The organism is Pantoea sp. LS15 (genome assembly GCF_012241585.1).
In the GTDB taxonomy this organism is placed as follows: Bacteria; Pseudomonadota; Gammaproteobacteria; order Enterobacterales; family Enterobacteriaceae; genus Enterobacter.
Genome location: NZ_JAAVXA010000002.1, coordinates 115837 through 173507 on the forward strand (window position 1 = coordinate 115837; position 57671 = coordinate 173507).

At 55.0% G+C, this 57671-nt stretch carries 51 protein-coding genes (2 of these 51 only partly in view); 33 read left to right on the forward strand and 18 right to left on the reverse strand.

What is annotated here, in order from left to right:
- A protein-coding gene (locus HED65_RS03980) for an EAL domain-containing protein (protein ID WP_114977537.1) crosses the window boundary here: on the forward strand, positions 1-1872 show its 3' portion. Its footprint begins 369 nt before the window's first position; 1872 of the gene's 2241 nt are visible here — the last part of the coding sequence; the start codon falls outside the window, past its left edge; the stop codon is at positions 1870-1872.
- A gap of 4 nt (positions 1873-1876) precedes the next feature.
- Here the strand turns inward: HED65_RS03980 and ppx are convergent, their stop codons facing one another.
- From ppx to purM, 4 genes are all read right to left on the reverse strand, one after another.
- Positions 1877-3415: an exopolyphosphatase gene (gene ppx, locus HED65_RS03985; protein WP_114977538.1), complete on the reverse strand. Its 1539-nt coding sequence runs from the start codon at positions 3413-3415 to the stop codon at positions 1877-1879.
- A 3-nt stretch (positions 3416-3418) separates the two neighbouring features.
- Complete coding sequence (gene ppk1, locus HED65_RS03990; RefSeq protein ID WP_114977539.1) at positions 3419-5479, reverse strand: polyphosphate kinase 1; 2061 nt, start codon at positions 5477-5479, stop codon at positions 3419-3421.
- 204 nt (positions 5480-5683) lie between these two features.
- On the reverse strand, positions 5684-6325 hold the full coding sequence (gene purN, locus HED65_RS03995) for a phosphoribosylglycinamide formyltransferase (RefSeq protein WP_114977540.1): 642 nt from the start codon (positions 6323-6325) through the stop codon (positions 5684-5686).
- A complete protein-coding gene (gene purM, locus HED65_RS04000) occupies positions 6322-7359 on the reverse strand; it encodes a phosphoribosylformylglycinamidine cyclo-ligase (protein ID WP_114977541.1) in 1038 nt (345 codons plus the stop codon). The genes purN and purM overlap by 4 nt, the downstream gene beginning before the upstream one ends.
- 266 nt (positions 7360-7625) lie before the next feature.
- Here purM and HED65_RS04005 point away from each other — a divergent pair, with 266 nt between their 5' ends.
- The 4 genes from HED65_RS04005 (at position 7626) to HED65_RS04020 (ending at position 12070) form a co-directional block, all read left to right on the forward strand.
- Positions 7626-9056 (forward strand): 6-phospho-beta-glucosidase, encoded by a 1431-nt coding sequence (locus HED65_RS04005; RefSeq protein ID WP_114977542.1) that lies wholly within the window; start codon positions 7626-7628, stop codon positions 9054-9056.
- Positions 9057-9273: 217 nt separating this feature from the next.
- Positions 9274-9900 (forward strand): uracil phosphoribosyltransferase, encoded by a 627-nt coding sequence (gene upp, locus HED65_RS04010; protein WP_008501641.1) that lies wholly within the window; start codon positions 9274-9276, stop codon positions 9898-9900.
- 83 nt (positions 9901-9983) lie between these two features.
- A complete protein-coding gene (uraA, locus tag HED65_RS04015) occupies positions 9984-11273 on the forward strand; it encodes a uracil permease (protein WP_114977543.1) in 1290 nt (429 codons plus the stop codon).
- A gap of 95 nt (positions 11274-11368) precedes the next feature.
- Positions 11369-12070 carry a DnaA inactivator Hda gene (locus HED65_RS04020; RefSeq protein ID WP_218064865.1) on the forward strand — a complete coding sequence of 234 codons (702 nt, stop codon included), beginning with the start codon at positions 11369-11371 and terminating at the stop codon, positions 12068-12070.
- A gap of 19 nt (positions 12071-12089) precedes the next feature.
- On the opposite strand, the gene HED65_RS04025 is transcribed toward HED65_RS04020, so the two are convergent.
- The 3 genes from HED65_RS04025 to celB are packed head-to-tail and all read right to left on the reverse strand — an operon-like array spanning position 12090 to position 15790.
- Positions 12090-13511, reverse strand: coding sequence for a leucyl aminopeptidase family protein (locus HED65_RS04025; RefSeq protein ID WP_114977545.1), 1422 nt, complete (start codon positions 13509-13511; stop codon positions 12090-12092).
- On the reverse strand, positions 13511-14467 hold the full coding sequence (locus HED65_RS04030; RefSeq protein WP_114977546.1) for a glycosylasparaginase: 957 nt from the start codon (positions 14465-14467) through the stop codon (positions 13511-13513). Before HED65_RS04030 ends, HED65_RS04025 begins: the two co-directional genes overlap by 1 nt.
- Before the next feature lie 3 nt (positions 14468-14470).
- Entirely contained in the window at positions 14471-15790 is a 1320-nt protein-coding gene (celB, locus tag HED65_RS04035; RefSeq protein ID WP_114977547.1) for a PTS cellobiose transporter subunit IIC, read from the reverse strand.
- A 147-nt stretch (positions 15791-15937) separates the two neighbouring features.
- On the opposite strand from celB, the gene HED65_RS04040 reads away from it, so the two are divergent.
- A complete protein-coding gene (locus tag HED65_RS04040; protein WP_114977548.1) occupies positions 15938-16762 on the forward strand; it encodes an XRE family transcriptional regulator in 825 nt (274 codons plus the stop codon).
- On the opposite strand, the gene arsC is transcribed toward HED65_RS04040, so the two are convergent.
- Positions 16759-17115 (reverse strand): arsenate reductase (glutaredoxin), encoded by a 357-nt coding sequence (gene arsC / locus HED65_RS04045; protein WP_114977549.1) that lies wholly within the window; start codon positions 17113-17115, stop codon positions 16759-16761. The genes HED65_RS04040 and arsC overlap by 4 nt on opposite strands.
- 18 nt (positions 17116-17133) lie before the next feature.
- On the reverse strand, positions 17134-18597 hold the full coding sequence (gene bepA, locus HED65_RS04050; protein WP_028016132.1) for a beta-barrel assembly-enhancing protease: 1464 nt from the start codon (positions 18595-18597) through the stop codon (positions 17134-17136).
- 222 nt (positions 18598-18819) lie between these two features.
- Between bepA and HED65_RS04055 the strand changes: the two genes are divergently transcribed.
- Entirely contained in the window at positions 18820-19884 is a 1065-nt protein-coding gene (locus tag HED65_RS04055) for an AI-2E family transporter (RefSeq protein WP_114977550.1), read from the forward strand.
- 95 nt (positions 19885-19979) lie between these two features.
- On the opposite strand, the gene bcp is transcribed toward HED65_RS04055, so the two are convergent.
- Positions 19980-20450 (reverse strand): thioredoxin-dependent thiol peroxidase, encoded by a 471-nt coding sequence (gene bcp, locus HED65_RS04060; protein WP_014171119.1) that lies wholly within the window; start codon positions 20448-20450, stop codon positions 19980-19982.
- Positions 20450-21019 carry a glycine cleavage system transcriptional repressor gene (locus tag HED65_RS04065; protein ID WP_028016134.1) on the reverse strand — a complete coding sequence of 190 codons (570 nt, stop codon included), beginning with the start codon at positions 21017-21019 and terminating at the stop codon, positions 20450-20452. Before HED65_RS04065 ends, bcp begins: the two co-directional genes overlap by 1 nt.
- A 145-nt stretch (positions 21020-21164) precedes the next feature.
- On the opposite strand from HED65_RS04065, the gene dapA reads away from it, so the two are divergent.
- The 6 genes from dapA to ypfH all read left to right on the forward strand — a co-directional run bounded on the left by dapA (position 21165) and on the right by ypfH (position 27622).
- On the forward strand, positions 21165-22043 hold the full coding sequence (gene dapA, locus HED65_RS04070) for a 4-hydroxy-tetrahydrodipicolinate synthase (protein WP_049007810.1): 879 nt from the start codon (positions 21165-21167) through the stop codon (positions 22041-22043).
- 16 nt (positions 22044-22059) lie between these two features.
- Positions 22060-23094 carry an outer membrane protein assembly factor BamC gene (gene bamC, locus HED65_RS04075; protein ID WP_028016136.1) on the forward strand — a complete coding sequence of 345 codons (1035 nt, stop codon included), beginning with the start codon at positions 22060-22062 and terminating at the stop codon, positions 23092-23094.
- Between the two features lie 109 nt (positions 23095-23203).
- Complete coding sequence (gene purC, locus HED65_RS04080) at positions 23204-23917, forward strand: phosphoribosylaminoimidazolesuccinocarboxamide synthase (protein WP_008501631.1); 714 nt, start codon at positions 23204-23206, stop codon at positions 23915-23917.
- 120 nt (positions 23918-24037) lie between these two features.
- Complete coding sequence (gene ypfJ / locus HED65_RS04085; protein WP_114977810.1) at positions 24038-24907, forward strand: KPN_02809 family neutral zinc metallopeptidase; 870 nt, start codon at positions 24038-24040, stop codon at positions 24905-24907.
- Positions 24907-26853 carry a tRNA(Met) cytidine acetyltransferase TmcA gene (locus tag HED65_RS04090; RefSeq protein ID WP_114977551.1) on the forward strand — a complete coding sequence of 649 codons (1947 nt, stop codon included), beginning with the start codon at positions 24907-24909 and terminating at the stop codon, positions 26851-26853. Before ypfJ ends, HED65_RS04090 begins: the two co-directional genes overlap by 1 nt.
- A gap of 73 nt (positions 26854-26926) precedes the next feature.
- The gene (gene ypfH / locus HED65_RS04095; protein WP_114977552.1) at positions 26927-27622 is read left to right on the forward strand and encodes an esterase; all 696 of its coding nucleotides are present in this window, start codon (positions 26927-26929) and stop codon (positions 27620-27622) included.
- Positions 27623-27660: 38 nt separating this feature from the next.
- On the opposite strand, the gene HED65_RS04100 is transcribed toward ypfH, so the two are convergent.
- From HED65_RS04100 to HED65_RS04110, 3 genes are read right to left on the reverse strand one after another with little or no spacing between them, the layout of a single operon-like run.
- A complete protein-coding gene (locus HED65_RS04100) occupies positions 27661-27858 on the reverse strand; it encodes a YpfN family protein (RefSeq protein ID WP_014171111.1) in 198 nt (65 codons plus the stop codon).
- Between the two features lie 24 nt (positions 27859-27882).
- The gene (gene dapE, locus HED65_RS04105; RefSeq protein WP_114977553.1) at positions 27883-29010 is read right to left on the reverse strand and encodes a succinyl-diaminopimelate desuccinylase; all 1128 of its coding nucleotides are present in this window, start codon (positions 29008-29010) and stop codon (positions 27883-27885) included.
- Between the two features lie 10 nt (positions 29011-29020).
- Complete coding sequence (locus HED65_RS04110; RefSeq protein ID WP_114977554.1) at positions 29021-29371, reverse strand: ArsC family reductase; 351 nt, start codon at positions 29369-29371, stop codon at positions 29021-29023.
- 387 nt (positions 29372-29758) lie between these two features.
- On the opposite strand from HED65_RS04110, the gene ypfM reads away from it, so the two are divergent.
- Entirely contained in the window at positions 29759-29818 is a 60-nt protein-coding gene (gene ypfM, locus HED65_RS04115; protein WP_015572204.1) for a protein YpfM, read from the forward strand.
- A gap of 110 nt (positions 29819-29928) precedes the next feature.
- Here the strand turns inward: ypfM and acrD are convergent, their stop codons facing one another.
- Together acrD and narQ are read right to left on the reverse strand one after the other, a co-directional pair.
- Positions 29929-33042: a multidrug efflux RND transporter permease AcrD gene (gene acrD / locus HED65_RS04120; RefSeq protein ID WP_114977555.1), complete on the reverse strand. Its 3114-nt coding sequence runs from the start codon at positions 33040-33042 to the stop codon at positions 29929-29931.
- A 142-nt stretch (positions 33043-33184) separates the two neighbouring features.
- The gene (gene narQ, locus HED65_RS04125; protein ID WP_114977811.1) at positions 33185-34879 is read right to left on the reverse strand and encodes a nitrate/nitrite two-component system sensor histidine kinase NarQ; all 1695 of its coding nucleotides are present in this window, start codon (positions 34877-34879) and stop codon (positions 33185-33187) included.
- A gap of 152 nt (positions 34880-35031) precedes the next feature.
- On the opposite strand from narQ, the gene aegA reads away from it, so the two are divergent.
- The 3 genes from aegA (at position 35032) to HED65_RS04140 (ending at position 38812) form a co-directional block, all read left to right on the forward strand.
- A complete protein-coding gene (aegA, locus tag HED65_RS04130; RefSeq protein ID WP_114977556.1) occupies positions 35032-37008 on the forward strand; it encodes a formate-dependent uric acid utilization protein AegA in 1977 nt (658 codons plus the stop codon).
- 65 nt (positions 37009-37073) lie between these two features.
- Positions 37074-37667 (forward strand): GDP-mannose pyrophosphatase NudK, encoded by a 594-nt coding sequence (nudK, locus tag HED65_RS04135; protein WP_028016145.1) that lies wholly within the window; start codon positions 37074-37076, stop codon positions 37665-37667.
- A 101-nt stretch (positions 37668-37768) separates the two neighbouring features.
- Positions 37769-38812, forward strand: a complete 1044-nt coding sequence (locus HED65_RS04140) for a DUF1176 domain-containing protein (protein ID WP_114977557.1) — start codon at positions 37769-37771, stop codon at positions 38810-38812.
- A gap of 71 nt (positions 38813-38883) precedes the next feature.
- Here HED65_RS04140 and tkt read toward each other — a convergent pair whose 3' ends face one another.
- A complete protein-coding gene (gene tkt / locus HED65_RS04145) occupies positions 38884-40872 on the reverse strand; it encodes a transketolase (RefSeq protein WP_114977558.1) in 1989 nt (662 codons plus the stop codon).
- A gap of 19 nt (positions 40873-40891) precedes the next feature.
- Positions 40892-41842: a transaldolase gene (gene tal / locus HED65_RS04150; protein ID WP_114977559.1), complete on the reverse strand. Its 951-nt coding sequence runs from the start codon at positions 41840-41842 to the stop codon at positions 40892-40894.
- Between the two features lie 289 nt (positions 41843-42131).
- On the opposite strand from tal, the gene maeB reads away from it, so the two are divergent.
- The 16 genes from maeB to eutL form a co-directional block, all read left to right on the forward strand.
- A complete protein-coding gene (maeB, locus tag HED65_RS04155; protein WP_114977560.1) occupies positions 42132-44411 on the forward strand; it encodes an NADP-dependent oxaloacetate-decarboxylating malate dehydrogenase in 2280 nt (759 codons plus the stop codon).
- Positions 44412-44571: 160 nt separating this feature from the next.
- Complete coding sequence (gene eutS, locus HED65_RS04160; RefSeq protein WP_114977561.1) at positions 44572-44907, forward strand: ethanolamine utilization microcompartment protein EutS; 336 nt, start codon at positions 44572-44574, stop codon at positions 44905-44907.
- A gap of 12 nt (positions 44908-44919) precedes the next feature.
- Positions 44920-45399 carry an ethanolamine utilization acetate kinase EutP gene (gene eutP, locus HED65_RS04165; protein ID WP_114977562.1) on the forward strand — a complete coding sequence of 160 codons (480 nt, stop codon included), beginning with the start codon at positions 44920-44922 and terminating at the stop codon, positions 45397-45399.
- Positions 45377-46081 carry an ethanolamine utilization acetate kinase EutQ gene (eutQ, locus tag HED65_RS04170; RefSeq protein ID WP_114977563.1) on the forward strand — a complete coding sequence of 235 codons (705 nt, stop codon included), beginning with the start codon at positions 45377-45379 and terminating at the stop codon, positions 46079-46081. The genes eutP and eutQ overlap by 23 nt, the downstream gene beginning before the upstream one ends.
- Positions 46082-46090: 9 nt before the next feature.
- A complete protein-coding gene (eutT, locus tag HED65_RS04175; protein ID WP_114977564.1) occupies positions 46091-46894 on the forward strand; it encodes an ethanolamine utilization cob(I)yrinic acid a,c-diamide adenosyltransferase EutT in 804 nt (267 codons plus the stop codon).
- Positions 46891-47907, forward strand: a complete 1017-nt coding sequence (gene pta, locus HED65_RS04180; protein ID WP_114977565.1) for a phosphate acetyltransferase — start codon at positions 46891-46893, stop codon at positions 47905-47907. Before eutT ends, pta begins: the two co-directional genes overlap by 4 nt.
- Positions 47908-47947: 40 nt before the next feature.
- Positions 47948-48241: an ethanolamine utilization microcompartment protein EutM gene (eutM, locus tag HED65_RS04185; RefSeq protein WP_114977566.1), complete on the forward strand. Its 294-nt coding sequence runs from the start codon at positions 47948-47950 to the stop codon at positions 48239-48241.
- A 114-nt stretch (positions 48242-48355) separates the two neighbouring features.
- Complete coding sequence (gene eutN, locus HED65_RS04190) at positions 48356-48643, forward strand: ethanolamine utilization microcompartment protein EutN (RefSeq protein WP_016153954.1); 288 nt, start codon at positions 48356-48358, stop codon at positions 48641-48643.
- 11 nt (positions 48644-48654) lie between these two features.
- The gene (locus HED65_RS04195; protein WP_114977567.1) at positions 48655-50058 is read left to right on the forward strand and encodes an aldehyde dehydrogenase family protein; all 1404 of its coding nucleotides are present in this window, start codon (positions 48655-48657) and stop codon (positions 50056-50058) included.
- 12 nt (positions 50059-50070) lie between these two features.
- Positions 50071-50910, forward strand: coding sequence for an ethanolamine utilization protein EutJ (gene eutJ / locus HED65_RS04200; protein ID WP_114977813.1), 840 nt, complete (start codon positions 50071-50073; stop codon positions 50908-50910).
- Complete coding sequence (eutG, locus tag HED65_RS04205; RefSeq protein WP_114977568.1) at positions 50900-52087, forward strand: ethanolamine utilization ethanol dehydrogenase EutG; 1188 nt, start codon at positions 50900-50902, stop codon at positions 52085-52087. The genes eutJ and eutG overlap by 11 nt, the downstream gene beginning before the upstream one ends.
- Before the next feature lie 26 nt (positions 52088-52113).
- Positions 52114-53346, forward strand: a complete 1233-nt coding sequence (gene eutH / locus HED65_RS04210) for an ethanolamine utilization protein EutH (RefSeq protein ID WP_114977569.1) — start codon at positions 52114-52116, stop codon at positions 53344-53346.
- The gene (gene eutA / locus HED65_RS04215) at positions 53343-54746 is read left to right on the forward strand and encodes an ethanolamine ammonia-lyase reactivating factor EutA (protein ID WP_114977570.1); all 1404 of its coding nucleotides are present in this window, start codon (positions 53343-53345) and stop codon (positions 54744-54746) included. Before eutH ends, eutA begins: the two co-directional genes overlap by 4 nt.
- A gap of 11 nt (positions 54747-54757) precedes the next feature.
- Positions 54758-56119, forward strand: a complete 1362-nt coding sequence (gene eutB, locus HED65_RS04220) for an ethanolamine ammonia-lyase subunit alpha (protein ID WP_114977571.1) — start codon at positions 54758-54760, stop codon at positions 56117-56119.
- 20 nt (positions 56120-56139) lie between these two features.
- The gene (eutC, locus tag HED65_RS04225) at positions 56140-57036 is read left to right on the forward strand and encodes an ethanolamine ammonia-lyase subunit EutC (RefSeq protein ID WP_114977572.1); all 897 of its coding nucleotides are present in this window, start codon (positions 56140-56142) and stop codon (positions 57034-57036) included.
- Between the two features lie 9 nt (positions 57037-57045).
- Positions 57046-57671, forward strand: the 5' portion of a protein-coding gene (eutL, locus tag HED65_RS04230) for an ethanolamine utilization microcompartment protein EutL (RefSeq protein ID WP_114977573.1). 34 nt of this gene lie beyond the right edge of the window; the window shows 626 of its 660 coding nt (coding positions 1-626); its start codon is at positions 57046-57048; the stop codon falls past the right edge of the window.

Here is a 57671-nt window from a genome sequence, read left to right on the forward strand (position 1 = left end):
CGCATTTTCTGGCAGGTTTTCTGCCCCGCGACGCTATTTCTGGTGCTGTTTCAGTTTGCGGTTTATCTGGGTGTGTATGAGAGTCGCCAGAGCCTTGCGGGATTATCCCCCCTTAATATTCGTACGCTCATTAACTATCAGACACTGCTGGTCAGCGGGCTGACGGGGGTACCGTTGAGTTATCTGCTGATCCGTCTGATTCGCCATCCGCGTTACATCAAAAACCTCATCTCGCAGATCCGTATACAGATAGAGAAAAAGGTGACGGTCGCTGAGTTTTTGATTTGGGCATTTGCCCTTGGCGGGCTACTTTCACTGCTGTTGCTCCCCATGAATGAAAACAGCTCAATTTTTTCCACTAACTACACTCTGTCGTTATTGATGCCGGTGATGCTCTGGGCCGCAATGCGCTTTGGCTATAAGCTGGTGTCACTGATCTGGACGCCAGTCTTGCTGGTGTCCATTCACTATTTTTACCGCTATATCCCGTTGCATCAGGGTTATGACATTCAACTGGCGATCACCTCTTCCAGCTATCTGGTCTTTTCGTTTGTGGTGATTTACATGTCGATGCTGGCGACGCATCAGCGTACCGTGAATCAACGCTCCCGCAGACTGGCGCTACTCGACCCTGTCGTACATATGCCTAACCTGCGGTCGTTATTAAACGATCTGGCTAAAAACCCCTGGTCGGCGCTTTGTTTGCTGCGTATTCCTGAACTGGAAATTTTGGGGCGAAATTACGGCGTGTTGTTGCGCATTTTGTACAAACAGCAACTGGCGCAATGGATTAATGACAAACTTCAGTCCAATGAGAAGGTCTACCACCTGACCGGGTGCGACCTGGCGATTCGACTCAACGCGGAATCCCACCAGCAGCGGATTGAAACCCTGGATGAGCATATCAAACAGTTCCGCTTTGTCTGGGATAGTATGCCGCTACAGCCTCAGGTGGGTGTGAGCTACTGCTATGTGCGGTCACCGGTGAACCATCTCTATCTGGTCCTGGGTGAGCTGGGGGTAGTTGCGGATTTATCGCTCTCTTCCAACCATCCGGAAAATCTTCAGCAGCGTGGTGCTGTCCATTTGCAGCGCAGTCTGAGGGATAAAGTCGCGATGATGAGCCGTCTGCAAAGGGCTCTCGATAACAATGAATTTACGCTGTTAGTCCAGCCTGTTTGTGGCCAGCGGGGCGATCGCTACCATGAAGTCTTGTTACGGATGCAGGATGCAAACGGGGTATTGATCTCTCCTGAACACTTCCTGCCTGTTGCACAGGAGTTTGGTCTGTCGTCGCGGGTAGATTTATGGGTGCTGGACCATACGCTACGCTTCCTGGCAGCACATCGCGAAAAGCTGCCTGGTCAGCGTTTTGCCATTAATCTGGCCCCTTCAACCGTTTGCAGAGTGCAGTTCCCGCTTGAGGTGAGTCGTTTGCTGACGAAATACACCATTGAGCCTTGGCAACTGATCTTCGAGGTGACGGAGTGCAGTACGTTTGGCAGTGCAGAGCAGGCGCAACAGATCCTCGGGCAGTTGCAGAAGATGGGGGTATGTATTGCCATTGATGATTTCGGTACCGGTTATGCAAGCTATGCCCGGCTGAAAAGCGTGGACGCTGATATTCTCAAAATTGACGGCAGTTTTGTGCGAAACATCGTTAATAACAGTCTGGATTATCAGATTGTGGCGTCTATCTGCCATCTGGCGCGAATGAAGAAAATGCTGGTGGTGGCAGAGTATGTCGAGACCGAAGAGATACGTAGCGCGGTTCACGCGCTAGGTATTGATTATGTGCAGGGATACCTGATTGGCAGACCGGCACCGCTTGAGTCACTGCTGGAGGCAGAGGCGTCCCCCGTGGACGCCTGAGCCGTTACGCTGCGACGTCGGCACTCTCTTCTTCAATTTTGAGTAGCCAGCCGGTGACAGCTTCCCAGTACTGCTGCTCTTTTTCCAGGTCCAGTAGAACCAGCGCGTTCTGGCTAAACCAGTCGTGCGGGAAGCTCAGCGTCCAGTGGTGGTCGTCGGTTTTCAGCTTCAGTGTTGGCGGTGTGGTGGTGGCCTGACGCTGATTATTAAGCAGCACGCCCAGACGCAGGAGCTGAATAAGCGGCAGGAACTGCTTTTTCTTAAACAGTGTGAAGCGGGGCAGGTCGTCAAGCTTGATGGCTTTGCGGTGATAACGTACCAGGGTGGCCATCATGGTCTGCTGCTCCTGGTTGAAGCCTGGCAGATCACTGTTTTGCAGAATATACGCCGAGTGGCGATGCATCCCGCTGTGGTTAATGTTCAGCCCCACTTCATGTAACATGGCTGCCCACTTCAGCAGGGCGGCAAGCTGTGGATGCGCCAGCTTAGGATTCTGTTCCTGCCATTGGTCGTACATCTGAACGGTCGTTTCCAGCACACGCTTTGCCTGCTCACGATCGATGTTGTACTGGTTTGCCAGGCTTTGTGCAGTGCGGCTGCGAATATCCTGATGGCGGAAACGGCCTTCCATCTCATACAGCACACCTTCACGCAGGGCGCCGTCAGAAAGACGCAGCTCCTTGATGGCCAGTGCATCAAACACACCGCAGAGGATAGCCAGACCCGGCACAAACACCGCTTTACGCTCATCAGAAAGACCCGGCAGGCTCAAGGCGTCAAAACTTTTATGCTTCAGCACTTCTTCAGTCAGCAATGTCAGGCGTTCAGGCGTGATAAACCCGTCTTTCTCGCCCATCGCCAGCAGCACTTCATGGGCCGCTTTGATAGTACCCGATGCGCCGAGCGCCACATTCCAGCCCTGAATACGGTACTGCCAGGCCAGGTTTTCCAGTTTCTGGATGGCTGCCATACGCGCCCGCTGGAAATTTTCACGAGTGATGGTGCCACCCGGGAAATACATCTGCGCGAAGCTGACGCAGCCCATACGACGGCTTTCCACCAGACGTGGCTCAAAGTCTTCGCCGATCACCAGCTCAGTTGAACCGCCACCAATGTCGATCACCAGCTTGCGCCCTTTTTCCGGCTGGGTGTGCTCAACCCCCATGAAAATCAGACGTGCTTCCTCGTTACCGGAGATGATCTCAATCGGGTAGGGGATCACTTTTTCGGCCCGTTTGAGAAATTCAGGCGCGTTCAGTGCCTGGCGCAGCGTGTGAGTACCCACGATGCACACGCTGGAAGGCGAGAAGCCCTGCAGGCGTTCAGCAAACAGCGACAGGCAGTTCAAGCCGCGCTCCATTGCCTCTTCGCTAAGCATACTGCGTTCATCAAGACCGTCCGCCAGGTGTACACGCTGCTTCAGACGACCGATGATCTGCAACGCGCCATCCACCTCACGGGCGATGACCATGTGGAAACTGTTAGAACCAAGATCGACCGCGGCAAATTCCTGCGGGCGTGGGGTCTTATCATTTATCGGCATAGGTTAATCGGGTTGCTCGAGTGATTTGATATAGTCGTAAATCGCCAGTTGCGACCGCACTTTACGGCGGTTGCCGCGCGGTACATAGCGGTTACTGAGTTCTTTGTCGATATAGCGTGCTTTCACCGTATCGCTGAACAGAATCTCGATGATATCGAGGATCTGTTGCTTCAGTCGCGGATCCAGCAGCGGTGCCGCGACTTCAATTCGATAGTCAATATTGCGTGTCATCCAGTCTGCAGAAGAGAGGTAAACCTGTTTGTCACCCGCATTATCAAAAATATAGACTCGATCGTGTTCCAGGTAACGGTCAACAATGCTGATGACGCGAATATTGTCGCTGATGCCTTCCAGTTCAGGGATCAGGGAGCACATACCGCGGATCAGCAGGTTTACCGGTACACCGGAACTGGACGCCGCGTACAGGCGGTCAACCAGACCTTTGTCGACCAGATTGTTGAGCTTCAGCGTGATGCCGGATGACAACCCTTTCTGAGCATTAGCGATCTCTTTATCGATCATATCGTACAGCAGACGGCGCGAGTTCTGCGGTGACACCAGCAGATAATCGAAATTCACCGGGCGGTATGGGTTCTCAATAAAGTTAAATACTCTGCGTACCTCGTTTGTGATGCGGGCATCAGCGGTCAGCAGCGAGTAGTCGGTATAAATTCGTGCGGTTTTCTCGTTGAAGTTCCCGGTACCGATGTGGGCATAACGTACCACGTCGTCACCCTCTTTACGGGAGATCAGGAACAGCTTGGCGTGAATTTTCAGGCCTGGAGCAGAGAAAATAACGTGAACACCTGCTTCCGTCAGACGACGAGCCCAGTGAATGTTGGCTTCTTCGTCGAAACGGGCCTGCAACTCAACGACCACGGTCACTTTCTTACCGTTGTGCGCGGCATGGATCATGGCATCGATGATGCGTGAATCTTTGGCCACGCGGTAGATGTTGATCTTGATAGCCAGCACGTTCGGGTCGAAAGAGGCCTGGCGCAGCAGTTCCAGCACGTGTTCAAACGTGTGATACGGATAGTAGAGCAGGACATCACGTTCGCGGATGGCATCGAATCCGTTGCGGAACTTATCGAACCAGATATGACGTAACCGCGGCAGCGGTTTGTTGACCAGATTGGCTTTGCCGACGTTCGGGAAGCCAATAAAGTCTTTAAAGTTGTGGTAGCGACCGCCCGGTACAATGGAGTCATAGCGGGAAATCGTCAGTTTTTCGCGCAGCATTTCAACCATGGCGTCTGGCATGTCACGCTGATAAACGAAGCGCACCGGCTCGGCCGTCAAACGCTGTTTCAGGCTGGAAGACATCAGCTCCATCAGGCTGGCTTCCATCTCGTGCACCAGGTCATATTCGGCGTCACGGGTCATCTTCATGGAATAGGCGTTTAACGCATCGTAATCGAAGAAGCCTTTGAAGATGTCGTCCAGACAGTAACGCAGAATGTTATCAAGCAGGATCATCGGCTTGCGTCTGCGCGGGGTTTCCGGCGGCAGGTTCACAAAGCGCGGTACCTTATCGGACGGGATCTCAAGCAGCGCGTAGCGGATCGATTCGCCGCGGATAATTTCCACCGCCAGGTAGGTGTAGTCATCTTTCAGGAACTGTACCAGGTCGGTTTCGCGGTTGATCAGAATCGGGGTAATGTGCTGGCGCAGATACTGTTTGAAGTAATGGCGCAGCCAGTTTTGTTGGTTAACGGAAAGCTGCCGTTCGTTAATCAGGAAGATTTGATTGCGTGCCATTTCCAGCAGCAGTTCGTTATACAGGCCGTCAAATTCCTGATCGGCTTTCAACACGCGGGACTGGATTTTGCCCAGCAGATGGCGCGAGTGAGAGTTTAGGCCCTGTTCTTCGCTGATGATGATTCGCCGTTTCAGTTCGGCAAAACGAACCTTGTAGAACTCATCCAGGTTGTTGGAGTAAATACCCAAAAAACGCATGCGCTCGATCAGCGGGTTACTTTTGTCAGCCGCTTCCTGGAGTACACGTTCGTTGAATGCTAACCAGCTTAGCTCTTTCTCGATATATAACTTTTCCTGACCCATTACAGCTCACACTCCAGTTCAATCACAGGACGTGGTAAATCCGTCTCGTCCTTATTATGGCGAGCATTTCCACGATATGTCCAACAGTGCCAGAAAAGTATGACAGTTATTTTTTTTGTTGGGGATTTTAGAGGGTTGGAGAAGGGAATATCGGGTAATGCAATTTGTAAGTCGGGTAGGCGTAGCGCCACCCGACATAACACACTACTCTTCGGCCGCATAACCCTGCGGGGGTAACTTCACGCCGTCGAGCCAGGCAGCGCCGTCGCGCATCTCCAGACGCCCGTCGACAAACCAGCTTACCACCAGCGGATAAATGGCATGTTCCTGGACCTGTACGCGTTCGGTCACGTCTTCTTCGTTATCACCTTCAAAGACCGGCACTTTCGCCTGCAGGATCACCGGGCCACCATCCAGTTCGTCGGTAACGAAATGCACGGAGGTACCATGCTCTTCATCGCCGTTTTCCAGAACCTGACGATGGGTGTGCAGACCAGGATACTTCGGTAGCAGAGAAGGGTGGATATTCAGCAGACGTCCGGCATAGTGCTCAACAAAAGCCGGGCTCAGGATACGCATATACCCCGCCAGCACTACGACATCAGGCGCGTAGGCATCTATTTCCTGAACCAGCTCGCGGTCAAAGGCTTCACGCCCGGCGAACTGGCTGGCTTCCAGCGCGTGCGCGGGAATACTTGCTTCCCGGGCGCGCTCAAGGCCGAACGCGTCGGCCTTGTTGCTGAATACTGCCCGAATGGTGCCATTGATCTTCTTCTGTTTGCAGGCGTCAATTATTGCCTGCAAATTGCTTCCGTTACCGGAAATGAGCACCACGATGTTTTTCATTCAATGACCACACGTTGTTCGGAATCGGAAGCTTTAATAGTACCGATTTTCCACGTGTTTTCACCTTTCTCTGTCAGCAGTTTAACCGCTTTATCTGCTTCGCTTGCCGGCAGGGCGATAATCATGCCCACGCCGCAGTTAAAGGTGCGGTACATTTCGTGAGAGCTGACGTTGCCTGCAGTCTGCAGCCAGTTAAAGACGGCCGGCCACTGCCATGAAGATTCGTCAATGACTGCCTGGGTGTTGTCCGGCAGAACGCGCGGGATATTTTCCCAGAAGCCGCCACCGGTCAGGTGGGCAATCGCATGAACGTCAACGTTCTCGATCAGTTCCAGCACGTTTTTCACGTAAATGCGGGTTGGAGCCAGCAGGTGATCGGCAAGCGGTTTGCCATCCAGTTCAGTGGTCTGTGGGTCGCAACCGCTGACTTCGAGGATTTTACGTACCAGAGAGTAGCCGTTAGAGTGCGGGCCGCTGGAAGCCAGTGCGATCAGGACATCACCATCAGCCACTTTGCTGCCGTCGATAATTTCTGATTTTTCTACCACGCCGACGCAGAAACCAGCGACGTCATAATCTTCGCCGTGGTACATGCCTGGCATTTCTGCGGTTTCACCGCCGACCAGTGCACAGCCTGACTGCAGACACCCTTCGGCAATACCGTTAATCACGCTGGCTGCGGTATCAACGTCCAGTTTCCCGGTTGCGTAATAATCGAGGAAGAACAGCGGTTCAGCACCCTGAACGACCAGGTCGTTCACACACATCGCGACCAGATCGATACCGATCGTGTCATGACGTTTTAAATCCATCGCCAGGCGCAGTTTTGTACCTACACCATCAGTACCCGAGACCAGAACAGGTTCACGATATTTTTGCGGCAGCGCGCACAGTGCGCCGAATCCACCCAGACCACCCATCACTTCCGGGCGGCGGGTTTTTTTCACCACACCTTTGATTCGGTCAACCAGCGCATTACCTGCGTCAATATCAACACCGGCATCTTTGTAGCTGAGAGAAGTTTTGTTGGTCACGGCTCAAGTCCCCACGCGATTGCATAGCTAGTAAGAAAAATCGGCGCAATTCTAACAGTCCAGGCAAACGTTTGCGAGCCTATTCTCGGTGAGACGATTTTTTTTTCTGTGCGGCCTGCCAATGTGTCCAAACTTGAGTCTGTTCACGAAAATGAAACCGGTTTCGGTTTTCTCCTTGCAACAGGAATCACCTTTGCACATCATTCAACTGAAACCGGTTTCTGTATTTGTTTTTGCAGAAAATAACGCAGAATGAGGGAAAGAGAATGTCAGGATTTAAAGAAGGTTTTCTGTGGGGTGGTGCGGTTGCGGCGCATCAACTGGAAGGGGGCTGGAAAGAGGGTGGAAAAGGCGTTAGCGTTGCCGATGTCATGACTGCGGGCGCGCACGGCGTGCCGCGTGAAATCACCCAGGGCGTCTTGCCGGGGAAAAATTACCCTAACCACGAAGCCATCGACTTCTATCACCGCTATAAAGAGGACATCAAACTCTTTGCTGAATTAGGGTTCAAATGCTTCCGCACCTCGATTGCATGGACGCGGATCTTCCCGAAAGGGGATGAGCTGGAGCCTAACGAAGCTGGCCTGAAATTCTATGACGATCTGTTCGACGAGTGCCTGAAGCATGGCATCGAGCCGGTCATCACGCTCTCGCACTTCGAGATGCCGTTCCATCTGGTCACCGAATACGGCGGCTGGCGTAACCGTAAACTGATCGATTTCTTTGTCCGTTTCTCAAAAGTAGTTTTCCAGCGCTATCAACACAAAGTGAAGTACTGGATGACCTTTAACGAGATCAACAACCAGGCGAACTTCCACGAAGACTTTGCGCCGTTTACCAACTCCGGGTTGAAGTATGAGTCGGGCGAAGACCGTGAGCCGGTGATGTTCCAGGCCGCGCACTATGAGCTGGTGGCCAGTGCACTGGCGGTAAAAGCGGGGCGTGAGATTAACCCGTCGCTGCAAATCGGCTGCATGATTGCCATGTGCCCGATTTATCCGCTGACCTGTGCCCCGGACGACATGATGATGGCGATGAACGCCATGCATCGTCGCTACTGGTTCACAGACGTTCACGTACGCGGCAAGTATCCACAGCACCTGCTCAACTACTTTGAGCGTCGTGGCTTTGCGCTGGATATAACCGAAGAAGATAAAGCCGCACTGAAGCAGGGCTGTGTGGATTACATCGGTTTCAGCTATTACATGTCCTTCGCCACGCAGGCGACAGCGGATAACCCGCAGCTGGATTATGACGAGAGCAAGAGCCTGGTCTCCAACCCATATGTGCAGAAATCCGACTGGGGCTGGCAGATCGATCCGGTGGGGCTGCGCTATTCCCTGAACTGGTTCTGGGATCACTACCAGTTGCCGCTGTTCATCGTTGAGAACGGTTTTGGGGCTATTGATGTGCAGGAGAGCGACGGTACGGTGAACGACCAGTACCGCATTGACTACCTGGCAGCACACATCCGTGAAATGAAAAAAGCGGTGGTTGAGGATGGTGTTGATCTGATGGGGTATACCCCGTGGGGTTGTATCGACCTCGTTTCTGCGGGTACGGGCGAAATGAAAAAACGCTATGGCTTTATCTTTGTCGATAAAGATAACGAAGGCAATGGCACGCTGAACCGCAGTAAGAAAAAGTCGTTCGACTGGTATAAGCAGGTGATTGCGAGCAACGGCGATAACCTGTAATTGTCGGGTGGCGCTAGCGCTTACCCGACCTACACTACACGTAGGCCCGCGTAAGCGCAGCGCCACCGGGCAGAACCCCGCACTCAAGCCGGAGCCCAGCCTCCGGTTTTTTTGTTTTTGCTTGATGTACGTCAAGCTAGATGGGTATGGCCTAATCCGAAAAAAGCGGTATAATCCCGCGATTTTTTTGCGGATGCCACCTCAGAGGAGAAAGAGAATGAAGATTGTGGAAGTGAAACACCCACTCGTTAAACACAAGTTGGGCCTGATGCGTGAGCATGACATCAGCACGAAGCGTTTTCGCGAACTGGCTTCTGAAGTGGGCAGCCTGCTGACCTACGAAGCAACCTCTGATCTGGAAACGGAAAAAGTCACCATCGAAGGCTGGAACGGCCCGGTGCAGGTTGAACAGATCAAAGGTAAGAAAATTACCGTTGTGCCTATTCTGCGTGCCGGTCTTGGCATGATGGAAGGTGTGCTGGAGCACGTGCCAAGCGCGCGTATCAGCGTCGTCGGTATCTACCGTAATGAAGAGACGCTGGAGCCAGTTCCTTACTTCCAGAAGCTGGTGTCTAACATCGACGAGCGTATGGCGCTGGTAGTTGACCCAATGCTGGCAACCGGCGGTTCTATGATTGCCACCATTGACCTGCTGAAAAAAGCGGGCTGCAGCAGCATTAAAGTGCTGGTGCTGGTTGCGGCGCCGGAAGGTATCGCGGCGCTGGAAAAAGCGCACCCGGACGTTGAGCTGTATACCGCATCTATCGACCAGGGGCTGAATGAGCACGGGTACATCATCCCGGGGCTTGGCGATGCCGGCGATAAGATTTTTGGTACTAAGTAATCGAATAACGATAAATAAGCCGACTTTGATAGTCGGCTTTTTTTTGAATAAAACACCAACAATACTACTCAGAGGAAAACACTATGACGCGCCGTGCTATCGGGGTGAGTGAAAGACCGCCGCTTTTACAGACTATCCCGCTTAGTTTGCAGCACCTGTTCGCTATGTTTGGCGCAACCGTGCTGGTGCCAATCCTGTTTCACATTAACCCGGCTACCGTACTGCTGTTCAACGGTATCGGGACGCTGTTGTACCTCTTTATCTGTAAAGGCAAAATCCCGGCGTATCTGGGGTCGAGCTTTGCCTTTATTTCGCCAGTCCTGTTGCTGCTGCCGTTGGGGTACGAAGTGGCGCTGGGCGGCTTTATCATGTGTGGCGTGTTGTTCTGCGTAGTGTCCTTCATTGTGAAGAAAGCCGGTACTGGCTGGCTGGACGTGATGTTCCCGCCTGCTGCGATGGGCGCAATCGTTGCCGTTATCGGTCTGGAACTGGCCGGTGTGGCAGCGAATATGGCCGGTTTACTGTCTGCTGACGGTCAGTCACCGGATTCCAAAACCATTATCATTTCTCTGGTGACGCTGGGTGTAACGGTGTTTGGCTCCGTGCTGTTCCGTGGTTTCATGGCAATTATCCCGATCCTGATCGGGGTGCTGGCGGGTTATGCGCTCTCCTTTATGATGGGTGTTGTCGATACTACGCCAATTGCCCAGGCGCACTGGTTCGCCCTGCCAACCTTCTATACACCACGCTTCGAATGGTTTGCTATCTTCACTATCCTGCCTGCGGCGCTGGTGGTGATTGCTGAGCACGTGGGTCACCTGGTGGTGACGGCGAATATCGTGAAACGCGATCTGATCCGTGACCCGGGTCTGCACCGTTCTATGTTTGCTAACGGCTTCTCTACCATTATCTCCGGCTTCTTCGGCTCTACGCCAAACACCACTTACGGTGAGAACATTGGTGTGATGGCCATTACCCGTGTCTACAGTACCTGGGTTATCGGCGGTGCGGCCATCATTGCTATCCTGCTGTCTTGTGTAGGCAAGCTGGCGGCAGCAATCCAGATCATCCCGGTACCGGTGATGGGCGGTGTTTCTCTGCTGCTTTATGGGGTAATCGGTGCGTCTGGTATTCGCGTACTGATTGAGTCCAAAGTGGACTACAGCAAAGCGCAGAACTTGATCCTGACTTCCGTTATTCTGATCATCGGCGTGAGCGGTGCCAAGGTACACATCGGTGCGGCCGAGCTGAAAGGCATGGCGCTGGCGACCATCGTTGGTGTGGGCCTGAGCTTGATTTTCAAGCTGATTTCCGTGATCCGCCCGGAAGAGGTGGTGCTGGACGCTGACGAAAGCGAAAAAGCGTCACATTGATCGTAAAACCGGGTGGGCGATCCGCCCGGTTCTCTCCTTACAGGTTCCGTGTTAAACTCCGTTCCGATTTTATGTAAGATCTGGTTGAGGTATTTCTGAACGGACCGGCACAGCTCTCTCTGCCACTTTATCTCCCTGACGACGAAACTTTCGCGAGTTTCTGGCCGGGTGATAACCCCTCTTTACTGGCTGCACTGCAAAACGTGCTGCGTCAGGAACACAGCGGATACATCTATATCTGGTCACGCGAAGGCGCGGGGCGTAGTCACCTGCTGCATGCCGCCTGTGCGGAGCTTTCTGCGCGTGGTGATGCGGTAGGCTATGTGCCACTGGATAAACGTACCTGGTTTGTGCCTGAAGTGATGGAGGGAATGGAACATCTCTCACTGGTCTGCATTGATAATATCGAATGCGTGGCGGGGGATGAGCCGTGGGAAATGGCGATTTTTAACCTCTACAACCGCATTCTGGAGTCGGGCAAAACCCGGCTGCTGATCACCGGCGATCGTCCGCCACGCCAGCTCAATCTGGGTCTGCCGGATCTGGCTTCCCGTCTGGACTGGGGGCAAATCTATAAGCTCCAGCCGCTGTCGGATGAAGACAAGCTTCAGGCGTTACAACTGCGCGCAAAGCAGCGTGGATTTGAGCTGCCGGAAGACGTGGGCCGTTTTCTGCTCAAGCGCCTGGATCGTGAAATGCGTACCCTTTTTGATACGCTCGATCAGCTCGATCGCGCCTCCATTACCGCCCAGCGCAAGCTGACTATTCCGTTTGTGAAAGATATCCTCAAGCTTTAAGTTTGCTCGTCCTGGGCGGTTAACGATCGCCCAGTAAGTGCTCCACGAGCAGCGGAATCGGTCTGCCCGACGCCACGCTTCGCCCGCTCTCACGCCACAGCGCCGTACCACTGATATCCAGATGCGCCCACGGGATAGTTGGTGGACAAAAGTGATGTAGCAGCCATGCCGCGGAGGCGCTGATTGCCGCGTTATTGCCTGGTGTATTGCAGAGATCGGCGATGGCGCTGTCGGTCTGCTTTTTCAGCCGGGCATCCAGCGGTAGAGACCAGACTTCATCGCCGCTCTGTTTACCCGCGCGGGTCAGTGCCTGACGCAGTGGTTCATCCTGCGTCATCAGCCCGCTCAGTTCATATCCCAGCGCTTTAACCACTGCACCAGTGAGTGTTGCCATATCAATGAGATAGCGCGCCTGCGGATGCTGCTTACTGGCCCAGGCAATCGCATCTGCCAGTACCAGCCGGCCTTCGGCATCGGTGTTGTTGATTTCAACAGTGGTGCCGTTGCAGGCGCGTGCGACCGTACCGGGTTGCATGGCATCAGGGCCGATCGCGTTTTCCGCCAGCGCCAGCACGCCCATCATACGAACAGGCAACGCCAGCTCTGCCGCAGATAGCATAAGACCCAGCACGTTTGCCGCCCCGCACATGTCATATTTCATGGTGTACATGCCCGCGCCTTCTTTCAGCCACAAGCCACCGGTATCAAACGTAATGCCTTTACCCACGTAGCAGCGCACCGGGCCATCAGTGACTCCGTCATAGTGAATTGCCAGCAGGCGTGGCGGACAGGATGCCCCTTTGCCCACGGCGTGCAACAGCCCCAGACCTTGTTCAATGATTTGTGTTTCATCGAGTACTTCACATCGCAGGGCGGGGAAGTCGGCACACAGTTTTTGCGCCTCTTCCACTACATACTCAGGCGTGCAGCGATCGGATGGCATATCCGCCAGACGCCGTGCCGCCACCATGCCATGGGCAATGGCCTGCTGCTGGTGGAAGATAGCCTCGAGTCTGTCCTGCTGCTCCGGCAAACAAAGAGCGGTTATATGCTGTAGACGTACCGCTGATTCGTTGGTTTTCTTTAGCTTTAAGTCGCTGAGCCTGTGCGCCTGATTAAAGAGAAAACGCAGTACTTGCGCCAGCACAACGTCGTTGATATCCGTGACGTCCAGTACCACATCAGGACTGGCGGGTGAAGCCAGGAGTGGGCGCAGCGCCGTGAGTAATTCTTCGGTTAGATTATCGTGCCAGAGCGCATCCGGCAGCAGGGTGATTCGGGCAAAAGGTGCGCAGCCAAAGCGGGTGTCCGTGACGCAATCAGGGGCGCGCATCTCGGCGATAAGCGCTGTCTCTGGCAGCAGGTTGCAGGTGGTACGGGCGATTAAATGGCTCTGCGGCTTCGCATCTGAAAGCGCAGTAATAAGCTGATATGTAATCATCATTGTTCCTCAATCGGCGCGCGGATCCGCGCTGCGTAAGCCTGCATCCAATCCTCATCCACGGCCTGATAATGTGTCTTCTCATGCAGACGCTCGGTACGAAACACGGTAAGAGGCTGGCGAGCGGTAGCAACCACGAACGAGAACGTTTTGATGTTGGTTGCGGCGCCAAATTCGCCCTTGTTATTCATGCAAACGACGGAAAGATCGCCCACACGACCAAAGCGCGACATAAGTTTGTCCTCCAGCTCAAAGACGACCGAGTCGGCAGCCTGCTGCGGCGGCATTCCCTGCGCCATACGACGAACGATTTCATAGCTGGTACAGCCTTTCATCAGATCTTCACCGACACCCGTGGCGGTGGCTGCACCGGTTTCACTGTCGCAGTAAAACCCGGAGCCAATTATTGGTGAATCACCAATGCGCCCTCGCTTTTTCATAAACAGCCCACTGGTGGAGGTTGCGACGCTCATCGAACCCTGTTTATCGAGGCCGATAATGCCGACGGTATCGTGGCCATCATAGGGACTCAGGCCCTTATCCAGCGTCTCCCGGCAGCGTTTGCGGTAATGCTGCATTGCACGGTCGGTGAGCATGGTTTTGTTGGCAAAACCCTGGCTTAGCGCCCATTCCCGTGCACCCTGGCCGACCAGCAGGCTGTTATAGCGTTGACGACTCAGCGCGTGGGCCACGCGTACCGGGTTGGCGATATCCACCAGATTACCGACTGCGCCAAAAGCCAGCGTGTCGCCATCCATATAAGCAGCGTCCAGCTCAACTTCACCGTTCTCCGTTGGCAGCCCGCCGTAACCGACAGATTTATAAAGCGGAAAGTCTTCGACGGTCGCTACGGCATCCACCACCGCCGCAGCGACCGGTTTCCCCGCAGCCAGCGCCGACGCAGACTCTGTTACTCCTTCGAGCGCCATTCGCCAGGTTGCGATAATTCCCCACATGCTTTACTCCTGTTTTGCAAGGGTGGTGTCGGATTGCGTAACAGTGGCAATTTCCGCCGCGCGGTACTGTTTGTCCACGATACGCATGAAAGGCAGATACAGCATGGCGCCAATCAGCAGGTTAATAAGCTGCATGACGCTGCCGCTGAGGTGTCCGGTGACGATAAAACCGCTGATGACGGGAGGCAGCGTCCAGGGGATAAACACCCCGGTAGTGACGGCAACCGCACCAATTTTCATTGCTGCATACTGCACGGTGACCAGCACCAGCGGCACCAGGTTGAAGGGAATGAGCATAATGGGGTTCATGATCACCGGCAGACCAAACAGTATAGGCTCGTTGATATTGAACACCGAGGCTCCTGCACCAAGCCGGGCCACTTCACGCATATTTTTACTGCGGGCGAAAATCAGCATCGCTATCACCAGCGACAGCGTTGCCCCTGCGCCACCCATCCAGATCATGTCAAAAAACTGTTCGGTAATAATGTGTGGCGGGGTTGTGCCGGCCTGAATAGCGGCGATGTTGTCGGTCTGGTTCTCCATCCACAGCGGGCGAATAATGCCGTTGATCATTGAGCCTGAGTTAATGCCCACTGACCACAGAATAGTGATGCTGAAGACGGTCATCAGTGCGCCAAAGTAAGAGGTGCCGTAGTGGCGCACCGGAGTGGCAACGACTTCATAAATGAACTGGTGAATGGTGTTGTAATGGGTATTTTCAAAGACGATGCGGATAACCAGCACCAGAATCATCACCAGCAGCGCCGGGATCAGCGCCGCGAACGACTCCTGCACCGCTGGCGGTACGCCATCAGGCATTTTGATGACCAGATTTTTGCGCTTCAGCCAGCAGAACAGCTCCGTCCACAGCAGCGAACCAATCATCGCCACAAACAGCCCTTTACTGCCAATCCACTCCACGGGTATCACGGTGATACCACCGTTTTCAGCCACTTTGATAAAGGGAGTCAGGATCAGGAAGGCGACCAGCGACAGAATACCGCAGGAAATGCGATCTTCACCGTAGTGCTCGGCCAGGCGAAACGCCACCAGGAAGCTGATGAACAGCGACATGGTCGAGAACACCGCATTAAACGGGATCTCGATAATAGCACTCCAGCTTTCACCAAAGGCCTGAGACATAAACTGCTGGTAGGTTTGATTCGGGAACGACGAGATCACCAGCAGAATAGAGCCGACGATGATAAATGGCATGAATGAAACGTAGGCACCGCGAATCGCACCCAGATGACGCTGCTGAGCCGTTTTGGCCGCCAGCGGCATCAGTTTTGCTTCAAGAAATCCCAGAACATTGTTCATTGTGAACTCCGTACAAGATTGAGTGGTGTTGTTTATGTTATGTGTGTGGATTATCAGTGAAGCGTGGCGAACGAAAGGTGAAATCGGTCACAAAGCATTCGTTGATGTTATATAAGTCTTATGAGATTGGTTTCATGGAGCTTTGTGATGGAAATTAAACTACACGCCAATGCCACGACTACGCCACGTATTCGTCGCTACCTCCAGCAGTCTGATAAAAGCGACAGAGAGCTTGCGGTTGAGCTTGGGATCTCGGTGACCACCGTCAGGCGCTGGCGCAATCGCGAACAGGTTTCAGATAACCATACGACGCCAAAAGTGATACACAAAGCGATGAGACAAGAGCAGGTGGCTCTGGTCAATACGCTGCGTGACATACTGGGCGCACCGCTGGATGAGTTGTTGTTACTGGTAAATGACGTTCTGGGGATCCCCGTTTCCAGAGCGACCCTGAACCGTTATCTGAAGCCCGCTTCGGCAACACAGAAGGGGGCACCGTTGCAGGGTAAAAAGGCGCTGAAAGCAGGCATCGTGCCGCATCAGCTGGAGTTACATCATCTGCCTTTGTCGCTGCATATGGACGATGGCGGGGAGCAACATCTGCTCTGGGCGCGTGAGCCGGTGAGCGGTTGGTGTTTTGCCCGGCTTTACGCGGGCGTATCACCTCAACTCCTGACCCGCTGGGTTCAGGCGTTACTTGAAGCTTGCCCGGCACTTATACAATCTATTGAGACTTTTGGTTTCTACATCACGTTGCCGGAGCAAGATATCGCCGTAAAAGTGCATGCGCAAAAACACAGCGCCGTACGGGTCGCAGTACCTTTACAGGACATTATCCCGCGCGTGAAAAGTGAACCTGCCGGAGAGTTGCTGATTCAGTTGTGCGAATTTTATAACCAGGGTAAAGCGCAGAAAAAGCTGGGAGACAGTACGCCGCAGGCGTTTTTGAACGCGCTGCGGCGGGGGGATTAGAGGATCTCGAGTACGTCTTCCGGCGGGCGTCCAATACGTGCGTGGCCGTTTGCCACGACTATCGGGCGCTCAATCAACTTAGGATTTTCAACCATAGCCTGCACAAGCTCAGCCTCAGTGAGACGGGTGTCATCCAGATTGAGAGACTTATAGAGGTCCTCTTTCTGGCGCATCAGCTCTCTTGCACTGCCCATACCCAGCATGTGCAACAGCTGGCGGATCGTCTGCGCGTCCGGCGGTGTCTCGAGATAGAGCACCACTTCCGGGTCAATACCGTTAGACTTCAGCAGGCTCAGGGTATCGCGGCTCTTGGAGCAGCGCGGGTTGTGGTAAATTTTTACGGCGTCAGGCATGACGTGAATTCTCCTTTATTACATCTTCTCGTACGGCTTAAAGCGCTGTTGCAGGCCGCGAAGCTGATCGATACGCGCGTCGTAACGGGCTTGCTGGAGGCTGCCGAGTTTGACCTGCGCGCTGGCGCTGCTGAGTGCGGAAATAGCCTGATCGAGGCGCCCCACCAGGGCAAAGCCTTCGGCACGCGCCGCCAGCTCCTGATCGCGGTTGCCCAGTTGGGCTTCCGCCTGAGCGAGCAGATCCCAGCCGTTTTGATCGTCTTTATTATTAAAGGTATAGCGGTTCAGAATGGTCGCCGCTTCAGCAGGTTGACCACCCTGTAAGTAAGCGTTCGCCAGGTTAAGCTGCAGCACCGGGTTAGTACGTACGTCCTTCGCCCCTTTCAGGCGATTAATGGCATCGGTGGTTTTCTTCTGCCCCAGATCAATATCCGTCGAGAGATCGAGATACCACGGGTTATTCGGGTCGGCGGCCAGAAGGGGTTGCAGCGCTTTACGCGCCTCGTCGTATTTGCTGGCTTCCATCGCCTGTAACGCCTGACCATACTGGGCGGCGTTTTTTTCACGCACATTGCCTTTCGCCAGGGAATCCAGCAGATCACTGGTGAGCTGGTTACGCCCGGAATTGTACATTCCAAGCGTTCTCACTTTCGCCATGTAGAAATCCTGCGACGACTGGACCACTACCGGGCGCATCTGGTTGGCACGGTTACGCGCATCTGACAGGCGACTTTCCGGTAAGGGGTGGGTGAGCAGAATTTCTGGTGGACGGGAAGAGTAACGTGCCTGATCGAGCAGTTTTTCCAGGAAGCTCGGCATAGCCTGTGGGTCAAAACCAGAACGTTGCAGCACCTGAATCCCGATGCGGTCTGCTTCCTGTTCGTTTTGTTGCGTAAAGCTGATCATCCCCTGTCGCGTTCCCGCGAGGGTACCGGTTAATGCTGCCATCCCGGCCTGCGGGCTGGCCATCGCCAGCAGAATAGAGCCCAGCGCCCCAACCCAGGTCAGCGGTGCGTTACGTTTCTGGTCTTCCATCGCGCGTGCCAGGTGGCGTTGGGTGACGTGCGAAATTTCGTGTGCCATAACGGAAGCCAGTTGGCTTTCGTTATCAGAGTAACGGAATAATGCCGAATGCAGCACCACGTTGCCGCCAAAGAAGGCGAAGGCGTTGATTTCGTCATTATTGATTAAATAGAAGTGGAAGGGCGTTTTTACCGAGTCGGCATGCGCAACCAGACGCATCCCCAGACCGTTGATGTACTGAACAAGTAAAGGGTCATTGATGAGCGGGGCGCTACCGCGCAACTGGCGAACATAGTAATCACCCATTTGCATCTCTTGCCCAATGGAGAGCGTGCTTCCTGCTGTGGTGCCCATGTCCGGCAATGAATCGGACGAGTCAGCAAAAGCGGGCAACACCTGACCGACCGTCAGTGCGGCTATCAGTGTTGCAACCAGTGTTTTTTTCAACTGCCTGAACATAACCACTGTCCTGTATGTTGGTTGTGCTAATTTGACCGATGAACCGGCATATCGTTCATCGCAGCTCGCCTTGCGAGTGTAGCCGTGTTGCAGCATGAAGAAAATCCCATTCATCAGGCTTTTGCGAATCGTGACAGTGAGACAAAAAGCGAAAGTCTTTTTTGTGACAGTTAGATACAATTCATATTCTCACTCCTGCCATTCGATTCAGGGAAGGGTTGTATGCTCGAAATGTTAATGCAGTGGTATCGGCGTCGGTTCAGCGACCCGGAAGCCATTGCTTTGCTGGTTATTCTGGTCGCCGGATTTGGCATCCTGTTCTTCTTCAGCGGTCTTCTCGCGCCCCTGCTGGTGGCGATTGTGCTGGCGTATCTGCTGGAGTGGCCAACGGTGCGGCTGGAACATATTGGCTGTTCCCGTCGCTGGGCAACCAGCATCGTACTGGTGTTGTTTGTCGGCATTCTGCTGCTGATGGCGTTTGTTGTCATGCCGGTTGCCTGGCAACAGGGAATTAACCTGATCCGCGATATGCCGGGCATGTTGAATAAACTTTCTGATTTTGCCGCCACGCTACCGCGTCGCTATCCAGCCCTGATGGATGCAGGGATTATTGATGCGATGGCCGAAAATATGCGCGCCCGCATCATGACCATGGGCGATTCGGTGGTGAAATACTCGCTGGCCTCCCTGGTCGGGCTGCTGACGCTGGCGGTTTACCTCGTGCTCGTCCCGCTAATGGTGTTCTTCCTGGTCAAAGATAAAGAGCAGATGCTGAACGCCGTCAGGCGCATTTTGCCGCGTAATCGCGGGCTGGCAGGACAGGTCTGGCAAGAGATGAACCAGCAGATCACCAACTACATTCGCGGCAAAGTGCTGGAGATGATTGTGGTCGGGGTCGCGACGTGGATCGGCTTCCTGATCTTCGGTCTGAACTACTCGCTGCTACTGGCGGTGCTGGTGGGCCTCTCAGTTCTTATTCCGTATATCGGCGCGTTTGTGGTGACCATTCCGGTTGTGGGCGTCGCGCTGTTCCAGTTTGGCCTCGGGACTGAGTTCTGGAGCTGCTTCGCAGTGTATCTGATTATTCAGGGGCTGGATGGTAATCTGCTGGTACCAGTACTGTTCTCAGAGGCGGTGAACCTGCATCCGCTGGTGATTATCTTATCCGTGGTGATTTTCGGTGGGTTGTGGGGATTCTGGGGCGTGTTCTTTGCCATTCCGCTGGCAACACTGATTAAAGCCGTGGTTCACGCCTGGCCGGACGTACCGGCGATAGAAGACAAGTAGTTTTTGTGTGGCCTGATGCCCTCATACCGACCCTCTCCCACGGGAGAGGGCGTAAACACTAAAAACGGCAACCTGGGTTACCGTTTTGCTGTTTATCAGGCACTTTGTTTCAGCCAGTTCAACACCACGTCGTGGTGATTGCTGGTTTTGAAGTCATCAAACACATGTTCAACTTTACCGTCAGCGTCAATCAGGAAGCTGATGCGGTGAATGCCGTCGTAGGTTTTACCCATAAATGTCTTCTCGCCCCAGACGCCGAACTGCTCGCACACCTGATGGTCTTCGTCAGAAAGCAGCGTGAAGTTCAGCAGCTCTTTCTCGGCAAATCGTGACAGTTTTTCTGGTTTATCGGTGCTGATGCCCAGCACTTCCACGCCGACTTTTTTCAACTCGTCCATGTTGTCGCGTAAGCCGCAGGCCTGTACGGTGCAGCCGGGGGTCATGGCTTTCGGGTAGAAATAGACCAGAACACGCTGTCCCTGGAAGTCGGTCAAATTTACTTGCTCGCCGTCTTGATCCGGTAAGCTAAATTTCGGTGCGATATCACCGGCTTTCAGTGGATTCATTACTCAACTCCATCCTGTTCGTGCTGCGAATAATTGACGACGCTTATACTGCCTTGCGCGTTTAATTCTGTACAGAGGGCTTTGAACGCTTGCTCGATATTTGACGCATCCTGTGAGGCAGGGCTGTGTGCGGTAATTTGAATAAAGAGCGTGGGAACGGCGCTCTCGTCGCCCGGTTGTGTACGGGAAACGAGCTCAGCGATGTTCATCTGATGGCTGTCAAACAGTGCGGTAAAGCGCTCAATCAGATGAGGGGAATCAGGGACTTCAACCTGCACCCAGACAGTTGCAGGCATAGCCGGACGCGGGCGCGCGGTGGTACGTTTCATCACGATCAGCAAATCCAGCTCCGCACCTTTCAGTGGCAGGGTAGATTCGATAAGCGTAATCGCATTCCATGTTCCGGACAGCAGCATAATAAACGTGAACTCTTCGCCCAGCATTGCCAGGCGGCTGTCTTCGATATTGCAGCCGCAACTGCTCACGTGACGGGTGATGGTGTTCACGATACCCGGCCTGTCGGCACCCAGCGCAGTGATAACCAGGTAATGTTGTGATGAGGTTGTCAAACCTGTTCTTCCTTTGCATGGTTAAGTCTTCCTAAGGAAAGCATAAAAAAAACATGCATACAACCGCCTGAGGGCCTCAGGTCGCTTGCTTTTATTACAGTTCCAAACGTACCATTGAGACTCTTGTTCGCACAGAGGATGGCTCATGTTCACGGGAAGTATTGTCGCGCTTGTAACACCGATGGATGAAAAAGGTAATGTCTGCCGGTCAAGCATGAAGAAGCTGATTGATTACCATGTCGCCAATGGAACCTCGGCGATCGTTTCGGTAGGGACTACCGGTGAATCTGCAACGCTGAGCCACGAAGAGCACGGCGATGTGGTCATGCTGACCCTGGAACTGGCTGACGGACGTATTCCTGTCATCGCGGGGACAGGAGCTAATGCAACCGCAGAAGCTATCAGTCTGACCAAACGTTTTAATGACAGCGGCATTGTGGGCTGTCTGACGGTAACCCCTTACTACAACCGTCCTACTCAGGAAGGTTTGTTCCAGCACTTCAAAGCCATCGCTGAACATACTGACTTGCCACAAATTCTGTATAATGTGCCGTCCCGTACTGGCTGCGATATGCTGCCGGAAACCGTTGGTCGTCTCGCGGAAGTAAAAAATATTATCGGTATTAAAGAGGCGACAGGGAACTTAAGCCGCGTTCATCAGATCAAAGAGCTGGTTTCAGACGACTTTATCCTGTTGAGTGGTGATGATGCGACCGCGCTGGACTTTATGCAGCTCGGTGGTCATGGCGTGATCTCCGTAACGGCAAACGTTGCGGCGCGCGATATGGCTGAAATGTGCAAACTGGCAGCAGCGGGTCACTTTGATGAAGCGCGTGTCATTAATCAGCGTCTGATGCCGTTGCACAATAAATTATTTGTCGAACCCAATCCGATCCCTGTGAAATGGGCATGTAAGGAGTTGGGACTTGTAGCAACCGATACGCTGCGTCTGCCAATGACACCGATTACCGACCATGGTCGTGAAATCGTTAAGGCAGCGCTGAAGCATGCCGGTTTGCTGTAAAGTTTAGGGAGATTTGATGGCTTATTCAGTACAGAAGTCGCGCCTGGCGAAGGTTGCGAGTGTTTCGCTTGTTATGCTGCTCGCTGCCTGTAGTTCAGACTCGCGCTACAAGCGCCAGGTGAGCGGTGATGAATCCTATCTGGATGCGACCCCGCTTGCTGAACTTCACGCACCGGCTGGTATGATCCTGCCGATTCAGAACGGCGATTATAATATCCCCGTGACCAACGGCAGCGGCCTGGTCGGTAAAGCGCTTGATATTCGTCCACCAGCACAGCCTCTGGCGCTGGTAAACGGGGCGCGTACTCAGTTCACTGGTGATACGGCGTCTCTGATGGTTGAGAGCGCGCGCGGTAGCACCCTGTGGCCGCAGGTGGTGAGCGTCATTCAGTCGAAGAACTACACCATTGATAAACGTGATGACGCCAGCCAGACGTTAACCACCGACTGGATCGAATGGAACCGTCTGGATGAAGATCAGCAGTATCGTGGTCGTTATCAAGTCTCCGTTAAACCACAAGGTTATCAGCAGGCGGTTAACGTTAAGCTGTTGAACCTGGAACAGGCGGGCAAACCAGTTGCAGATGCGTCATCCCTGCAGCGTTACAGCACCGAAATGCTGAACGTGATTGCTGCGGGTCTGGATAAGACCGCGACTGATGCCGCCAACGCAGCGCAGAGCCGCAACGGCGTGACGTTCGACGTTCAGAGCGGTGCGGATGATACCGGTCTGCCAATGCTGGTTGTTCGTGCACCGTTTAACCAGACCTGGCAGCGTCTGCCAGCGACGCTGGAAAAAGTGGGCATGAAAGTGACCGACAGCACGCGTTCTACGGGTAGCATCACGGCAACGTATAAGCCGCTGTCTGACAGCGCGTGGCAGGAACTGGGCGCTAAAGATCCTCAGCTTGCCTCCGGTGACTACAAGATTCAGGTAGGTGACCTCGATAACCGCAGTAGTCTGCAGTTTATCGATCCGAAAGGTCACACGCTGACCCAGTCGCAGAACGATGCGCTGGTCGCTGTCTTCCAAGCGGCATTCAGCAAATAAATATGAGGGCTGGTTAATCCAGCCCTTTTTATTTTAGTGCTACGCAAACGTGTGCGTGGCATAATATCCCCAGTTTTGAACACAAATCATCACACCAGGAGTAATGAAGATGCAGAAGCAAGCTGAGTTGTATCGTGGCAAAGCGAAGACCGTATACAGCACGGAAAACCCGGATCTGTTGGTGCTCGAGTTCCGCAATGATACGTCAGCAGGGGATGGCGCACGCATTGAGCAGTTCGATCGTAAAGGCATGGTGAACAACAAGTTCAACCACTTCATTATGACCAAACTGGCCGAAGCGGGTATCCCGACTCAGATGGAAGCGTTGCTGTCCGATACGGAATGTCTGGTGAAAAAACTGGATATGGTTCCGGTTGAGTGCGTTATTCGTAACCGTGCCGCGGGCTCCCTGGTGAAGCGTCTGGGCATTGAAGAAGGTATCGAGCTGAATCCACCGCTGTTCGACCTGTTCCTGAAAAATGATGCCATGCACGACCCGATGGTCAATGATTCTTACTGCGAAACCTTCGGCTGGGTGAATAAAGAGAACCTGGCGCGTATGAAAGAGCTGACCTACAAAGCCAACGACGTGCTGAAAAAACTGTTTGATGACGCGGGTCTGATCCTCGTCGACTTCAAGCTGGAGTTTGGCCTGTTCAAAGGTGAAGTCGTGCTGGGCGACGAGTTCTCACCAGACGGCAGCCGTCTGTGGGATAAAGAAACTCTGGATAAAATGGACAAAGACCGTTTCCGTCAGAGCCTGGGTGGCCTGATTGAAGCATACGAAGCCGTTGCTCACCGTTTAGGCGTTAAGCTCGACTAACTCCCTCAGTTGCCAAAGGATGTTTGCATCCTTTGGCGTCTTACCTTTGTTTCCTATGGTAATCTTGCCGTTAACCGCCTACGATCATAGCTATTATTAATGGAATAGTTCGAGGTGTTTATGCGCTGGCAAGGGCGTCGTGAAAGTGACAATGTAGAAGACAGACGCAGTGATGGCGGTGGCGGTCCTTCCATGGGCGGGCCCGGCTTCCGCTTACCCAGCGGGAAGGGCGGAATCATTCTGCTGATTGTGGTGCTGGTCGCGGGGTATTACGGGGTCGATCTCACCGGTTTAATGACCGGTCAGCCGTTGCAACAGCAGCAACATTCTCAGCGCTCCATCAGCCCAAATGAAGATGAAGCGGCTAAATTTACCTCCGTTATCCTCGCCACAACAGAAGACACCTGGGGTCAGTTGTTCGAGAAGATGGGGCGTTCCTATCAGCAACCGAAGCTGGTGATGTACCGCGGTGCAACCCGTACCGGATGCGGTACCGGTCAATCAGTGATGGGGCCGTTCTACTGCCCGGCAGATGGCACCGTTTATATCGATCTCTCTTTCTACGATGACATGAAACGTAAGCTTGGTGCTGACGGTGATTTTGCTCAGGGCTACGTGATTGCGCATGAAGTCGGCCATCATGTGCAAAAGCTGCTGGGGATTGAACCTAAAGTGCGGCAGCTTCAGCAAAATGCCTCGCAGGCTGAAGTTAACCGCCTTTCGGTAAAAATGGAGCTGCAGGCAGACTGCTTTGCCGGCGTCTGGGGCCACAGCATGCAGCAGCAGGGGGTTCTGGAGTCCGGTGACCTTGAAGAGGCACTAAACGCCGCTGAGGCGATTGGCGACGACCGACTTCAGCAACAGAGCCAGGGGCGCGTGGTGCCGGACAGTTTCACTCACGGTACATCGCAACAACGATACAGCTGGTTTAAACGCGGTTTCGACAGTGGCGATCCGGCGCAGTGTAATACTTTCGGCAAAGCGATGTAATGGCGTCGTTTGAGCAGTTGATCAGCGAGCTTGAGCGCACTGGTCAACGTCGGCTGGTGGTGCTGAGCGGTGATGAGCAATGGACGTTATCGCAGGCTGTGGCCCTGCGAGAGACTTTACCTGGAGACTGGGTGTGGCTGGACGAACAGCCATCAAAAGCCATCAGTAGCCTGCTGGGACGCGAGTTCCGGCATGCTATTTTTGACGCCTGCACTGGGTTCGATGTCTCCGCCTTTGCGGCTCTGAGCGGAACGCTGAGTGCCGGAAGTCTTCTGGTACTGAGGGTTCCGCCGCTCGCGCACTGGGCTGAACATCCCGATCACGATTCCCTGCGCTGGAGCGATAGTGCCGAAGCGATAGCCACACCGCATTTTGTACGCCATTTTTGCCGGACCATTGCCGCCGATCCCGATGCGATTGTCTGGCTTCAGGGGCACCCTTTATCGCTTCCTCCTTTTCCCGACGCACCCGACTGGCAGCCTGCCAGCGGGGGACCGCAACGCGAGCAGGCTGAGATCCTCAATGTCCTTGAGGGGATGTCGCCTGGCATCGTGGCCGTCACCGCCGCGCGCGGGCGCGGAAAGTCAGCTCTGGCGGGAATGTTGCTGAATCGCATTGCGGGCAGCGCTGTGGTCACCGCCCCAGCGAAGGGAGCGACGGATGTTCTCGCCCGTTTTGCAGGAGAGCATTTCAATTTTATGGCCCCGGATGCGCTGCTGGCCTCTTCGTTGCAGGCCGACTGGCTAATTGTCGATGAAGCCGCCGCGATCCCCGGCCCACTACTTGAAAAGTTGGTATTGCGTTTTCCTCGCGTGTTGTTGACCACGACGGTTCAGGGTTACGAAGGGACGGGGAGAGGGTTCTTATTAAAATTCTGCGCCCGGTTTACCGGATTGCAGCGTTTCAGCTTATCTGTACCGATTCGCTGGGCTGCGGGCTGCCCGCTTGAGCGAGTCGTCGCCAGCGCACTGCTTTTTGACGATACGCTTCTCGATCACCGCCCGGAAGGCGAGGTGCGTTTGACCTCTCTGGAACCGGAGGCGTGGGAACGCCAACCGGCACTTGCGACAGGCGTTTACGAGCTACTCTGTGCGGCTCACTATCGCACCTCACCGCTTGATTTACGCCGCATGATGGACGCTCCCGGGCAGCATTTTGCCATCGCCCAGACAGACTCTGATATCGCCGGGGCGCTCTGGCTGGTGGATGAAGGCGGGTTATCACCCGAGCTTAGCCGCGCCGTCTGGGCGGGGTATCGGCGTCCTCGTGGGAACCTGGTGGCACAGTCTCTGGCGGCCCACGGCGGATCACCACTGGCGGCGACGCTCAAAGGCAGACGGGTGACTCGCATTGCTGTACATCCTTATCGCCAGCGGGAGGGCATCGGTCAGGCGCTGATTCGCAACGCCAGTGGCGAGGATTATCTGTCAGTGAGTTTTGGCTATACCGATGAACTATGGCATTTCTGGCAGCAATGCGGGTTTGTGCTGGTGCGGATGGGTAGCCATCGTGAAGCCAGCAGTGGTTGTTTTACCGCAATGGCGTTGCTGCCGCTGAGCAAGGCGGGGCATCAGTTGTGTGAGCAGGCGCAACTGCGTCTGAAGCGCGATGCGCGGGTGTTATCGGCCTGGAACGGTGAAAAGATCCCAGTGGAAGATGGCTGGGAAGCTACCCTTAATAATGACGACTGGCTGGAGCTGGCCGGGTTTGCCTTTGCGCATCGGGCCTTTTCGACCTCCGTCGCTGCGCTAACGCGTCTGCTGCTGAGTGTGGACATGCCTCTCCCGGCACTGCGCGATAAAATGGCTGGGAAGACGGATGACCTTGGGCGAAAAGCGTTGCTGGCAAAGCTTCGCAGCGAAACGGTACAAGCGCTTGAAAAGCTGGATAAAGCGCGCTGTCAGCAGCTGAAAGACGCTATTTTGCAATGGCAATTTTTTCAATGACTTCTTCAGTAAAGTGGCATGGTCATTCCCGCCGGGAGGCGTAGAATCCAGGTCATCTATTAAGGAGATCACCATGAAACATGACCATTTTGTTGTTCAAAGCCCTGACAAACCGGCTAAACAGTTACTGCTTCTGTTTCATGGTGTTGGTGATAATGCCGTCAACATGGGCCAGATTGGCAGTTGGTTTGCACCTGTTTTCCCGGATGCCTTGATTATCAGCATCGGTGGCATAGAGCCATGTGGTCCAAACGGACGCCAGTGGTTCTCTGTTCAGGGCGTGACAGAAGAGAATCGTCAGGCTCGCATTGACGCCGTCATGCCAGCGTTTATTGATATCGTACGCTACTGGCAGCAGCAGAGCGGCGTGGGAGCAGATGCCACTGCGCTGATTGGCTTCTCGCAGGGGTCAATCATGTCGCTGGAAAGCGTAAAAGCGCAACCGGGTCTGGTGTCACGCGTGATTGCGTTTAATGGCCGTTTTGCGACGTTACCGACGAGCGCCACCACGCAGACGACGATCCACTTGATCCACGGTGGTGAAGACCGGGTGATTGAGCTCTCGCATGCGGTTGCCGCTCAGGAAGCGCTGATTCGCGAAGGTGGGGATGTGACGCTGGATATCGTTGACGATCTGGGGCATGCCATTGACGATCGCAGTATACAGTTTGCGCTCGACCATCTGCGCTATACCGTACCGAAGCACTATTTTGATGAGGCGCTCAGCGGCGGTAAGCCGGCTGATGACGATATTGTAGAGTTTATGTGAGGTTATCCCCTCTCCTCAGGAGAGGGGATACAGACTGATTACTTCTTCTGGTCCTTCTTCGGCCAGTCGTCGTCATCGTCCCACTTGTCGTTAAAATCACGGTGTGGTGGCAGATCCGGCTTGTTAGCGAGAAATTTTTTATGGTCAACGCGCTTAAGATCTTTAATCACGTTAAGCAACACGCCGACCAGAAAAACTAACACCAGAATCCACCAGTATTTTGAAAGCCAATCCATTCGCTATTCCTCTCAGAGCGTTCGTCAGGCGACGAGTTGCTCCATAATGCGTTGATACATACGGGCCAGCAGTTGCAAATCTGCGGCATTCACACACTCATTGATTTTATGAATGGTCGCGTTCACTGGTCCCAGTTCGACAACCTGGGCGCCCATGCGGGCGATAAAGCGTCCGTCAGAGGTGCCACCCGTCGTCAGCAGTTGTGGCTTAATTTCATTATAGTGCTCGATGGCGTTCACTACCGCATCCACCAGTTTGCCACGCTGCGTCAGGAACGGCTGACCGGAAAGCCACCAGTCCACGGTGTAGCGCAGGTTATATTTCTCCAGCAGAGCGACGACACGCGCTTTGATCATCTCATCGGTCAGTTCAGTGCTGAAGCGGAAGTTAAACTGGACGAAGAAATCACCCGGGATTACGTTGTTGCTGCCGGTTCCTGCTTTGAGGTTCGCAATCTGCATACTGGTCGGCGGGAAGAACTCGTTACCTTTGTCCCACTCAATCGCCACCAGTTCGTTCAGCATCGGCGCAGCGCGATGGACCGGGTTATCGGCCAGATGCGGATAAGCAACATGCCCCTGAACCCCGTGAATGGTCAGGTTACAGGTCAGCGAGCCACGGCGACCATTTTTGACGACATCCCCCACCACTTCGGTACTGGACGGCTCTCCGACCAGACAGTAGTCGAGACGCTCGTTTCGCGCCATCAGTGCTTCAACAACCTTCACGGTACCGTTATGGGCACTGGCTTCTTCATCTGAGGTGATTAAAAATGCGAGACGGTTTTTATGGTTCGGATGCTGGGCAACAAAACGCTCTGCTGCCACGACCATTGCAGCCAGGGAGCCTTTCATGTCTGCTGCACCGCGACCAAACAGCATGCCATCGCGGATGGTCGGTTCAAATGGCGGGTTAATCCAGCGATCCGCATCACCTGCGGGAACGACATCAGTATGCCCGGCAAAGGCCAGCGTTTCGCCCTGACCACGCCACGCCCAGAAGTTCTGGGTATCGCCAAAATCCATGCGTTCGACGGTAAAACCGATGGCACGCAGGCGCTCAATCATTAATGCCTGACAACCTGCGTCGTCCGGGCTAAGGGAAGGACGGCGAATAAGCTGCTGAGTCAGCTCAATGACCGGGCATGACATAAACTACACCTCAACGAAAAAAGTCGGAATAAAGGGTTTCACTGAAACCCAGCAGCATAGGCTGCCCGGGCGCGCAGAGCAATGGGCGTTTGATAATTGCTGGCATGTCGAGCATCAGTTTTGCTGCGCTGTCGCCATCAACGATGCCAGCGCGGAGAGATTCATCCAGCTTACGCCAGGTGGTGCCGCGTGTATTCAGCAGGGCTTCCCAGCCCAGTTCTTTGATGGCGTTATGCAGAAATTCTGCATCAAGTCCATCGGCACGGTAATCATGGAAGCGGTACTCCACGTTGTTCGCGTCCAGCCAGCGGCGGGCTTTTTTGATGGTGTCGCAGTTTTTAATGCCGTACATCACAACCATGGTGAATCCTTTTGTTCCTGTGGTGATAAAATGTTCAATAAATTCGAAGATATATCCTTAAGCAGAATATAACACATTCAAGAATTGTCTTAATTTACTCATCATCTTAATTCAACTCACACTTGTACGCTGAATATTCTTTCATCATTTAAGCATAGATGCCCATAAAGTTTAAATTGCCAATAAACTCAGTAAGTAAAATAAAACTCACCTGCTTGTATGGTTATTTCTAAATATTGCTTGCCGTCACAAAAAATTTAAGGTTCTCCGTTCATATTTATCATAATTCTCTGACAGTGGCGGGGTATAATCACAGCAATTGGTTAAATTGTCTTCACAATGATGATACGTTTTCGTAGAATGCGCATAATAATAAGAGAGGTTGTTATGATTGAACGTGAACTGGGGAACTGGAAAGATTTTATCGAAGGCATGCTTCGTAAATGACATTCAGTAAGAATTGCAAGAGCACTTAAATAAGTAAAATAATCATAGTGTGAATGAATCACACAATAAAAAGGCGGCTAAAAAAAAGCCGCCTTTTTTATGTCTATACGTTACTCGGGACGTTCTTTCAGCGGGAAACGACGACGTACCAGCACAAAGAACAAGGGAACAAAATAAATGGCCAGGATGGTCGCCGAAATCATGCCCCCCATGACGCCTGTACCTACCGCATGCTGACTGCTGGAGCCTGCGCCTGTGCTGGTTGCCATCGGAAGTACACCGAAAACAAACGCCAGCGACGTCATCAGGATTGGGCGTAAGCGCTGGCGACAGGCGTGCAGCGTGGCAGCCATCAGTTCGTGACCTTTAGCATTCATCTCGTTAGCGAACTCAACAATCAGAATGGCGTTTTTCGCCGACAAACCGATAACGGTGAGTAACCCCACCTGGAAGTAAACATCGTTCTCCAGGCCGCGTATCCAGGTTGCCAGTAGTGCGCCGATGACCCCAAGGGGAACCACCAGCATGACCGAGAACGGGACTGACCAGCTTTCATACAATGCGGCAAGGCAGAGGAAGACGACCAGCAATGAAAGCGCGTAAAGCGCGGGAGCCTGTGCTCCTGAGAGCCGCTCCTGGTATGACATGGCTGTCCACTCCAGACCAAAACCTGCAGGTAGCTGTTGCACCAGTTTTTCCATGGCATCCATGGCGGTACCTGTGCTGACGCCCGGTGCAGCTTCCCCAACGATTTCAACTGCAGAATAGCCGTTATAGCGCTCCAGACGTGGTGAACCGCTCTCCCAGTGTGAGGAGGCAAAAGCGGAGAACGGCACCATACCGCCGGTATTATTACGGACAAACCAGCGGTTAATGTCATTCGGCAACATGCGGAACGGCGCGGCGGATTGTACATACACTTTTTTCACGCGGCCGCGATCCATAAAGTCATTCACATAGCTTGAGCCCCACGCCGTTTGCAGGGTGTCGTTGATGTCGTTGATTGAGACGCCCAGCGCCTGCGCCTTACGTTGATCGATATCCACCTGGAGCTGCGGACTGTCATCAAGACCGTTATGACGAACGCGGGTCAGACCGGCGTCTTTCCCTGCCAGCTCTAAGAGCTTATCGCGTGCCGCCATCAGTGCCGTGTGGCCAGCGCCGGCGTGATCCTGCAACTCCATATCAAACCCGGCGGAACTGCCCAGCCCGCTGATCGCCGGTGGACTGCTGGCAAAGACGCGTGCTTCTTTGATATGTGCAAAGGCTTTCGTCGCGCGCTCAATAATGGCAAAGGAGGTTCCGGTTTTCGTATCGCGCTCATCCCAGTCTTTCAGGCGGACAAACATACGGGCGACGTTCTGCCCGTTTCCGCCCGGGCCAGAGCCCACGGTGGAGAAGACCGATACAACGTTATCCTTCTCTTTAGTGAAGAAGTACTGCTCCACTTTCTGAACCACTTTTAGTGTCTGCTGCTGCGTTGCACCACTCGGGAGCTGCACCGAGGTGGTGAACATTCCTCGGTCTTCCATCGGCAGGAATGAGGTCGGCAGATGCAGGAACAGCCAGACCATGCCGCCGAGCAGCACCACGTAAATCATCATCCAGCGCAGGCTGCGGTGAAGTACTCGCCCCACGGCAGATTCATATCGTGCGGCATTGCGGTTGAACATCCGGTTAAACCAGCCGAAGAACCCTTTTTGGCCGTGATGTTCCCCTTTGTGCAGCGGCTTCAGAATTGTGGCACAGAGTGCGGGAGTGAGGATCAATGCGACCAGCACGGAGAGCACCATTGCCGAGACGATGGTTATCGAGAACTGGCGGTAGATCGCTCCGGTGGTGCCGCCAAAGAAGGCCATCGGGATAAAGACCGCCGACAGCACCATCGCAATACCGACTAACGCCCCCTGAATTTGACCCATGGATTTGCGCGTGGCCTGGCGCGGGGAAAGGCCTTCCTCGCTCATTATTCGCTCGACGTTTTCGACCACCACGATGGCATCATCCACCAGAAGGCCGATTGCCAGCACCATCGCAAACATCGTCAGGGTGTTAATGCTGTAGCCAAACGCGTAAAGCACCGCAAAGGTCCCCAGCAGGACGACAGGGACGGCGATGGTTGGGATCAGCGTTGCGCGGAAGTTTTGCAGGAACAGGTACATGACCAGGAACACCAGCGCGATCGCTTCCAGCAGGGTCTTCACCACATCTTTAATCGAGGCTTTGACGAAGGAGGTGGTTTCATAGGCGACTTTATATTCCAGCCCGTGCGGGAAATACTGTGAAAGCTCATCCAGCCGATCTAACACCAGTTTCGCTGTGGCCATTTCATTGGCGCCGGAGGCCAGTTTAATCCCCAGACCCGAGGCCTGATTGCCGTTAAAGCGGCTCAGGTAGTCGTACTTCTCCGCACCCATTTCCACCGTGGCGACATCGCCAAGACGCACTTCCGAGCCATCCTGATTCACACGCAGGGTAATGTCGCGGAACTGCTCCGGGGTCTGAAGCAGTGACTGCGAATTGATGGTGGCATTCAGGGCTTGTTTATCTACGGAAGGTGTGCCTCCTAACTGCCCCACGGCAATCTGGGCGTTTTGGGCTTTGATAGCATCCGTTACATCGGTTGCGGTCATCTGGTAGCTGTTGAGCTTGTTGGGATCGAGCCAGATGCGCATTGAGTATTGTGAACCGTAAGCGTCGATATCGCCTACGCCGTTAATTCGGCTGATGGGGTCCTGAATATTACTGGCAACATAGTCCGCAATATCCTGCTTATCCATGGAGCCATCAGTGGAGACAAACGCGATAGTCAAAATGTTGGTATCACCGGTTTTACGCACGGTCACACCCTGGTTCTGCACCGCCTGAGGCAGTTTACGCATGGCCGACTGCAACTGATTTTGCACCTGCTGTACGGCTTCATCGGGATCAGTGCCAGCGGTAAAGCTCAGTGTGACCGTCGCCTGACCTGTCGCGCTGCTTTGCGAGGACATGTACATCAGGTTATCCAGACCCGTCATGTTCTGTTCGATAACCTGTGTCACGGTATTTTCCAGCGTCTGTGCGGATGCTCCTGGATAGTTGGCGGTGACGCGTACGTTAGGTGGTGCCAGATCGGGATATTGCTCGACAGGAAGTGACGTAATCGCCAGGACACCTGTCAGACATAACAGAATGGCCAGTACCCAGGCAAAAATGGGGCGATCGATGAAAAAATTCGCCATGAAAAAGTGACCTCGTTTTGCTGCACGTCATTATTGTTTATTGCCTGCATCACTTTAGCGGCAAGACGAAGACCAAACGTGGAGAAATAAAGGAGATAATGTAAATTATCATGCGCTTTTTCCTGCGCTTCCCCCTTTACCGTTATTTACCGGTTAACGGCGTGGGCACCGGGAACGTCACGCTGACCAGCGTGCCGCCGTTTTGCGGCTGAGAAAAGTGCAGCATTCCTCCGAGCCGTTGCGCGCGTTCACGCATAATATTCAACCCGTAGTGTCCCGCTGGTTCGCTGGCTTCGCCAATCCCGATGCCGTTGTCACGAATGCTGACACTGTGCGTGCCATCCACGGAGGTCACGCAGCTTACGGTGATCTCGCTGGCCTGCGCGTGCTTAATGGCGTTCAACACGGCCTCGCGCACGATCTGCAACAGATGCACCTGCTTTTGGGCATCCAGCGCCAGCGAGGAGAGGCGACAGTCAAGATGCAGCTTCGCCTGTGTCTGGCTCTGCAGAACGTCGAGAGACTCCTGGAGTGCCGCAGGTAAATTCGCGTGGTTGAGCGTCAGGCGGAAGGTGGTGAGCAGCTCGCGCAGTTGATGCCAGGCATTGTTAAGCTCGCGGGAAAAGTCGGTGATGATGGTCTGAGCCGGGGCATTGTCCTGCGGCACCGCATGTTTCAGCAGCGTGAGCTGGATACGCAGATACGACAGCACCTGTGCCAGCGAATCATGGAGTTCGCGGGCGATGGTTGCGCGCTCTTCCATCAGCAGCAGTTGCTGGTAATGTTTTTGCGCCTCGTTAAAGTACAGCCCGCGTCCGAGCATCGTCGCCACACTTCTCATCAGTGGGAGAGGAACACTGTCCGTCTCACTTTGCCAGCGCAACTCACCATACAGCGTATCCTGCATCAGTACCGGCAGGTTTTGCAGTGGAATACCGCTTGTTTCTGTTCCTTCACATAACCGCCAGTCGTCGCTGGTGCGTAATTCCAGATAATTCATCTGCGTATATTCATGGACGATCTGCAGGATATGCCGGAAACACAGGCTGTCTATCTGGCCGGTATTCAGCGCCTGAGAGCATTTGAACAGCATTTCGAGCTGCTGATGGGCTTCATGCAAATGTCGCGTTTTTTCCGCCACCGAGGCTTCCAGCGAACGATAGAGGGTATGTAACTCGGCCGACATATGGTTGAAGGCGCGGGAGAGTTGGCCCAGTTCATTTGGCAGTGCGGTATCCGGGGCTGGGGTCTCAAATTCCCCTCGCTCAATCCGTTCGCTTGCCGCGACAAGATTGTTAAGCGGTAGCACCACCTGACGACGGATGCGTCGCAGGGTAAACAGCGTCAGTAGCAGGATCCCAAGCGCGCCAGCCAGAGAGAGCAGGGTCACCGTCTGGATTTTATGTTCGGTGTAGTGCTGGAGGGCAAGCACAAAGGCATCAATACGGCCGACAAAATCTTCAATGTGGCTTTGATACCACGCGATGTCGCCTTGCGCGATGCGCTTATCCATCTCCAGCCAGGCGACATGCAGTTGCTGATAACGCTGTTTCACGTTGTCCGGTACATACCAGCGGTTCAACTTTTCTAATGCCGGGGCGCTTAATGTCTTCTGCCAGTTTTCGCGATGCGCCGCCAGAGACGGGCTGTTGCCCTGCATCTCATAGCCCAGCCGGTAGCTCTGCATACGCAGTGAACCTGCGATGTTGATGGCTTCGGCATCACGCTGGCTACTGGTCAGCGTCAGCAGTGCGACGCTGCTGGTCAGAACGGATAACGCAATGATCGAAAAGAAAGCCCAGGCCAGGCTTCCGGAAACAGGTCGTTTAACGGTCACAGAACGGCCCTCTGAATAAAATTGATCTGCCACAGGTTCACTGGAAATAGTTTGGCGTCCTGGGCATTTGAACATTGCCCGATCGCGCCGTAATGCGTAAATACCATATTCATACAAAGAATAAGGTTATTGAACCAAAAACAGGTGTGGTTATGAATCGTTTTATTATGGCTAACAGCCAGCAATGCATTGGGTGTCGGGCCTGCGAAGTGGCTTGCGTGATGGCACACAATGGTGAGCAGCATGTCCTGAGCGAGCGCCATTTTCATCCTCGTATCACGGTCCTGAAATCTGGCGAGAAGAGAAGCCCCGTTACCTGCCATCATTGTGAAGCTGCACCCTGCGCGCAAAGCTGCCCAAACGGCGCCATCAGCAAATGCGATGACAGCGTACAGGTGAATCAACAAAAATGCATCGGTTGTAAAGCCTGCGTGGTGGCTTGCCCGTTTGGTACGATGGACATTATCGTCACTCCGCTTGAAAACGGCAGTGTGAAGGCATCGGCGAATAAATGCGATCTCTGCCTGACGCGCCCACAAGGCCCGGCCTGTATTGAAAATTGCCCGGCAGATGTCCTTTCGCTGGCGACGTCTGCCGTGCTGGATAACCTGGCCAAATCGCGCCGACAGCGCACTGCCAGCCTGGAGGCGCAGCCCTGGCATGCGGAGGCTGTCAGAGAGGTTATTTCGCAAACCAAACTGCAGCGGATGCAAACGACCCCGCCACGCGGCGAACCTGACAAGCTTACAGTCGCAGAACGCGTTAACCATTTTAACGAAATTTACCTGCCGTTCCGGGCTGCACAGGCCAGTCGTGAGGCATCGCGATGCCTGAAATGCGGAGAGCACAGCATCTGCGAGTGGACTTGTCCGCTGCACAACCACATCCCGCAGTGGATTGAGCGCCTCAATGCGGGGGATATTGCGGGTGCTGTTGAGCTTTCTCATCAGACCAACTGTTTACCCGAAATTACGGGGCGCGTCTGTCCGCAGGACCGATTATGTGAAGGAGCCTGCACGCTGCGCGATGACGCGGGATCAGTCACCATTGGAAACATTGAGCGCTATATTTCTGACCAGGCGCTGGCGATGGGCTGGAGACCGGATATGAGCGGTATTGTTCCGGTGGACAAGCGGGTTGCGATTATCGGGGCAGGGCCTGCCGGGCTGGCCTGTGCTGATGTGCTGGTGCGTAATGGTGTCAGCGTGACGGTTTATGACAGGCATCCGGAAATTGGTGGTTTGCTGACCTTTGGTATCCCGGCATTCAAACTCGACAAATCACTGCTCGCGCGACGCAGAGAGATATTTACCGCGATGGGGATCCGCTTCGAGCTGAACTGCGAGGTGGGCCAGGATGTGTCGATGTCTCAGTTGCAGGACGACTTTGATGCGCTGTTTATTGGCGTGGGAACCTATCGCTCCATGAAAGCGGGGATCCCGCATGAAGACGCGCCAGGCGTCTATGACGCGTTGCCTTTCCTTGTGGGTAACACGCGCCATGTTATGGGGCTGGAGGCGACGGACAGTGAACCGTTTATTGATACTCACGGGTTAAACGTCGTGGTGCTTGGTGGGGGAGACACGGCGATGGACTGCGTCCGCACTGCGTTACGCCACGGTGCGGCGAAAGTCACCTGCGCCTATCGTCGGGATGAGGTCAATATGCCGGGCTCGAAGAAAGAGGTGAAGAATGCCAAAGAAGAGGGCGCCGCATTTGAATTTAACGTCCAGCCAGTTGAATTGACGCTTGATCAAGACGGCAAGGTCAATGGCATCCGGATGCTGCGTACCGAACTCGGCGAACCGGATGCGCAGGGACGGCGTCGACCTGTTCCGGTGGCGGGCAGTGAGTTTGTGATGCCTGCTGATGCCGTGATCATGGCGTTTGGTTTTAACCCACACGCGATGCCGTGGCTGCAGGCGCAGGGTGTCGAAACAGATGACTGGGGGCGAATAGTGGCCTCGGTAGAGAGTCGCTATCGTTACCAGACGACCAACCCGAAAATCTTCGCTGGTGGCGATGCGGTGCGTGGGGCGGATCTGGTGGTGACCGCGATGGCGGAAGGGCGTCATGCGGCGCAAGGAATGCTCGACTGGCTTGGGGGTGGCGCGTCGAAACATCATTAACCGGTGGGCGACAAAGCGGGAGCCACGGCGTAGTATAGGACGACTCATTGTGCCGTGGAGCCCGTATGACCCTGAAAATTGACGTTATCAAAGACAAAATTCTCTCTGAAAACTACTTTGTCCTGCGTAACATCACCTATGATCTTACACGTAACAACGGTGAAGTGATCCGCCACAAACGCGAGGTCTATGACCGCGGCAACGGGGCAACCATTTTGCTCTATAACCGTGAAAAGCAGAGCGTGGTGCTGATCCGTCAGTTCCGGGTGGCCACCTGGGTTAATGGCAACCCTGATGGCCGTTTGATTGAGACCTGTGCTGGCCTGCTTGATGATGACGAGCCGGAAGTGTGTATCCGCAAAGAGGCCGTTGAAGAGACCGGCTTCGAAGTGGGAGAGGTCAAAAAGGTCTTCGAGCTGTTTATGTCCCCAGGCGGCGTAACGGAAATTGTGCATTTCTTCATTGCGGAATACAGCGATGCGCAGCGGACTCACCGGGGCGGTGGTGTCGAAGATGAAGATATCGAAGTGCTGGAGCTCCCCTTTTCCCGTGCGCTGGAGATGATGCGTTCAGGCGAAATCAGGGATGGCAAAGCTGTGATATTACTGCAGTATTTACAAACAACCGGGCTGATGGACACTGCTTTCGAACGGATGTAGATGATTTTTCGGGTATATCTGATAAATCCGATTGAGCAACCCCGGTGGTAACACGAAGATACTGCCCAGTTAAGCGTTTTCGTTCCGGGATTGTGTCATTCATGCGCTACAGTGTTTTTTTATTCTCTCTGTTTTGTGTGCTTCTCGCGCCGCAGGTGCGGGCTGCGCCTGCTCAGCAGGCATTTTCTGACTGGCAGGTGACCTGCAATAACCAGAATTTCTGTCTGGCACGCAACACGGGTGAACACCGTGGTCTGGTTATGACGCTCACCCGAAGCGCCGGGGCGAAAACGGATGCAACGCTGCGTATCGATCTCGGCGGCCTTGACGCCCCGTCGGTTAAAGAGCCGGATATTGCTCCCCGTCTGCTGCTGGATAACGTTCCCCTTAAGCTGGATAAACAGCACTGGCAGCTCACGTCCTGGCATCTGAAAACGGATGATGCCGCCACCATTACCGCTTTTCTGAAAAACATCCAGGAAGGGAAGTCCCTGACCCTGCGCGGCGGTAAGCAGGTGATTTCACTGACCGGGCTTAAGGCCGCGTTGCTGTTCATTGATGCGCAGCAAAAGCGCGTCGGGAGCGAAACCGCGTGGATCAAGAAAGGTGATGATCCGCCGTTAAGCGTTCCACCCGCTCCCGCTTTAAAAAAGGTGACGGTCGTCAATCCGACACCGACGCCGCTCTCCCACGCTGAACTGAACGATCTGCTGGACTATGGTACCGGACGGATGAACAGCAATCAGTGCTCGCTGGATCCTAACCGCCGGGAAGTGCGCGTCACCGCGTTAACCGATGACAAAGCGCTGCTGATCGTCAGCTGCGAGGCGGGGGCTTATAACACTGTCGATCTGGCGTGGCTGGTATCACGTAAAAAACCGTTCACCGCCCGCAGCGTCAGGCTGCGTCTGCCCTTTACACCGTCTAGTGACGACAGCGAAATGGAATTGATGAATGCCAGCTTCGATGAGAAGACGCGCGAGCTGACAACGCTCGCGCTAGGACGTGGTTTGGGAGATTGTGGTGTCCAGACACGCTGGCGTTTTGACGGCCAGCGTTTTCGCCTGGTACGTTATGCCGAGGAGCCCAGTTGTGATAACTGGAATAGACCAGACGCCTGGCCCACGCTGTGGATCACGCGGTAGCTTTTTGCCGGGTGACGTAATCGCGATGGTTTTGCAGGCCGGGTAAGCGACAGCGCTACCCGGCAACAGCACTAAAGCACGCTCAACGCCTTCTCAACCACGTTTTCAACGGTAAAGCCGAAATACGGGAACAGCTTATCGGCAGGCGCCGATTCACCGTATCCGTGCATCCCGACAATCGCCCCTTTCAGTCCCACGTACTTGTACCAGTAGTCGGCAATACCGGCCTCTACCGCCACGCGAGCCGCAACGTTGGATGGCAGAACTGATTCCCGGTACGCCTCATCCTGGGCGTCAAAGATATCCGTTGATGGCAATGACACCACGCGCACCGCATGACCCTCGGCGGTCAACTTCTCGGCGGCTTTCACCGTGATTTCTACCTCCGAACCGGTCGCAATCAGGATCACGTCCGGTTTACCACCGCTGTCTTTCAGAATGTAACCGCCGCGGGCGATGTTTTTCACCTGCTCTGGTGTGCGCTCAATTTGCGCCAGGTTCTGGCGTGACAGGATCAGCGCTGTCGGGCCAGTATGGCGCTCCACAGCCAGCTTCCAGCCGACCGCCGCTTCCACCTGATCGCATGGGCGCCAGGTGCTGAAGTTTGGTGTCAGGCGCAGGCTGGCCAGTTGTTCCACCGCCTGGTGCGTTGGTCCGTCTTCCCCCAGACCAATTGAGTCATGGGTATAAACCATAATCTGTCGCGCCTTCATGAGTGCCGCCATGCGCGCCGCGTTGCGGGCGTATTCGACAAACATCAGGAAGGTGGCGGTGTAGGGCACGAAGCCGCCGTGATGGGCGATGCCGTTGGCAATGGCGGTCATCCCGAACTCGCGCACGCCGTAGTGGATATAGTTCCCGGCAATGTCCTCTTTCAGTGATTTTGAACCAGACCAGATCGTCAGGTTACTGGGCGCGAGGTCCGCTGAGCCACCGAGCAGTTCGGGCAGGATAGGTCCAATGGCGTTGAGTGTATTTTGCGAGGCCTTACGGGTGGCGATTTTCGCCGGGTTGGCCTGCAGGTTTTCAATCAGCGCCTGGGTTCTATCGTCCCAGTCTTCCGGTAGGCCACCGCTCATGCGGCGGGAAAACTCGGCAGCCAGATCAGGGTGCGCTTTTTTGTAAGCGGCAAACTTCTCGTTCCAGGACTGCTGCGCCTTTTCACCCGTTTCGCGGGCATCCCATGCTTTGTAGATCTCTTTTGGGATCTCAAATGGCGGGTATTTCCAGCCCAGTTTTTGTCGGGTTAACGCCACTTCCTCTTCACCCAGCGCCGCGCCGTGCGCCTCTTCTTTACCCGCTTTGTTTGGTGAGCCGAAGCCAATAACCGTGCGGCAGATAATCAGGGAAGGTTTGTCCTTCACGCTTTGCGCTTCCTGAATCGCTTTTTTCACTGCCTCTGGGTCATGGCCATCGATCTCATGCACCACGTGCCAGTGGTAGGCTTCGAAGCGTTTCGCCGTGTCGTCGGTAAACCAGCCTTCGGTTTCCCCGTCGATGGAGATGCCGTTGTGATCGTAAAACCCGATCAGCTTGCCCAGCCCCAGCGTGCCCGCAAGGGAGCAGACCTCGTGGGAAATCCCCTCCATCAGGCAGCCGTCACCCATAAACACATACGTGTAATGGTCAACGATGTCATGTCCTGGCTGATTAAACTGCGCGCCCAGCGTGCGCTCGGCAATCGCCAGCCCGACCGCATTCGCCAGCCCCTGACCGAGCGGTCCTGTGGTGGTTTCCACCCCTGGCGTATAGCCAATCTCCGGGTGACCCGGTGTTTTGGAGTGCAACTGGCGGAAGTTTTTCAGCTCGGAAATCGGCAGGTCGTAACCGGAAAGATGCAGCAGGCTGTAGAGCAGCATTGAGGCGTGGCCGTTAGAGAGAATAAAGCGGTCGCGATCATACCAGGTGGGGTCGTTGGGGTTGTGCTTCAGGAAGTCGTTCCACAATACTTCGGCAATATCAGCCATGCCCATAGGCGCGCCAGGGTGGCCGGAATTGGCTTTCTGCACGGCATCCATGCTGAGGGCGCGAATGGCATTGGCTAGCTCTTTACGGGACATAGTTCACTCCGTGGCAAGGTTAAAGTTTGGCGGCGAGAAGATCTTCAAGTTTGCGCTGATCGACGGCGAAAAGGCGGATGCCTTCCGCCAGTTTTTCCACGGCCATGGCGTCCTGATTATGTGCCCAGCGGAACTCGGCTTCGGTCATGGCTTTCGGTTTTGGCAGAACGGTGGAGGTCGGGACCAGCTTGCGGATCACCGTCTCTTCTTTGTCCTGCAGCTCTTTGAGCAGATTAGGGGAGATGGTCAGGCGGTCGCAGCCTGCCAGGGCGAGGATCTGCTCGGTACGGCGGAAGCTGGCCCCCATCACGATAGTGTCGTAGCGGTGCTGTTTAAAGTAATCATAGATATTACGGACCGATTTGACGCCCGGGTCCTCATCGACCACGTACGGATCCATCGGCTGTTTTGCCTGATACCAGTCGTAGATGCGTCCGACAAACGGCGAGACGAGGAACACGCCCGCTTCGGCACAGGCGCGTGCCTGAGCAAACGAGAACAGCAGCGTCAGGTTGCAGTGGATACCCTCTTTTTCCAACACTTCTGCCGCACGAATGCCTTCCCACGTCGATGCCAGTTTGATCAGGATGCGAGATTTATCGATCCCCTGCTCCTGATAGAGGTCAACCAGACGACGGGCCTTGTGAATACTCTTTTCTTTATCGAAAGAGAGACGGGCATCGACTTCCGTCGAGACGCGTCCGGGGATGCTTTTCAGAATTTCTGCACCAAAATTAACGGCCAGCTTGTCACTGGCTTCAGTGACCTGCTGCTCCTGGGTTTTCCCGCGCTGTTTACCGTAAGCAATGGCGTCATCAATCAGATGACTAAAATGCGCAAGCCCGGCGGCCTTGAGCAATAGCGACGGGTTAGTGGTCGCATCTTCCGGCTGATAGTGGCGGATCGATTCGATATCGCCGCTGTCTGCGACCACGGTGGTGAATTGTTTGATGCCGTCTAACTGATTCATAAATAATTACTCCTTGAAAATAAAAGAGTTAGATGAGTGCGTTAGTTCACACTTCTGGAAAAATCATGATGGACTTAACAAAAAAGCATAGCAGACGGGGGCGGCATTGCTTTTGAGACGGGTAACATGGCTGTTATAAATTGATAACAATTTTTAATGTGTGATGGTGAGAGTTTGGCAGCCTTCAAAGTTTATGTGGCGGCCTGCGGCGATACTAGGCGGCACACCAGGGTGTGCAACAGGATCGCTTACGTCACCCTTTTGACCGATACGTGAAAGGAAAAAGAAGATGGATGAGCAGTTAAAACAGAGTGCCCTCGATTTTCACGAGTTCCCTGTCCCGGGTAAAATCCAGGTTTCCCCCACCAAGCCACTGGCAACGCAGCGCGATCTGGCGCTGGCCTATTCGCCAGGCGTTGCTGCACCGTGTCTGGAAATCGAAAAAGATCCGCTGGCGGCCTACAAATATACCGCGCGTGGCAACCTTGTTGCCGTTATCTCTAACGGCACAGCGGTATTAGGTCTTGGCAACATTGGTGCGCTGGCGGGTAAACCCGTGATGGAAGGGAAGGGTGTTCTGTTCAAGAAATTCGCCGGTATCGACGTATTTGATATCGAGGTGGATGAACTCGATCCCGATAAATTCATCAACGTGGTGGCTGCGCTGGAACCGACCTTCGGCGGTATCAACCTGGAAGACATCAAAGCGCCGGAATGTTTCTATATCGAGCAGAAACTGCGCGAGCGTATGAACATTCCCGTGTTCCATGATGACCAGCACGGCACCGCGATTATCAGTACCGCCGCGATTCTGAACGGTCTGCGCGTAGTGGAGAAAAATCTCTCCGACGTGCGCATGGTCGTTTCCGGTGCGGGAGCTGCGGCTATCGCCTGTATGAACCTGCTGGTGGCGCTGGGTATGCAGAAGCACAACATTGTGGTCTGTGATTCCAAAGGCGTTATCTATAAAGGCCGCGAGCCAAACATGGCGGAAACCAAAGCGGCGTATGCGGTTGAAGACGACGGTAAACGCACGCTGGAGGATGTCATTGATGGTGCGGATATCTTCCTCGGCTGTTCAGGCCCGAAAGTGCTGACCCAGGAGATGGTGAAGAAGATGGCGCGCGCGCCAATGATTCTGGCGCTGGCTAACCCGGAACCGGAAATTCTGCCGCCGCTGGCGAAAGCGGTGCGTGAAGATGCCATCATCTGTACGGGTCGTTCCGACTACCCTAACCAGGTCAACAACGTGCTCTGCTTCCCGTTCATCTTCCGTGGGGCACTGGATGTCGGCGCGACGGCGATCAACGAAGAGATGAAGCTTGCCGCGGTTCACGCTATCGCGGAGCTGGCGCACGCCGAGCAGAGTGAAGTGGTTGCCTCCGCCTACGGCGACCAGGATCTGAGCTTTGGCCCGGATTACATCATTCCAAAACCGTTCGACCCGCGTCTGATCGTTAAGATTGCTCCCGCCGTTGCCAAAGCGGCGATGGACTCCGGCGTGGCGACACGCCCGATTCAGGATTTCGATGCCTACGTCGATAAACTCACCGAGTTTGTCTACAAAACCAACCTGTTCATGAAGCCGATCTTCTCTCAGGCACGTGCCGATGCGAAACGCGTGGTACTGGCGGAAGGGGAAGAGGCTCGCGTGCTGCACGCAACCCAGGAACTGATCACCTTAGGCCTGGCAAAGCCGATCCTGATTGGTCGTCCGAGCGTTATCGAGATGCGCATCCAGAAACTGGGCCTGCAAATTAAGCCGGGTGTGGACTTTGAGATCGTCAACAACGAATCCGATCCGCGTTTCAAAGAGTACTGGAGCGAATACTATGCGATCATGAAACGTCGCGGGATCACCCAGGAACAGGCGCAGAAAGCCGTCATCAGCAACACGACGGTGATCGGCGCGATCATGGTCCATCGTGGTGAAGCCGATGCGTTGATCTGCGGTACCGTCGGTGACTACCACGAACACTTCAGCGTGGTGCAGGAGATCTTCGGTTATCGCGATGGCGTTCATACCGCCGGGGCGATGAACGCACTGCTGCTGCCAAGCGGCAACACCTTTATTGCCGATACTTACGTTAACGATGACCCAACCCCGGACGAACTCGCGGAAATCACCGTGATGGCGGCCGAGACCGTGCGTCGCTTCGGTATTGAGCCGAAGGTGGCACTGCTGTCGCACTCTAACTTTGGTTCGTCCAAATCAGCGGCGGCCTGCAAAATGCGTCAGACGCTGGAGCTGGTGCGCGAGCGTGCACCGGAGCTGATGATTGATGGCGAAATGCACGGCGATGCAGCGCTGGTGGAGAGCATCCGCAACGAACGGATGCCGGACAGCCCGCTGAAAGGTTCTGCGAACATCCTGATTATGCCGAACGTGGAAGCGGCGCGTATCAGCTATAACCTGCTGCGCGTCTCCAGCTCTGAAGGGGTGACCGTAGGACCAGTCCTGATGGGGGTGGCGAAACCGGTGCATGTGTTAACACCGATTGCCTCTGTGCGTCGTATCGTGAATATGGTGGCGCTGGCGGTGGTTGAGGCGCAGACGCAGCCGCTGTAATTTCACTTTGATTTATTTCCGGCGCGGGTTTGTCCCGCGCCTTTTTATTTTCCCTTTCTTAGTGATCCACTTCACCTTTTAAACCTGGTTGCCGAATTTTGTTATTTGCTCTGACAAAAAATTGCCACGATGAGGGCAGTTTTAGAGGAGGCGGTGAGCAATGGAAAAAGAACGCATTATTCAGGAATTTGTGCCGGGGAAACAGGTCACGCTGGCGCATCTCATTGCGCACCCCGGCGAGGAGTTGGCGAAAAAGATCGGCGTTCCCGAAGCAGGCGCCATCGGCATCATGACGCTGACGCCGGGCGAAACCGCGATGATTGCCGGTGACTTAGCCCTGAAAGCGGCAGGTGTACATATCGGCTTTCTCGATAGATTCAGCGGTGCGCTTGTTATCTACGGCTCGGTAGGTGCGGTAGAAGAGGCGTTATTACAGACGGTAAGTGGTCTGGGCCGGTTATTAAATTTCACTTTATGCAATCTGACAAAAAGTTAATCAGAGGCGGCGATGAAACGTATTGCGTTTGTCGGTACGGTGGGGGCGGGGAAGACAACGCTCTTTAATGCGCTACAGGGGAATTATTCCCTCGCCAGAAAAACACAGGCCGTGGAGTTTAATGAAAATGGTGATATCGATACGCCAGGGGAATATTTTAGCCATCCGCGCTGGTATCACGCCTTAATTACCACGCTGCAGGATGTCGATACGTTGATTTATATACACGCGGCAAATGATAAAGAAAGTCGCTTACCTGCCGGGCTGTTGGATATTGGCGCCAGTAAACGACACATCGCCGTTATCAGCAAAATGGACATGCCGGATGCCGACGTCGCCGCAACGCGACAACTTCTTCGCGGAATGGGATTTCAGGAGCCGATTTTTGAGCTCAATAGCCATGACCCGCGCAGCGTGCAGCACCTGGTGGATTATCTGACTGAGCTCAGCCAAAAGGAGGAAAGGGCAGGTGAAAAAACTCATCACAGCTAACGATATTCGTGCGGCCCACGCACGCGGCGAACAGGAAATGTCGGTTGTTCTGCGCGCCAGCATCATCACCCCGGAGGCGCGAGAAGTTGCGGCGCTGCTGGGCGTTACCATCAGCGAATGCGATGAATCGACGCCATGCGCAGCCGCTGCGAAACTGGCTGCGGTTGACGAAAGTAAAACGGAAAGCCAACGCATTCGTGAAACCATCATCGCACAGCTACCGGAAGGGCAGTTTACTGAAAGCCTGGTTGCCCAACTGATGGACAAAGTCATGAAGGAGAAACAGTCGCTGGAGCAGGGCGCAATGCAGCCGAGCTTTAACTCGGTCACCGGCAAAGGCGGCGTCAAAGTCATCGACGGCAGCAGCGTGAAGTTTGGTCGTTTTGACGGCGCGCAGCCGCACTGCGTGGGGTTAACCGATCTGGTGACCGACCAGGACGGTAGCAGCATGGCCGCCGGGTTCATGCAGTGGGATAACGCCTTTTTCCCATGGACGCTGAATTACGACGAAATCGACATGATTCTGGAAGGCGAGCTGCACGTTCGTCATGAAGGCGAAACCATGATTGCTAAAGCCGGGGACGTGATGTTTATCCCGAAAGGCTCCAGCATCGAATTTGGTACGCCCTCGACGGTGAAGTTTCTGTATGTGGCCTGGCCTGCGAACTGGCAGTCCTGCTAAGGCGGATGTATGAAGGATTTCATTACCGAAGCATGGCTCAGAGCGAATCATACGCTCAGCGAAGGGGCTGAAATTCATCTCCCCGCTGATGCTCGCCTGACGCCGTCTGCCCGGGAATTACTGGAAAGCCGACATCTGCGCATTAAGTTTATTGACGAGCAGGGAAGCCTGTTTATTGATGACGAAGAACAACAGCTGCAGCCGGTGCATGGGTTAACCAGCAGCGATACGCATCCACAGGCCAACTGCGAATTGTGTCATCAACCGGTGGCGAAGAAACCCGACACGCTGACGCATCTGACGGCGGACAAGATGGTTGCCAAAAGCGATCCGCGCCTGGGATTTCGCGCCGCGCTGGACAGCACCATCGCGCTGACCGTGTGGTTGCAGATAGAACTGTTGGAACCGTGGCAGCCGTGGCTTTCGGATATTCGCTCGCGCCTGGGCAACATTATGCGCGCCGATGCGATGGACGAGCTACTGGCCGCACAAGCCATCGTTGGCTTAAGCGACGAAGATTTACACCGCCTTTCGCATCAGCCGCTGCGCTATCTGGACCACGACCATCTGGTACCGGAAGCCTGCCACGGACGTGATTGTGCGCTGCTGAACCTGCTGCGTACCAAAGTCCGTGAAACCGAGACGGTGGCGGCCCGGGTTTTCATCTCTCGTCGTTTTGACGTTATGCGACCGGACATCATGCAGGCGCTCAACCGCCTTTCCAGTACGGTCTACGTGATGATGATTCTGAGCGTGTCGAAGCGCCCACTGACGGTTAGCCAAATTCAACAGCGACTGGGGGAGAAGCCATGATCGTTGAACGTGCTCGCCAACTCGCCCACCGCGCACCGGCACGTGTGGTGTTCCCGGATGCGCTGGATGTTCGGGTACTGCAGGCGGCAAATTACCTGCACCAGCACCGTCTGGCGCATCCCATTCTCGTCGCCAGCCCGTTTGCGCTACGCCAGTTTGCGCTTAGCCATCGCGTAGCCATGGACGGTATTCAGATTATTGATCCACAAAGTAATGTACAGATGCGTGAAGCGTTTGCCCTGCGCTGGCTGGCGCGTGCGGGCGAAAAAACACCGCCGGATGCGCGAGAAAAGCTCAACGATCCGCTGATGTTTGCCGCCGCGATGGTCAGTGCCGGCAAAGCTGATGTGTGTATTGCGGGCAACCTGTCGTCAACGGCAAACGTGCTGCGCGCAGGATTGCGCATTATTGGATTACAGCCTGGCTGCAAAACGCTGTCGTCAATTTTCCTGATGCTACCGCAGTACCTCGGGCCGTCATTAGGGTTTGCCGATTGCAGCGTTGTGCCACAACCCACCGCGGCACAGCTGGCGGACATCGCCATCGCCAGCGCTGAAACCTGGAAGGCGATCACAGGTGAAGAGCCGCGCGTGGCCATGCTGTCATTTTCAAGTAATGGCAGCGCTCGCCATCCCAACGTCGCTAACGTGCAGCAGGCGACGGAGATTGTTCGTGAGCGGGTCCCTCAGCTTATCGTGGATGGCGAACTGCAATTTGATGCCGCCTTTGTTCCGGATGTCGCTGCACAGAAAGCGCCCGCCAGTCCGTTAAAGGGCAATGCCAACGTGATGGTCTTCCCGTCGCTGGAGGCAGGCAATATTGGCTACAAAATCGCTCAGCGTCTGGGGGGGTATCGTGCCGTTGGTCCGTTGATTCAGGGACTTGCCGCACCGCTTCATGACCTCTCTCGCGGCTGTAGCGTACAGGAAATTATCGAACTGGCGTTGGTGGCAGCGGTGCCGCGCCAGACTGACGTGAGTCGTGAAAACGCCTCGAACACACTGGTTGTATAAGGTCCCGTTCTGGACCCCTTTGACTTAAGAGGAAAGCAAAATGGAAGCATTAGGAATGATTGAAACCCGGGGCCTGGTTGCACTGATTGAGGCTTCTGACGCAATGGTTAAAGCGGCACGCGTGAAACTGGTTGGCGTGAAGCAGATCGGCGGCGGTCTGGTCACTGCTATGGTCCGTGGCGACGTAGCGGCATGTAAAGCGGCAACGGACGCAGGTGCTGCGGCTGCACAGCGTATTGGCGAGCTGGTTTCCGTACACGTAATCCCGCGTCCGCATGGCGATCTGGAAGAGGTGTTCCCGATCGGCTTTAAAGGCGACAGCAACGACATGTAAGTCGTCCATGTGACGCCACACGCTTCATTGCTGGCGTCACCCTCTCTCCTTTTCACATTACCTTCTGCGGAGGGTAGGGGGAGGTTTTACCTGAAATATGCCACGGAGGTGCGTATGAAGCTGGCAATCGTCACAGGACAAATTGTTTGTACCGTACGCCATCAGGGGCTCGCGCACGACAAGTTGCTGATGGTGGAAATGATTGATGCCTGCGGTAATCCCGACGGGCAGTGTGCTGTTGCTATCGACAGTATCGGGGCGGGAACCGGGGAGTGGGTGCTGCTGGTCAGCGGAAGCTCAGCCCGTCAGGCGCACCGTAACGAATCATCACCTGTCGATCTGTGCGTGATTGGCATCGTCGATGAAGTGGTGGCAGGTGGCCAGGTGATCTTCCATAAATAAGGCAGAAAATCATGAATCAACAGGATATTGAACAGGTCGTGAAAGCGGTGCTGCTGAAAATGAAAGACAGCAGCCAGCCCGTCAGTGCCGTTCAAGAAATGGGCGTTTTTGCCTCCCTGGATGACGCAGTGGCGGCAGCAAAACTGGCCCAGCAGGGGCTGAAAAGCGTCGCTATGCGTCAGTTGGCTATTGCGGCTCTGCGTGAGGCGGGCGAAAAGCACGCCAGAGAATTAGCGGAACTTGCCGTCACAGAAACCGGCATGGGACGCGTTGAAGATAAATTCGCCAAAAACGTGGCACAGGCGCGAGGCACGCCAGGGGTGGAATGCCTGTCTCCGCAGGTCCTGACCGGCGATAACGGCCTGACGCTGATTGAAAATGCGCCGTGGGGTGTGGTGGCCTCGGTGACGCCGTCCACCAATCCGGCCGCGACCGTTATTAACAACGCCATCAGCCTGATTGCCGCTGGCAACAGCGTGGTCTTCGCACCGCATCCGGCGGCTAAAGGCGTGTCTCAGCGCGCTATCACTCTGCTCAACCAGGCGGTTGTTGCCGCAGGCGGCCCGGTCAACCTGCTGGTTACCGTTGCCAATCCGGATATTGAAACCGCCCAGCGTCTGTTTAAGTACCCAGGCATCGGCCTGCTGGTCGTGACCGGCGGTGAAGCCGTCGTGGATGCCGCGCGTAAGCACACCAACAAGCGTCTTATTGCCGCCGGTGCGGGTAATCCGCCGGTGGTGGTGGATGAAACGGCCGACCTGGCGCGCGCGGCGCAGTCGATCGTCAAAGGTGCGTCGTTTGACAACAACATCATCTGCGCCGATGAAAAAATCCTGATCGTCGTGGACAGCGTTGCCGACGAACTGATGCGCCTGATGGAAAGCCAGCACGCGGTGAAACTGACTGCGGCTCAGGCCGAACAGCTGCAACCCGTGCTGCTGAAAAATATCGATGAGCGCGGTAAAGGCACGGTAAGTCGTGACTGGGTAGGCCGCGATGCAGGAAAAATCGCTGCGGCGATAGCTCTGAACGTACCGGAGCAAACCCGGCTGTTATTCGTCGAAACCTCAGCGACGCATCCGTTTGCCGTCACCGAACTGATGATGCCGGTTCTACCGGTCGTGCGGGTCGCCAACGTCGATGAAGCCATTGAGCTGGCGGTCAGGCTTGAAGGCGGCTGCCACCATACGGCGGCGATGCATTCGCGCAATATCGACAACATGAACCGCATGGCAAACGCCATTGATACCAGCATTTTTGTCAAGAACGGACCGTGTATTGCGGGGCTTGGGCTCGGCGGCGAAGGCTGGACCACGATGACCATTACCACGCCAACCGGGGAAGGGGTGACCAGCGCGCGTACCTTTGTGCGTCTGCGGCGCTGTGTGTTGGTGGACGCCTTCAGAATTGTATAAGGAGTAGAAATGATGGCGCACGACGAACAACGTTGGCTGACACTCAGGCTGCTAAAAGCGGCAACGCTATGTAACCAGACGCCTGCTGCGTGCGATTCGCCGCTGTGGCTGGGCGTTGATTTGGGAACCTGTGATGTGGTGTCGATGGTTGTCGACAGTGACGGAGAGCCGGTTGCGGTTTGCCTGGACTGGGCCGATGTCGTGCGCGATGGCATCGTCTGGGATTTCATCGGCGCGGTGACCATCGTTCGTCGCCATCTCGATACGCTCGAACAACAGCTGGGCTGCCGCTTTACCCATGCGGCAACTTCGTTTCCGCCGGGGACGGACCCGCGAATTTCGATAAACGTGCTGGAGTCTGCCGGGCTTGAAGTGAGTCATGTGCTCGACGAGCCGACCGCGGTGGCGAACCTGTTGCAGCTCGATAACGCTGGCGTGGTGGATATCGGTGGCGGTACCACCGGGATTGCCATTGTGAAGCGGGGCAATGTGGCCTGGTCCGCCGATGAAGCGACTGGCGGGCATCACATTTCGCTGACGCTGGCCGGGAATCGTCGCATCTCGCTGGAGGACGCCGAGCAGTACAAGCGCAGTAACGGCAAAGAAATCTGGCCGGTGGTTAAGCCGGTCTACGAAAAGATGGCGGAAATCGTGGCTCACCATATAGCCGGCCATGACGTCGCTGACTTGTGGCTGGCCGGCGGCTCCTGTATGCAGCCGGGTGTTGACGAACTGTTCCGCAAGCGTTTCCCGGCGCTGCAGGTGCATCTACCCCAGCACAGCCTGTTTATGACTCCGCTGGCGATTGCCAACAGCGGAAAAGAAAAAGCGGAAGGAATCTATGCAAGCTGAATTGCAGGCCGCGCTCTTTCAGGCATTCGATACCCTGAATCTGCAACGCGTAAAAACGTTTAGCGTTCCACCGGTTACGTTATGCGGTCCGGGAGCGCTTAGCACCTGCGGACAGGAAGCACAAACGCGCGGACTGACGCATATGTTCGTCATGGTTGATAGCTTCCTGCATCAGGCGGGGATGACCGTCGCACTGGAGCGCAGCCTTGCGATGAAAGGCTTGGCGATGACGCTATGGCCATGTCCGGTGGGCGAACCGTGCATTACGGACGTCTGCGCGGCGGTCGCGCAACTGCGTGAATCGAAGTGCGATGGCGTGGTGGCCTTAGGCGGGGGGTCCGTACTGGATGCCGCAAAGGCAGTGGCATTGCTGGTGACCAACCCCACGCAAACGCTGGCTGACATGACGGAGCACAGCGTGCTGCGCCCGCGCCTGCCGCTGATTGCTGTGCCAACGACCGCCGGAACGGGCTCAGAAACCACTGACGTCACGGTGATTATCGACGCCGCGACGGGACTTAAACAGGTGCTGGCCCACGCAACCCTGATGCCGGATGTGGCGATCCTTGACGCCGCGCTGACGGAAGGTGTGCCTGCACACGTTACGGCGATGACCGGGATCGATGCGCTGACGCACGCCGTTGAAGCGTATAGCGCGCTGAACGCGACGCCCTTTACCGACAGCCTGGCGATTGGCGCGATTGCGATGATCGGTAAATCGCTGCCGAAGGCCGTCGGATACGGTCAGGATCTGGCGGCGCGGGAAAGCATGCTGTTGGCGTCCTGCATGGCGGGAATGGCGTTTTCCAGCGCGGGATTGGGTTTGTGTCATGCGATGGCGCACCAGCCGGGCGCTGCGCTGCACATCCCGCACGGACAGGCTAACGCCATGCTGCTGCCCACGGTCATGGGGTTTAACCGCATGGTGTGTCGTGAGCGCTTTAGCCACATCGGACGGGCGCTGACTCACAAGAAGTCGGATGACCGCGATGCCATCAACGCCGTCAGCGAGTTGATTAGCGAAGTGGGCCAGACCAAACGACTCTCTGACGTTGGGGCAAAACCCGAGCATTACAGCGCATGGGCACACGCCGCGCTGGAGGATATTTGTATTCGCAGTAACCCACGCACCGCCACGCAGGCCGACATTATCGCGTTGTATGCGGCGGCACAATAAGACACATATGACAGGGAGTGAAGGTTATGGGAATTAACGAAATCATCATGTACATCATGATGTTCTTTATGCTGATTGCCGCCGTGGACAGGATCCTGTCGCAGTTTGGCGGTTCGGCGCGCTTCCTCGGTAAGTTCGGTAAGAGTATTGAGGGTTCGGGCGGCCAGTTTGAGGAAGGTTTTATGGCGATGGGCGCGCTGGGCCTGGCGATGGTCGGTATGACCGCGCTGGCACCGGTACTGGCGCATGTGCTCGGGCCGGTGATTATTCCACTGTACGAAATGCTCGGCGCGAACCCATCGATGTTTGCCGGTACGCTGCTGGCGTGCGATATGGGCGGCTTTTTCCTGGCCAAAGAACTGGCGGGCGGCGACGTTGCGGCGTGGCTGTACTCTGGCCTGATCCTCGGGGCGATGATGGGTCCGACGCTGGTCTTCTCCATTCCGGTTGCGCTGGGGATTATTGAACCCTCCGACCGTCGTTATCTGGCGCTGGGCGTGCTGGCCGGTATTGTCACCATTCCGATTGGCTGTATTGCGGGTGGTTTGATTGCGATGTATTCAGGCGTGGAAATTAACGGTCAACCGGTGGAGTTCACCTTTGCGCTGATCCTGATGAACATGATCCCGGTGCTGATCGTCGCCGTGCTGGTGGCGCTGGGACTGAAATTCATCCCGGAAAAAATGATCAACGGCTTCCAGATCTTCGCAAAGTTCCTCGTGGCGCTGATCACCCTCGGTCTGGCGGCCGCGGTGATCAAATTCCTGCTCGGCTGGGAGCTGATCCCGGGTCTTGATCCTATCTTCATGGCACCGGGAGACAAGCCGGGTGAAGTGATGCGCGCCATAGAAGTTATCGGTTCTATCTCATGTGTGCTGCTGGGCGCTTACCCGATGGTGCTGCTGCTGACCCGCTGGTTTGAAAAACCGCTGATGAGCGTCGGCAAGCTATTAAACGTTAATAACATTGCGGCTGCGGGCATGGTCGCGACGCTAGCCAACAACATCCCTATGTTCGGCATGATGAAGAATATGGATACCCGCGGCAAAGTGATCAACTGCGCCTTTGCGGTCTCTGCGGCCTTTGCTCTGGGTGACCACTTAGGCTTCGCTGCCGCCAACATGAACGCCATGATCTTCCCAATGATTGTCGGCAAGCTGATCGGCGGCGTGACGGCGATTGGCGTGGCTATGCTGTTAGTACCGAAAGACGAAGATGTTCCGGCACCCGCAGAAACTCATCCGGAGGCGCAATCGTGAAGACTCGCCAGCTACTGAGCGTCGGTATCGATATCGGCACCACCACCACTCAGGTGATCTTCTCGCGCCTTGAGCTGGTCAACCGTGCAGCAGTGTCGCAGGTGCCGCGCTACGAATTCATCAAACGCGAAATTAGCTGGCAAAGCCCGGTGTTCTTTACCCCCGTTGATAAGCAGGGCGGGTTGAAAGAGGCCGAACTTAAGGCGCTGATCCTCGACCAGTATCAGGCGGCGGGCATCAAGCCTGAGGCCGTCGATTCCGGTGCGATCATCATTACTGGCGAAAGCGCCAAAACCCGCAACGCGCGACCCGCGGTGATGACGCTCTCCCAGTCGCTGGGGGATTTCGTGGTTGCCAGCGCCGGTCCCCATCTGGAATCGGTGATTGCCGGTCACGGCGCGGGGGCGCAAACCCTGTCTGAGCAGACGTTATGCCGCGTACTGAATATCGACATTGGTGGCGGTACGTCGAACTACGTCCTTTTCGATGCCGGAAAGATCAGCGGCTCGGCCTGCCTGAACGTTGGTGGACGGCTGCTGGAAACGGACGGTCAGGGCCGAGTGGCGCATGCGCATCAGCCGGGACAGAAGATTGTTGATGACGTATTTGGTCCAGGTACTGATGCCCGAACCCTCAATTCGACGCAGCTTGTTCAGGTGGCCCGACGGATGGCGTCGCTGATTGTCGAGGTGATTGACGGCACGCTTTCACCGCTGGCGCAGGCGCTGATGCAAACCGGTTTACTGCCAGCGGGCGTGAAGCCTGAAGTGATTACCTTGTCCGGCGGGGTGGGTGAATGCTACCGCAACCAGCCTGCCGATCCGTTCTGTTTTTCCGATATCGGGCCGCTGCTCGCTACGGCGCTGCATGAACATCCGCGTCTGCGCGAGATGAACGTGCAGTTCCCGGCGCAAACCGTGCGCGCCACGGTGATTGGCGCCGGAGCGCATACGCTGTCGCTTTCGGGCAGCACTATCTGGCTGGAGGGGGTGACGCTTCCACTGCGCAATCTGCCGGTGGCGATTCCGGTTGATGAGGCTGATTTGGTTGCCGCATGGCAGCAGGCGCTGATGCAGCTCGATCTGGATCCGCAAACGGACGCCTATGTGCTGGCGCTGCCAGGTTCGCTGCCGGTGCGCTACGCCGCGCTGTTAACGGTGATTGATGCGCTACTGGCCTTTTTCGCGCGCTATCCGAATCCGCATCCCCTGCTGGTGGTAGCCGAGCAGGATTTTGGTAAAGCCCTGGGCATGCTGTTACGCCCACAGTTACAGCAACACCCGCTGGCGGTCATCGATGAGGTGGTTGTCCAGGCGGGGGACTATATCGACATTGGTACGCCTCTTTTTGGCGGATCGGTTGTGCCGGTGACGGTGAAATCACTCGCATTTCCTTCCTGAGGGAACGACTTATGAAACTAAAGACCACATTGTTCGGCAATGTTTATCAGTTTAAGGATGTGAAAGAGGTGCTGGCAAAAGCCAACGAACTGCGTTCGGGGGATGTGCTGGCAGGGGTCGCGGCAGCCAGTTCGCAGGAGCGCGTGGCGGCCAAGCAGGTACTGTCGGAAATGACGGTGGCGGATATTCGCAATAACCCGGTGATTTCCTATGAAGAGGACTGCGTGACGCGTCTGATTCAGGATGACGTCAACGAAACGGCCTATAGCCGCATCAAAAACTGGAGCATCAGCGAACTGCGCGAGTACGTGTTGAGCGATGAAACGTCCGTTGATGACATTGCGTTTATGCGCAAAGGGTTGACATCAGAAGTGGTCGCTGCGGTAGCAAAAATCTGCTCTAACGCGGACCTGATCTACGGCGGTAAGAAAATGCCGGTAATCAAAAAGGCCAACACGACCATTGGTCTGCCGGGCACCTTTAGCTGTCGTTTGCAGCCAAACGACACCCGTGATGACGTGCAAAGTATTGCCGCACAAATCTACGAAGGGCTCTCGTTCGGTGCGGGTGATGCGGTAATAGGCGTAAACCCGGTAACGGATGACGTGGAAAACTTAAGCCGCGTACTGGATACCGTGTACGGCGTTATCGACAAATTCAACATTCCAACCCAGGGCTGCGTGCTGGCGCACGTTACCACTCAGATCGAAGCGATTCGTCGCGGCGCGCCGGGCGGGCTGATTTTCCAGAGCATCTGCGGCAGCGAAAAAGGCTTAAAAGAGTTCGGCGTTGAGCTGGCGATGCTGGATGAAGCACGCGCAGTGGGCGCGGAGTTCAACCGGATTGCGGGGGAAAACTGCCTGTACTTCGAAACCGGGCAAGGGTCTGCGCTTTCTGCTGGCGCGAACTTCGGTGCAGATCAGGTGACGATGGAAGCGCGTAACTACGGGCTGGCGCGTCACTACGATCCGTTCCTGGTGAACACCGTAGTGGGCTTTATCGGGCCGGAGTATCTGTACAACGACCGGCAGATTATTCGCGCAGGCTTAGAAGATCACTTCATGGGCAAGCTGAGCGGCATCTCAATGGGCTGCGACTGCTGTTACACCAACCATGCGGATGCTGACCAGAACCTTAACGAAAACCTGATGATTCTGCTCGCCACCGCTGGCTGCAACTACATCATGGGCATGCCGCTCGGTGACGACATCATGCTCAACTACCAGACCACCGCTTTCCACGACACCGCGACCGTGCGCCAGTTGCTGAACCTGCGTCCGTCGCCGGAGTTTGAACGCTGGCTGGAAACTATGGGCATTATGGCAAACGGTCGCCTGACCAAACGGGCGGGCGATCCGTCACTGTTCTTCTGATGACGCGGGGATGACACACGATGGATCAAAAACAGATTGAAGAAATTGTACGCAGTGTTATGGCGTCAATGGGCGAGTCACAGCCACAGGCGCAAGCGCCGTCACCAGAAGCGAAATGCAGTACTACGCAGTGCGCGGCACCAGCGGGTGAAAGCTGTGCGATGGATTTAGGCTCCGCCGAGGCCAAAGCGTGGATTGGCGTTGAGAACCCGCACCGCGCAGAGGTGTTGACCGAGCTGCGCCGCAACACCGCCGCGCGTGTATGTACCGGCCGTGCTGGTCCACGCCCGCGCACTCAGGCGCTACTGCGTTTCCTGGCCGATCACTCGCGTTCAAAAGACACGGTGTTGAAAGAAGTGCCGGAAGAGTGGGTAAAAGCCCAGGGGCTGCTGGAAGTACGCTCGGAAATCAGTGACAAGAACCTGTACCTGACGCGCCCGGATCTGGGGCGTCGTCTGAGTGCGGAAGCCGTTGAAGCGCTGAAATCACAGTGTGTAATGAACCCGGATGTGCAGGTGATTATCTCTGATGGCCTGTCTACCGACGCCATCACCGCCAACTATGAAGAGATCCTGCCGCCGCTGTTGTCAGGGTTAAAACAGGCCGGGTTAAAGGTCGGGACGCCGTTCTTTGTTCGCTATGGTCGCGTGAAAATCGAAGATCAGATTGGCGAACTGCTGGGCGCGAAAGCCGTGATCCTGCTGGTTGGGGAACGTCCGGGCCTTGGTCAGTCTGAAAGCCTTTCCTGCTACGCCGTCTATTCACCGCGCGTGGCGACGACCGTTGAAGCTGACCGTACCTGTATCTCGAATATTCATCAGGGCGGTACGCCACCGGTTGAAGCGGCGGCGGTAATTGTGGATTTGGCCAAACGCATGCTGGAGCAAAAAGCCTCCGGCATCAATATGACCCGTTAAGGAGGCATCATGCCAGCATTAGATTTGATTAGACCTTCAGTCACCGCAATGCGCGTGATCGCCTCGGTAAATGACGGTTTTGCTCGAGAACTTAAATTACCGCCCCACGTACGTAGCCTCGGACTCATCACAGCAGATTCTGATGACATGGCGTATATTGCCGCAGACGAAGCGACAAAACAGGCAATGGTCGAAGTGGTTTATGGCCGCTCGCTGTATGCCGGCGCGGCGCACAGCCCCTCTCCAACCTCGGGCGAAGTGCTGATTATGCTCGGAGGGCCAAACCCGGCCGAAGTTCGCGCAGGTCTGGACGCGATGGTGGCCAATATTGAAAGCGGTGCCGCGTTCCAGTGGGCGAATGACGCAGAAGATACCGCTTTCTTGGCACACGTGGTTTCGCGTACCGGCTCATATCTTTCGGCGACGGCGGGATGCCGACCTGGCGATCCGATGGCGTATCTGGTGGCGCCGCCGCTGGAAGCAACATTTGGTATTGATGCTGCGCTGAAGTCTGCCGATGTGCAGCTGGTGACTTATGTGCCACCGCCGTCAGAAACCAACTACTCGGCGGCGTTTTTGACCGGTAGCCAGGCTGCCTGTAAAGCTGCCTGTAACGCCTTTGCTGATGCCGTGCT

Excerpts from the sequence above, each read along its gene's own strand:
- ppx (WP_114977538.1), bottom strand. The coding sequence starts at position 3,415 with ATGCCGATAAATGATAAGACCCCACGCCCGCAGGAATTTGCCGCGGTC.
- ppk1 (WP_114977539.1), bottom strand. The coding sequence starts at position 5,479 with ATGGGTCAGGAAAAGTTATATATCGAGAAAGAGCTAAGCTGGTTAGCA.
- purN (WP_114977540.1), bottom strand. The coding sequence starts at position 6,325 with ATGAAAAACATCGTGGTGCTCATTTCCGGTAACGGAAGCAATTTGCAG.
- HED65_RS04005 (WP_114977542.1), top strand. The coding sequence starts at position 7,626 with ATGTCAGGATTTAAAGAAGGTTTTCTGTGGGGTGGTGCGGTTGCGGCG.
- upp (WP_008501641.1), top strand. The coding sequence starts at position 9,274 with ATGAAGATTGTGGAAGTGAAACACCCACTCGTTAAACACAAGTTGGGC.
- uraA (WP_114977543.1), top strand. The coding sequence starts at position 9,984 with ATGACGCGCCGTGCTATCGGGGTGAGTGAAAGACCGCCGCTTTTACAG.
- HED65_RS04025 (WP_114977545.1), bottom strand. The coding sequence starts at position 13,511 with ATGATTACATATCAGCTTATTACTGCGCTTTCAGATGCGAAGCCGCAG.
- HED65_RS04030 (WP_114977546.1), bottom strand. The coding sequence starts at position 14,467 with ATGTGGGGAATTATCGCAACCTGGCGAATGGCGCTCGAAGGAGTAACA.
- celB (WP_114977547.1), bottom strand. The coding sequence starts at position 15,790 with ATGAACAATGTTCTGGGATTTCTTGAAGCAAAACTGATGCCGCTGGCG.
- HED65_RS04040 (WP_114977548.1), top strand. The coding sequence starts at position 15,938 with ATGGAAATTAAACTACACGCCAATGCCACGACTACGCCACGTATTCGT.
- arsC (WP_114977549.1), bottom strand. The coding sequence starts at position 17,115 with ATGCCTGACGCCGTAAAAATTTACCACAACCCGCGCTGCTCCAAGAGC.
- bepA (WP_028016132.1), bottom strand. The coding sequence starts at position 18,597 with ATGTTCAGGCAGTTGAAAAAAACACTGGTTGCAACACTGATAGCCGCA.
- HED65_RS04055 (WP_114977550.1), top strand. The coding sequence starts at position 18,820 with ATGCTCGAAATGTTAATGCAGTGGTATCGGCGTCGGTTCAGCGACCCG.
- bcp (WP_014171119.1), bottom strand. The coding sequence starts at position 20,450 with ATGAATCCACTGAAAGCCGGTGATATCGCACCGAAATTTAGCTTACCG.
- dapA (WP_049007810.1), top strand. The coding sequence starts at position 21,165 with ATGTTCACGGGAAGTATTGTCGCGCTTGTAACACCGATGGATGAAAAA.
- bamC (WP_028016136.1), top strand. The coding sequence starts at position 22,060 with ATGGCTTATTCAGTACAGAAGTCGCGCCTGGCGAAGGTTGCGAGTGTT.
- purC (WP_008501631.1), top strand. The coding sequence starts at position 23,204 with ATGCAGAAGCAAGCTGAGTTGTATCGTGGCAAAGCGAAGACCGTATAC.
- ypfJ (WP_114977810.1), top strand. The coding sequence starts at position 24,038 with ATGCGCTGGCAAGGGCGTCGTGAAAGTGACAATGTAGAAGACAGACGC.
- HED65_RS04090 (WP_114977551.1), top strand. The coding sequence starts at position 24,907 with ATGGCGTCGTTTGAGCAGTTGATCAGCGAGCTTGAGCGCACTGGTCAA.
- ypfH (WP_114977552.1), top strand. The coding sequence starts at position 26,927 with ATGAAACATGACCATTTTGTTGTTCAAAGCCCTGACAAACCGGCTAAA.
- HED65_RS04100 (WP_014171111.1), bottom strand. The coding sequence starts at position 27,858 with ATGGATTGGCTTTCAAAATACTGGTGGATTCTGGTGTTAGTTTTTCTG.
- dapE (WP_114977553.1), bottom strand. The coding sequence starts at position 29,010 with ATGTCATGCCCGGTCATTGAGCTGACTCAGCAGCTTATTCGCCGTCCT.
- HED65_RS04110 (WP_114977554.1), bottom strand. The coding sequence starts at position 29,371 with ATGGTTGTGATGTACGGCATTAAAAACTGCGACACCATCAAAAAAGCC.
- acrD (WP_114977555.1), bottom strand. The coding sequence starts at position 33,042 with ATGGCGAATTTTTTCATCGATCGCCCCATTTTTGCCTGGGTACTGGCC.
- aegA (WP_114977556.1), top strand. The coding sequence starts at position 35,032 with ATGAATCGTTTTATTATGGCTAACAGCCAGCAATGCATTGGGTGTCGG.
- nudK (WP_028016145.1), top strand. The coding sequence starts at position 37,074 with ATGACCCTGAAAATTGACGTTATCAAAGACAAAATTCTCTCTGAAAAC.
- HED65_RS04140 (WP_114977557.1), top strand. The coding sequence starts at position 37,769 with ATGCGCTACAGTGTTTTTTTATTCTCTCTGTTTTGTGTGCTTCTCGCG.
- tkt (WP_114977558.1), bottom strand. The coding sequence starts at position 40,872 with ATGTCCCGTAAAGAGCTAGCCAATGCCATTCGCGCCCTCAGCATGGAT.
- tal (WP_114977559.1), bottom strand. The coding sequence starts at position 41,842 with ATGAATCAGTTAGACGGCATCAAACAATTCACCACCGTGGTCGCAGAC.
- maeB (WP_114977560.1), top strand. The coding sequence starts at position 42,132 with ATGGATGAGCAGTTAAAACAGAGTGCCCTCGATTTTCACGAGTTCCCT.
- eutS (WP_114977561.1), top strand. The coding sequence starts at position 44,572 with ATGGAAAAAGAACGCATTATTCAGGAATTTGTGCCGGGGAAACAGGTC.
- eutP (WP_114977562.1), top strand. The coding sequence starts at position 44,920 with ATGAAACGTATTGCGTTTGTCGGTACGGTGGGGGCGGGGAAGACAACG.
- eutT (WP_114977564.1), top strand. The coding sequence starts at position 46,091 with ATGAAGGATTTCATTACCGAAGCATGGCTCAGAGCGAATCATACGCTC.
- pta (WP_114977565.1), top strand. The coding sequence starts at position 46,891 with ATGATCGTTGAACGTGCTCGCCAACTCGCCCACCGCGCACCGGCACGT.
- eutM (WP_114977566.1), top strand. The coding sequence starts at position 47,948 with ATGGAAGCATTAGGAATGATTGAAACCCGGGGCCTGGTTGCACTGATT.
- eutN (WP_016153954.1), top strand. The coding sequence starts at position 48,356 with ATGAAGCTGGCAATCGTCACAGGACAAATTGTTTGTACCGTACGCCAT.
- HED65_RS04195 (WP_114977567.1), top strand. The coding sequence starts at position 48,655 with ATGAATCAACAGGATATTGAACAGGTCGTGAAAGCGGTGCTGCTGAAA.
- eutJ (WP_114977813.1), top strand. The coding sequence starts at position 50,071 with ATGGCGCACGACGAACAACGTTGGCTGACACTCAGGCTGCTAAAAGCG.
- eutG (WP_114977568.1), top strand. The coding sequence starts at position 50,900 with ATGCAAGCTGAATTGCAGGCCGCGCTCTTTCAGGCATTCGATACCCTG.
- eutH (WP_114977569.1), top strand. The coding sequence starts at position 52,114 with ATGGGAATTAACGAAATCATCATGTACATCATGATGTTCTTTATGCTG.
- eutB (WP_114977571.1), top strand. The coding sequence starts at position 54,758 with ATGAAACTAAAGACCACATTGTTCGGCAATGTTTATCAGTTTAAGGAT.
- eutC (WP_114977572.1), top strand. The coding sequence starts at position 56,140 with ATGGATCAAAAACAGATTGAAGAAATTGTACGCAGTGTTATGGCGTCA.